Annotated in this window: 54 protein-coding genes (2 of these 54 cut by a window edge); 28 read left to right on the top strand and 26 right to left on the bottom strand. The window is 64.2% G+C overall.

What is annotated here, in order from left to right; genetic code table 11:
- The 3 genes in view from CRO48_RS15995 to CRO48_RS15985 are tightly spaced (each overlapping or abutting the next) and all read right to left on the bottom strand, a layout consistent with a single transcriptional unit that may run on beyond the window.
- Nucleotides 1–235, bottom strand: partial view of a CCA tRNA nucleotidyltransferase gene (locus CRO48_RS15995; RefSeq protein ID WP_097140854.1) — the beginning only. 1022 nt of this gene lie to the left of the window's left edge; 235 of the gene's 1257 nt are visible here — the first part of the coding sequence; its start codon is at nt 233–235; its stop codon lies off the left edge, out of view.
- Nucleotides 232–864, bottom strand: a complete 633-nt coding sequence (locus CRO48_RS15990) for a CoA pyrophosphatase (protein ID WP_097140853.1) — start codon at nt 862–864, stop codon at nt 232–234. The genes CRO48_RS15995 and CRO48_RS15990 overlap by 4 nt, the downstream gene beginning before the upstream one ends.
- On the bottom strand, nt 861–1484 hold the full coding sequence (locus CRO48_RS15985) for a DUF1285 domain-containing protein (protein ID WP_097140852.1): 624 nt from the start codon (nt 1482–1484) through the stop codon (nt 861–863). The genes CRO48_RS15990 and CRO48_RS15985 overlap by 4 nt, the downstream gene beginning before the upstream one ends.
- Before the next feature lie 159 nt (nt 1485–1643).
- On the opposite strand from CRO48_RS15985, the gene CRO48_RS15980 reads away from it, so the two are divergent.
- The 4 genes from CRO48_RS15980 to CRO48_RS15965 are packed head-to-tail and all read left to right on the top strand — an operon-like array spanning nt 1644 to nt 8485.
- On the top strand, nt 1644–2657 hold the full coding sequence (locus CRO48_RS15980) for an AAA family ATPase (protein WP_097140851.1): 1014 nt from the start codon (nt 1644–1646) through the stop codon (nt 2655–2657).
- Nucleotides 2658–2668: 11 nt separating this feature from the next.
- Entirely contained in the window at nt 2669–3601 is a 933-nt protein-coding gene (locus CRO48_RS15975) for a DUF58 domain-containing protein (RefSeq protein WP_097140850.1), read from the top strand.
- Complete coding sequence (locus tag CRO48_RS15970) at nt 3598–6414, top strand: DUF4159 domain-containing protein (protein WP_097140849.1); 2817 nt, start codon at nt 3598–3600, stop codon at nt 6412–6414. The genes CRO48_RS15975 and CRO48_RS15970 overlap by 4 nt, the downstream gene beginning before the upstream one ends.
- Before the next feature lies 1 nt (nt 6415).
- The gene (locus CRO48_RS15965) at nt 6416–8485 is read left to right on the top strand and encodes a glutamine amidotransferase (RefSeq protein WP_097140848.1); all 2070 of its coding nucleotides are present in this window, start codon (nt 6416–6418) and stop codon (nt 8483–8485) included.
- An 84-nt stretch (nt 8486–8569) separates the two neighbouring features.
- Here CRO48_RS15965 and CRO48_RS32660 read toward each other — a convergent pair whose 3' ends face one another.
- From CRO48_RS32660 to CRO48_RS15950, 4 genes are all read right to left on the bottom strand, one after another.
- Nucleotides 8570–9025, bottom strand: a complete 456-nt coding sequence (locus tag CRO48_RS32660; RefSeq protein ID WP_210201997.1) for a cupin domain-containing protein — start codon at nt 9023–9025, stop codon at nt 8570–8572.
- Entirely contained in the window at nt 9013–9387 is a 375-nt protein-coding gene (locus CRO48_RS32655; protein WP_210201996.1) for a hypothetical protein, read from the bottom strand. Before CRO48_RS32655 ends, CRO48_RS32660 begins: the two co-directional genes overlap by 13 nt.
- A 138-nt stretch (nt 9388–9525) precedes the next feature.
- Nucleotides 9526–10014: a hypothetical protein gene (locus CRO48_RS15955; RefSeq protein ID WP_097140847.1), complete on the bottom strand. Its 489-nt coding sequence runs from the start codon at nt 10012–10014 to the stop codon at nt 9526–9528.
- A 234-nt stretch (nt 10015–10248) separates the two neighbouring features.
- Nucleotides 10249–10791 carry a GNAT family N-acetyltransferase gene (locus CRO48_RS15950; RefSeq protein ID WP_097140876.1) on the bottom strand — a complete coding sequence of 181 codons (543 nt, stop codon included), beginning with the start codon at nt 10789–10791 and terminating at the stop codon, nt 10249–10251.
- 283 nt (nt 10792–11074) lie between these two features.
- Between CRO48_RS15950 and CRO48_RS15945 the strand changes: the two genes are divergently transcribed.
- Nucleotides 11075–12061: a glutathione S-transferase family protein gene (locus CRO48_RS15945; RefSeq protein ID WP_097140846.1), complete on the top strand. Its 987-nt coding sequence runs from the start codon at nt 11075–11077 to the stop codon at nt 12059–12061.
- A gap of 30 nt (nt 12062–12091) precedes the next feature.
- On the opposite strand, the gene CRO48_RS15940 is transcribed toward CRO48_RS15945, so the two are convergent.
- A complete protein-coding gene (locus CRO48_RS15940) occupies nt 12092–12583 on the bottom strand; it encodes an NUDIX domain-containing protein (RefSeq protein ID WP_097140845.1) in 492 nt (163 codons plus the stop codon).
- 192 nt (nt 12584–12775) lie between these two features.
- Between CRO48_RS15940 and CRO48_RS15935 the strand changes: the two genes are divergently transcribed.
- From CRO48_RS15935 to CRO48_RS15920, 4 genes are all read left to right on the top strand, one after another.
- Nucleotides 12776–13690, top strand: coding sequence for a metallophosphoesterase family protein (locus tag CRO48_RS15935; protein ID WP_097140844.1), 915 nt, complete (start codon nt 12776–12778; stop codon nt 13688–13690).
- 102 nt (nt 13691–13792) lie between these two features.
- Entirely contained in the window at nt 13793–14392 is a 600-nt protein-coding gene (locus CRO48_RS15930; RefSeq protein ID WP_097140843.1) for a tetratricopeptide repeat protein, read from the top strand.
- 217 nt (nt 14393–14609) lie between these two features.
- Nucleotides 14610–15128 carry an RNA polymerase sigma factor gene (locus tag CRO48_RS15925; protein WP_097140842.1) on the top strand — a complete coding sequence of 173 codons (519 nt, stop codon included), beginning with the start codon at nt 14610–14612 and terminating at the stop codon, nt 15126–15128.
- Nucleotides 15129–15131: 3 nt separating this feature from the next.
- Complete coding sequence (locus CRO48_RS15920; RefSeq protein WP_097140841.1) at nt 15132–15971, top strand: anti-sigma factor family protein; 840 nt, start codon at nt 15132–15134, stop codon at nt 15969–15971.
- Between the two features lie 95 nt (nt 15972–16066).
- Here the strand turns inward: CRO48_RS15920 and leuA are convergent, their stop codons facing one another.
- On the bottom strand, nt 16067–17776 hold the full coding sequence (gene leuA, locus CRO48_RS15915; protein WP_097140840.1) for a 2-isopropylmalate synthase: 1710 nt from the start codon (nt 17774–17776) through the stop codon (nt 16067–16069).
- Between the two features lie 415 nt (nt 17777–18191).
- Here leuA and CRO48_RS15910 point away from each other — a divergent pair, with 415 nt between their 5' ends.
- Nucleotides 18192–18386 (top strand): hypothetical protein, encoded by a 195-nt coding sequence (locus CRO48_RS15910; protein ID WP_141402062.1) that lies wholly within the window; start codon nt 18192–18194, stop codon nt 18384–18386.
- A gap of 158 nt (nt 18387–18544) precedes the next feature.
- Here the strand turns inward: CRO48_RS15910 and CRO48_RS15905 are convergent, their stop codons facing one another.
- On the bottom strand, nt 18545–19123 hold the full coding sequence (locus tag CRO48_RS15905; protein WP_097140838.1) for an ATP-dependent Clp protease proteolytic subunit: 579 nt from the start codon (nt 19121–19123) through the stop codon (nt 18545–18547).
- A gap of 259 nt (nt 19124–19382) precedes the next feature.
- Here CRO48_RS15905 and CRO48_RS15900 point away from each other — a divergent pair, with 259 nt between their 5' ends.
- Both CRO48_RS15900 and CRO48_RS15895 read left to right on the top strand, forming a co-directional pair.
- A complete protein-coding gene (locus CRO48_RS15900; protein ID WP_097140837.1) occupies nt 19383–19961 on the top strand; it encodes a HupE/UreJ family protein in 579 nt (192 codons plus the stop codon).
- A 216-nt stretch (nt 19962–20177) separates the two neighbouring features.
- Complete coding sequence (locus CRO48_RS15895; RefSeq protein WP_245423540.1) at nt 20178–20531, top strand: SPW repeat protein; 354 nt, start codon at nt 20178–20180, stop codon at nt 20529–20531.
- Nucleotides 20532–20724: 193 nt separating this feature from the next.
- Here the strand turns inward: CRO48_RS15895 and queF are convergent, their stop codons facing one another.
- The 3 genes from queF to CRO48_RS15880 form a co-directional block, all read right to left on the bottom strand.
- Nucleotides 20725–21189 carry a preQ(1) synthase gene (queF, locus tag CRO48_RS15890; protein WP_097140836.1) on the bottom strand — a complete coding sequence of 155 codons (465 nt, stop codon included), beginning with the start codon at nt 21187–21189 and terminating at the stop codon, nt 20725–20727.
- Nucleotides 21186–22103, bottom strand: a complete 918-nt coding sequence (locus CRO48_RS15885) for a cation diffusion facilitator family transporter (protein ID WP_097140835.1) — start codon at nt 22101–22103, stop codon at nt 21186–21188. The genes queF and CRO48_RS15885 overlap by 4 nt, the downstream gene beginning before the upstream one ends.
- Before the next feature lie 139 nt (nt 22104–22242).
- The gene (locus CRO48_RS15880; RefSeq protein ID WP_097140834.1) at nt 22243–24432 is read right to left on the bottom strand and encodes an anthranilate synthase; all 2190 of its coding nucleotides are present in this window, start codon (nt 24430–24432) and stop codon (nt 22243–22245) included.
- A 179-nt stretch (nt 24433–24611) separates the two neighbouring features.
- Between CRO48_RS15880 and CRO48_RS15875 the strand changes: the two genes are divergently transcribed.
- The 3 genes from CRO48_RS15875 to CRO48_RS15865 all read left to right on the top strand — a co-directional run bounded on the left by CRO48_RS15875 (nt 24612) and on the right by CRO48_RS15865 (nt 28615).
- Complete coding sequence (locus CRO48_RS15875; protein WP_097140833.1) at nt 24612–25526, top strand: extensin-like domain-containing protein; 915 nt, start codon at nt 24612–24614, stop codon at nt 25524–25526.
- 100 nt (nt 25527–25626) lie between these two features.
- A complete protein-coding gene (locus CRO48_RS15870) occupies nt 25627–26136 on the top strand; it encodes a DUF1993 domain-containing protein (RefSeq protein ID WP_097140832.1) in 510 nt (169 codons plus the stop codon).
- Nucleotides 26137–26347: 211 nt separating this feature from the next.
- Nucleotides 26348–28615: a TonB-dependent hemoglobin/transferrin/lactoferrin family receptor gene (locus CRO48_RS15865; protein ID WP_097140831.1), complete on the top strand. Its 2268-nt coding sequence runs from the start codon at nt 26348–26350 to the stop codon at nt 28613–28615.
- Between the two features lie 283 nt (nt 28616–28898).
- On the opposite strand, the gene CRO48_RS15860 is transcribed toward CRO48_RS15865, so the two are convergent.
- The gene (locus CRO48_RS15860) at nt 28899–30584 is read right to left on the bottom strand and encodes a formate--tetrahydrofolate ligase (protein WP_097140830.1); all 1686 of its coding nucleotides are present in this window, start codon (nt 30582–30584) and stop codon (nt 28899–28901) included.
- Between the two features lie 275 nt (nt 30585–30859).
- Between CRO48_RS15860 and CRO48_RS15855 the strand changes: the two genes are divergently transcribed.
- Nucleotides 30860–31321, top strand: coding sequence for an Lrp/AsnC ligand binding domain-containing protein (locus CRO48_RS15855; protein ID WP_097140829.1), 462 nt, complete (start codon nt 30860–30862; stop codon nt 31319–31321).
- 74 nt (nt 31322–31395) lie between these two features.
- Here the strand turns inward: CRO48_RS15855 and CRO48_RS15850 are convergent, their stop codons facing one another.
- The 8 genes from CRO48_RS15850 to CRO48_RS15810 all read right to left on the bottom strand — a co-directional run bounded on the left by CRO48_RS15850 (nt 31396) and on the right by CRO48_RS15810 (nt 39995).
- Nucleotides 31396–32562, bottom strand: a complete 1167-nt coding sequence (locus tag CRO48_RS15850) for a DUF2333 family protein (RefSeq protein ID WP_097140828.1) — start codon at nt 32560–32562, stop codon at nt 31396–31398.
- Nucleotides 32555–33856, bottom strand: coding sequence for a DUF6638 family protein (locus tag CRO48_RS15845; RefSeq protein ID WP_097140827.1), 1302 nt, complete (start codon nt 33854–33856; stop codon nt 32555–32557). Before CRO48_RS15845 ends, CRO48_RS15850 begins: the two co-directional genes overlap by 8 nt.
- Nucleotides 33853–34257, bottom strand: a complete 405-nt coding sequence (locus CRO48_RS15840; protein ID WP_097140826.1) for an endonuclease domain-containing protein — start codon at nt 34255–34257, stop codon at nt 33853–33855. The genes CRO48_RS15845 and CRO48_RS15840 overlap by 4 nt, the downstream gene beginning before the upstream one ends.
- A gap of 222 nt (nt 34258–34479) precedes the next feature.
- The gene (locus CRO48_RS15830) at nt 34480–36393 is read right to left on the bottom strand and encodes an AAA family ATPase (protein WP_097140825.1); all 1914 of its coding nucleotides are present in this window, start codon (nt 36391–36393) and stop codon (nt 34480–34482) included.
- A gap of 4 nt (nt 36394–36397) precedes the next feature.
- Nucleotides 36398–37546: a hypothetical protein gene (locus CRO48_RS15825; RefSeq protein WP_097140824.1), complete on the bottom strand. Its 1149-nt coding sequence runs from the start codon at nt 37544–37546 to the stop codon at nt 36398–36400.
- Between the two features lie 151 nt (nt 37547–37697).
- Nucleotides 37698–38786, bottom strand: a complete 1089-nt coding sequence (locus CRO48_RS15820; RefSeq protein WP_097140823.1) for a hypothetical protein — start codon at nt 38784–38786, stop codon at nt 37698–37700.
- A 209-nt stretch (nt 38787–38995) separates the two neighbouring features.
- Nucleotides 38996–39370: a c-type cytochrome gene (locus CRO48_RS15815; RefSeq protein WP_097140822.1), complete on the bottom strand. Its 375-nt coding sequence runs from the start codon at nt 39368–39370 to the stop codon at nt 38996–38998.
- 34 nt (nt 39371–39404) lie between these two features.
- On the bottom strand, nt 39405–39995 hold the full coding sequence (locus tag CRO48_RS15810; protein ID WP_097140821.1) for a thymidine kinase: 591 nt from the start codon (nt 39993–39995) through the stop codon (nt 39405–39407).
- Nucleotides 39996–40229: 234 nt separating this feature from the next.
- On the opposite strand from CRO48_RS15810, the gene CRO48_RS15805 reads away from it, so the two are divergent.
- The 6 genes from CRO48_RS15805 (at nt 40230) to CRO48_RS15780 (ending at nt 46227) form a co-directional block, all read left to right on the top strand.
- Nucleotides 40230–41186, top strand: a complete 957-nt coding sequence (locus tag CRO48_RS15805) for a choline ABC transporter substrate-binding protein (RefSeq protein ID WP_097140820.1) — start codon at nt 40230–40232, stop codon at nt 41184–41186.
- A gap of 186 nt (nt 41187–41372) precedes the next feature.
- Complete coding sequence (gene choW / locus CRO48_RS15800) at nt 41373–42245, top strand: choline ABC transporter permease subunit (RefSeq protein WP_097140819.1); 873 nt, start codon at nt 41373–41375, stop codon at nt 42243–42245.
- Nucleotides 42242–43285, top strand: a complete 1044-nt coding sequence (gene choV / locus CRO48_RS15795) for a choline ABC transporter ATP-binding protein (protein ID WP_097140818.1) — start codon at nt 42242–42244, stop codon at nt 43283–43285. Before choW ends, choV begins: the two co-directional genes overlap by 4 nt.
- Nucleotides 43286–43476: 191 nt before the next feature.
- A complete protein-coding gene (locus CRO48_RS15790) occupies nt 43477–44250 on the top strand; it encodes a HugZ family pyridoxamine 5'-phosphate oxidase (protein ID WP_097140817.1) in 774 nt (257 codons plus the stop codon).
- Nucleotides 44251–44378: 128 nt separating this feature from the next.
- Nucleotides 44379–44714 carry an ArsR/SmtB family transcription factor gene (locus CRO48_RS15785; protein WP_097140816.1) on the top strand — a complete coding sequence of 112 codons (336 nt, stop codon included), beginning with the start codon at nt 44379–44381 and terminating at the stop codon, nt 44712–44714.
- 187 nt (nt 44715–44901) lie between these two features.
- Nucleotides 44902–46227 carry an aspartate aminotransferase family protein gene (locus CRO48_RS15780; RefSeq protein ID WP_097140815.1) on the top strand — a complete coding sequence of 442 codons (1326 nt, stop codon included), beginning with the start codon at nt 44902–44904 and terminating at the stop codon, nt 46225–46227.
- A 9-nt stretch (nt 46228–46236) separates the two neighbouring features.
- On the opposite strand, the gene CRO48_RS15775 is transcribed toward CRO48_RS15780, so the two are convergent.
- The gene (locus CRO48_RS15775) at nt 46237–46647 is read right to left on the bottom strand and encodes a thiol-disulfide oxidoreductase DCC family protein (RefSeq protein WP_097140814.1); all 411 of its coding nucleotides are present in this window, start codon (nt 46645–46647) and stop codon (nt 46237–46239) included.
- 335 nt (nt 46648–46982) lie between these two features.
- Between CRO48_RS15775 and CRO48_RS15770 the strand changes: the two genes are divergently transcribed.
- From CRO48_RS15770 to CRO48_RS15755, 4 genes are all read left to right on the top strand, one after another.
- The gene (locus CRO48_RS15770; protein ID WP_097140813.1) at nt 46983–47852 is read left to right on the top strand and encodes an aldose 1-epimerase family protein; all 870 of its coding nucleotides are present in this window, start codon (nt 46983–46985) and stop codon (nt 47850–47852) included.
- 77 nt (nt 47853–47929) lie between these two features.
- On the top strand, nt 47930–49624 hold the full coding sequence (gene ade / locus CRO48_RS15765; protein ID WP_097140812.1) for an adenine deaminase: 1695 nt from the start codon (nt 47930–47932) through the stop codon (nt 49622–49624).
- A 72-nt stretch (nt 49625–49696) separates the two neighbouring features.
- A complete protein-coding gene (locus CRO48_RS15760; RefSeq protein ID WP_097140874.1) occupies nt 49697–49900 on the top strand; it encodes a hypothetical protein in 204 nt (67 codons plus the stop codon).
- The gene (locus CRO48_RS15755; RefSeq protein ID WP_097140811.1) at nt 49897–50151 is read left to right on the top strand and encodes a ParE family toxin-like protein; all 255 of its coding nucleotides are present in this window, start codon (nt 49897–49899) and stop codon (nt 50149–50151) included. Before CRO48_RS15760 ends, CRO48_RS15755 begins: the two co-directional genes overlap by 4 nt.
- Before the next feature lie 2 nt (nt 50152–50153).
- On the opposite strand, the gene bglA is transcribed toward CRO48_RS15755, so the two are convergent.
- Entirely contained in the window at nt 50154–51800 is a 1647-nt protein-coding gene (bglA, locus tag CRO48_RS15750; RefSeq protein WP_097140810.1) for a beta-galactosidase BglA, read from the bottom strand.
- Nucleotides 51801–52137: 337 nt separating this feature from the next.
- Between bglA and CRO48_RS15745 the strand changes: the two genes are divergently transcribed.
- Nucleotides 52138–53130 carry an Ldh family oxidoreductase gene (locus CRO48_RS15745; protein WP_407071933.1) on the top strand — a complete coding sequence of 331 codons (993 nt, stop codon included), beginning with the start codon at nt 52138–52140 and terminating at the stop codon, nt 53128–53130.
- 116 nt (nt 53131–53246) lie between these two features.
- Nucleotides 53247–54158: a sugar kinase gene (locus CRO48_RS15740; RefSeq protein ID WP_097140808.1), complete on the top strand. Its 912-nt coding sequence runs from the start codon at nt 53247–53249 to the stop codon at nt 54156–54158.
- 156 nt (nt 54159–54314) lie between these two features.
- Here the strand turns inward: CRO48_RS15740 and der are convergent, their stop codons facing one another.
- Nucleotides 54315–55748, bottom strand: coding sequence for a ribosome biogenesis GTPase Der (gene der / locus CRO48_RS15735; RefSeq protein WP_097140807.1), 1434 nt, complete (start codon nt 55746–55748; stop codon nt 54315–54317).
- 43 nt (nt 55749–55791) lie between these two features.
- Nucleotides 55792–55958, bottom strand: partial view of a tetratricopeptide repeat protein gene (locus CRO48_RS15730; RefSeq protein ID WP_097140806.1) — the final stretch only. It continues 505 nt past the right edge of the window; the window shows 167 of its 672 coding nt (coding positions 506–672); its start codon lies off the right edge, out of view; it ends in the stop codon at nt 55792–55794.

Below are 55958 nucleotides of genomic sequence, written 5' to 3'. Positions count from 1 at the left end.
TGCCGTGCTCGATCCCCGTCGGCACCGCCTTGATGCCCGCAGCCTTGGCGCGCGCCACCACTTCGGCCGGCACCAGCGTCGTGGCGATGTCGATGTCGCCAGCCGGCAGGTTCATCAGGCTGTTGCGCACCGCCCCGCCGGCAATCCGCGCTTCACCGCCATCGGCGTTCAGCATGGTCAGCACGCGCCGGAGCGCCGGCTCCCTGAACCAGTCCCGATCAGCAACCGACGTCATGCGTAAAGCCTTTCATAGATCACCCGCACGATGCCGGCGGTGATGCCCCATATGTTTCGCCCCTCGTAGGGCATGCGATAATAGTGGCGCTCGCTGCCCAGCCAGACGCCGCTTCCCATTTCGTGGTTGGCGGGGTCCATCAGGAAGGACAGGGGCACCTCGAACACGTCCGCCACCTCGGTCGGATTGAGGTTGAGCGAGAAGCCCGGCCTGACGACCGCCAGCACCGGCGTTATCCGGAAACCGGAAAGCGCCATGTAGTCCGGCAGCCGCCCGACCGGCTCGACCAGCCGGCGGTCCAGCCCGATCTCCTCTTCCGCCTCTCGGGCCGCGGCCGCCTCGACGTCGTGATCCTCATCGTCCACCGCCCCACCCGGAAAGGCAATCTGGCCGGAGTGCTTGCGCAAGGTGGCGGTACGCTGCGTGAAGATGAGGCGCGCATCTTCGCCCTCGTCGATGGCCGCCACCAGCACGGCCGCATCCTTCAGCTTCATTTCCTCCACATGCGGGATCGTCGCCGGGTTCAGCTTGGCATCACCGGTGTCGCGCCAGCTGTCGGCGGTGATCGTCTGCGTCTGCGCGATCGCCCGCTTGCGGAATTCGGCCGCGCTGTAGAGGGAAAGGCTCATCGCGACAGCGCGTCCAGTTCCGCCTGCGGCATGATCGGAAAGACGACACCACCCGAGCGCACCACGAACATGGCCCTGCCCTCGACCTCGAGCGTCTCCCCGAGGGCAACGATGTCGTACATCACCGGCCGCGCCACCAGCGCCTCGAGCCGGCCGCGCACATGCAGGTAGGGCTTCAATTCTTTGTTACTTCCGTGGACGACGAAGCGCAGGGTGTGCTCGGCGCCGGCCTCGACCACATCGCCGACATTGGTGCGGAAGGTCAGCACCTGCTCGCCCCCCGCGCCGTGCGCCTCCATCTCGACGGCGACGAAGGGCGCATCGACCACGCGGATGCCGACCTTTTCCACAGGCGTCACGAGATAGGTCTTTCCATCCTCGTCGCAGCGCAAAACAGTGGAAAACAGCCGCACCAGCGGCGCCCGGCCGATGGGGGTGCCCATGTAGAACCACGTGCCGTCAGCGCGGATCTCCATGTCGATATCGCCACAATCGGGTGGATTCCACTTGTCGACCGGCGGCAGACCGCGCTCCTGCCCGCCTTTGTCGGCAGCCGCACGCGCGATCAGCGCCGCCAGTCCGGCGGCATCGCCCGAAGCCTGAATTTCGCCCTTCGCCATTGTTCCGTCCCGGTTGGCCCCTATCTCAAGCTCTTGTGACGAGATAGACATTTCATGCTGACTTGTCAGCAGCAGGAGAGCCGATAAGCTCAAAACTATCGGCCATTGGAGCGGCACCCGCCAACCGGCGGGCGGCGGAAAAGCGATCTGGAGACGATCATGGGCGTTATGACATCCACCGAAGCAGCTCTGGACGAAAAGGCCGTCATCGCCGCAGCCGAACGCGCGCTTGCAGACATAGCGCTGGTCCGCAAGGAGGTGGGCAAGGTCATCTTCGGACAGGAGAGCGTGGTGGAGCAGACGATGCTCGCGATCCTCTCCGGCGGCCACGCCCTGCTGGTCGGCGTGCCGGGCCTTGCGAAGACGAAGCTGGTGGCGACGCTCGGTAGCGTGCTTGGCCTCGCCTCAAGCCGCATCCAGTTCACCCCCGACCTGATGCCCTCCGACATTCTGGGCTCGGAGGTGATGGACCAGGACGAAAACGGCAAGCGCTCCTTCCGTTTCGTGCCCGGCCCGATCTTCACGCAGCTGCTGATGGCCGACGAGATCAACCGCGCCTCGCCGCGTACGCAGTCCGCCCTCCTGCAGGCGATGCAGGAATACCACGTCACCGTTGCCGGCCGCGCCAACGACCTGCCCCGCCCCTTCCACGTGCTGGCGACGCAGAACCCGCTGGAGCAGGAAGGCACCTACCCGCTCCCCGAGGCGCAGCTCGACCGCTTCCTGCTGCAGGTCGACGTAGGCTATCCCGATCTCGCCGCCGAGCGCCGCATCCTGCTCGAGACCACCGGCACCGCCGAGGCCGAAGCGAGCCAGGCGATCCCCGAGGGCAGGCTGCAGGAAATCCAGACCCTCATCCGCCAGATGCCGATCGGCGAGACCGTTCTCGACGCGATCCTCGCGCTCGTGCGCTCCGCCCGCCCCGGCCATGGCAATGCCCGGACCGACAAGCAGGTCGCCTGGGGACCGGGGCCGCGCGCCGGACAGGCGCTGATGCTGTGCGCCCGCGCGCGGGCACTCTACGAGGGCCGCCTTGCGCCGTCGGTGGACGACGTGCTGGCGCTTGCCGAACCGGTGCTGCAGCATCGCATGGCGCTGACCTTCTCCGCCCGCGCCGAGGGCATATCGGTGCGCGACGTCATTGCCTCGCTCGTCACGCAGGCCCGCGGCTGACGGGGCGCGTGATGGCCTCCATCGGCACCACCGTCGAACGTACCCCTTCCGCAGACGTCCTCTCGCGGGCGCAGGCGCGCGCCGCACTGATGCCGGATTGCCTTGTCGAGGCCCGCAGGCTGGCCAACACGGTGATCTCCGGCTGGCACGGGCGGCGCAAGCGCGGCATCGGCGAAAATTTCTGGCAGTTCCGCCCCTATGTGGACGGCGAGAGCCTCTCACGCATCGACTGGCGACGCTCCGCCCGCGACGACCACACCTATGTGCGGGACCGCGAATGGGAAGCTGCCCACACGATCTGGCTCTGGGCGGACCTGTCGCCGTCGATGATGTACAAGTCGACGCTCGGCAGCGTCTCGAAGGAAAGCCGTGCGCTCGTCCTCATGCTGGCGCTTGCCGAAATCCTGGCGCGCTCCGGCGAAAGGATCGGCTGCCCGGGCGTCATGGAACCGATCGCCGCACGCAATGCGGCCGAAAGACTGGCCACCGCCATAGCCCATAGCCCGCTGGCGGACGGGCTGCCCCGCACCGACATGATCCGCGGGTCCAGCGATATCGTGCTCATCGGCGATTTCCTCGATCCGCCGGACGAGGTGATGGAACGGCTCGGCCCGCTGGCGCGCCGGGGCCTGCGCGGCCATGTCGTCGAGATCGCCGATCCGGCCGAGGACCTTTTTCCCTATGCCGGGAGGACGGAGTTCACCGACCCCGAGACCGGCGACAAGCTGACCGCCGGCCGAGCGGAGACCTTGAAGGAGGACTATGCACGCGCCTATCAGGCAAGACGCGCGGCCCTGGCCGACAGCCTGCGCCATCTTGGCTGGAGCTTCATCGCCCACCGGACCGATCACCTCGCCTCCGAGGCCCTCGTCGCCGTGCACATGTACCTTTCCGGCCTGCCCGCCATGAAGGCCGCAGGTGAACGCCAAGGGGAGCGCCCATGAGTGGCCTTGCCTTCGCCTATCCCGCCGTCCTCTCAGCTCTGGTGCTCCTGCCCGCGATCTGGTGGCTGCTGCGGCTGACGCCGCCCAAGCCCGTCGTCGAGGCCTTTCCGCCCTTCCGCATCCTCGCCTCCATCCTCAAGCGCGAGGAGACGCCCGCCCGTAGCCCATGGTGGCTGACGCTGCTGCGCATGCTGATGGCAGCCGCCGTCATTCTTGCGATCGCCGATCCGGTGCTCAATCCGCGCGAAAACACGCTTGCGGCCTCAGGCCCGCTCGCGCTCGTCATAGACAACAGCTGGGCGGCGGCCGGCGACTGGCAGCGCCGGGTCGATACGGCCAGCACGATGATCGACGATGCCGAGGCGCGCGACCTGCCGATCTCCATCGTCTTCACCGTGGACCGCCAGCATGACGCCGTGCCGACCGACGCGCAATCCGCGCGCACGCGGCTCGCCGCAGCCCAGCCGCGCCCGCTGCCGGCCAACCGCCAGGCCGCCGTGGCCGCCCTGAACACCGCGCTCTCCGGCACCCCGCCCGGCACCCTCGCCTTCATCTCCGACGGGATCGCCGCCGGCGACGACGACGGCACCGTAGCAGCACTCCAGGCGCTGAAGCCTGCGCAGATGCGCCTGATCGAGGGCGATGGTCGCAGTGCGCTTGCGCTGACCGATGCCAACAACGACGCTGAGGCGATGGTGGTGGCTGCCAGCAGGCTTTCGTCCGGTGAGGCCCGCACGCTCGCCGTCACGGCGCACGACACGCGCGGCCGGCCGATCGGAAATGGCACGCTGGCCTTCCGCGCCGGCGAGACCACCGGCACCGGCAGCATCGCCGCCCCCTTCGAGCTTCGCAACGATTTTGCGCAGATCAGCGTTGACGGGCTGGCGACGGCCGGCGGCACCTATCTGCTGGACGACGGGTTCCGCCGCCGGCGCGTGGCGCTCCTCAGCGGCGAGACGATCGACGCCAGCCAGCCGCTGCTGTCGCCGCTGCACTATATCGAAAAGGCGCTGGCCCCCTATTCCGACCTGATCCGGCCCAACGTTTCCGATCTCGCGGCCGCCATTCCGGAACTGCTCGACCAGCGTCCGTCCGTGCTGATCATGGCCGATATCGGCCGCCTTCCGGAGGAAGCCTATGGCCCGATGCAGAAGTGGCTCGAGGCAGGCGGCATGCTGATCCGTTTCGCCGGGCCGAGGCTTGCGGCCGCCCCTGCCGACGATCCGCTGGTGCCGGTGGTGCTGCGCAAGGGCGAGCGCGCCCTCGACGGCGCACTCTCCTGGTCTGAGCCACAGCCGCTGGCCGCCTATCCGCCCGGCAGCCCGTTTGCGGGCATGCCGCGCGCCGGCGACATCCTGGTCAAGCGCCAGGTCCTTGCCGAGCCGACGCCCGACCTTCCCGAGCGCACCTGGGCGAGCCTGGCGGACGGCACGCCGCTCGTGACCACCGGCAAGGTCGGCGCCGGCCGTATCGTCCTGTTCCACGTCAGCGCCGAGACGGGATGGTCGAACCTGCCGCTGTCCGGCGACTTCGTCGAGATGCTGCGCCGCAGCGTGCAGCTTTCGCGCGGTGGCGGCGTTGCGGCAAGCGGAGAAGCACAGGGCCAGCCCCTGCCGCCCTACCGCCTCCTGACCGCGGTCGGCACGCTTTCGACCGACACCGGCGAGGCAAAGCCCCTCGATCCCGCCACGGCCGGCAGCACGGCTGCAACCGCCGACAACCCACCCGGCCTCTATGGCTCGCAGGACGGCTTCGTCGCCCACAATCTGCTGACCGCCGGGCAGACCCTGCAGCCGCTCGCAACCGGAGACGCCGCGTCCCTGATGCGCGAGAGCCTGATCGGCCAGATGGCCAAATCGCTGAAACCGGCCCTGTTCCTGATCGCAACGCTGCTGCTCCTCGCCGACTGCCTTGTCGTGCTGTTCATGAACGGCGCCTTCACGCGCCGCTTCCGGGTGACGCCAGCGCGCGGCGCGACCGCGCTTGTGGCGGTGGCCGCCGTCTCGGTGGCCATGCTGGCGCTCGCCTCGACACAAGCGCTCGCCGACGACGCCAAGTTCGGCGACGAGGATCTGCTGCAGCGGCTCGACACCACACATCTCGCCTATGTGCTGACCGGGGAGGACGAGGTCGACCGCATCTCCGAGGCCGGGCTTGCCGGCCTCACCGAGTTTCTCACCTACCGCACCACGCTGGAGCCCGGCCAGCCGATGGCGGTCGATATCTCCAGGGATGAACTTGCGGTCTATCCGCTGATCTACTGGCCGGTCAGCGCGACGGCGGAGATGCCTTCGCCCGCTGCCGTCGCGCGCATAGACGCCTACATGCGCAATGGCGGCACCGTGCTGTTCGACACCCGCGACCAGTATTCGTCGCTGGAGAACAGCGCCGACACCAGCGCCAACACGCAGCGGCTGCGCGACATTCTCGCCAACCTCGACATCCCCCCGCTTGAGCCGGTGCCGCTGGATCACGTGCTGACGAAGTCCTTCTATCTTTTGAGCAATTTCCCCGGGCGCTATGCCGGCAGCCCCCTTTGGGTCGAAGCCGAACTCGACCAGCAGCAGGATCCGAACCGTCCGGCCCGCGCCGGCGACGGCGTCTCACCGATCATGATTACCGGCAACGACTTCGCCAGCGCCTGGGCGATCGATGCCAACGGCATGCCGCTTTTGCCGACCGTGCCCCCGGACGAGGTGCAGCGCGAGCATGCATTCCGCTCCGGCGTCAACATCATGATGTACATGCTGACCGGGAACTACAAGGCGGATCAGGTGCATGTACCCGCCCTTCTCGAAAGGCTGGGCCAGTAGCATGAGCGTCACCTTCTCCCCGCTGTTTCCCTGGTATGTCATTGGCCTGATCGCCGCCCTGGCGCTTGTGCTGGCCGGAATTGGGCTCTGGCGACGGATGCGCGGCGGCGGACTCCGGGCCGTCGCGCTCGTCCTTCTCCTGCTCGCACTCGCCAATCCCGTCGTGATGCGCGAGGAGCGCGAGCCACTGTCGACCGTAGTCGCCGTCGTCGTCGACCGCAGCCAGAGCCAGCAGAACGCCGAACGCACGGCGATGACCGATCAGGCGCTGGCGCAGGTGAAGGACAATCTCGCCCGCTATCCCCGCATCGAGCCGCGCATCGTCGAGGCGGGAGACGATCCGGAGTCCGACACGCCGTCCACGCGCCTGTTCGATGCGCTCACGGCCGCGCTGGCCGACGTGCCACCCTCACGCGTCGGTGGCGCCATCATGATCACCGACGGCCAGATCCACGACATTCCCGATCCCGCGGCGTTCTCCGCTTTCAATGCGCCGGTGCATGGCCTGATCACCGGCCGTCCGGACGAATTCGACCGGCGGATCGAGGTGCTGAGCGCTCCGCGCTTCGGCATCGTCGGCGAGCCGCAGGAACTGAAATTCCGTGTCACCGACGACGGCGAGAGCCCGGGCACGGCAGCGCGCGTCACCATCCGCCTGAACGGCAACGAGATCGCCTCCGAGACGGCGACGCCGGGCGCCGAGACGCCCTTCAGCTTCACCGTTCCGCGCGGCGGCAACAACGTCCTGCAATTCGCCGTGGAGCCGGTCGAAGGTGAGATCACCACCGCCAACAACCGCGCCGTCCATATCATCGACGGCATCCGCGAGAACCTGCGCGTGCTGCTGGTCTCCGGTGAACCGCATGCCGGCGAGCGCGCCTGGCGCAATCTGCTGAAGTCCGACACCGCGATCGACCTCGTCCACTTCACCATTCTGCGCCCGCCGGAAAAGCAGGACGGTACGCCGATCAACGAGCTTTCGCTGATCGCCTTCCCCACCCGCGAGCTCTTCGTCGACAAGATCAACGAGTTCGACCTGATCATCTTCGACCGCTACCAGCATCGCGGCGTGCTGCCGATCCTCTACTACGACAACATCGCCCAGTATGTCGAAAACGGCGGCGCGCTGCTGATCGCCGCGGGGCCCGAGCATGCCGGCAGCGATTCCATCGCTTATACGCCGCTCTCCGTCGTCCTTCCGGCAACGCCGACGGGAGTGATGAACGAGAAGGCCTTCTATCCGCGCCTTTCCGAGCAGGGCAAGAAACACCCCGTCACCCGCGGCCTCGAAGGCGCATTCGACGAGCCGCCGCACTGGGGACGCTGGTTCCGCACCGTCGACGTGGCACGCCCGCAGGGCAATGTCGTCATGGAGGGGGCCGACAGCAATCCGCTTCTCGTGCTCAACCGTTACGGCAAGGGCCGCGTCGCCATGCTTTTGTCCGACCAGGGCTGGCTATGGGCGCGTGGTTTCGAAGGCGGCGGCCCGCATGTCTCGCTCTACCGCCGCACCGCCCACTGGCTGATGCAGGAACCGGCGCTGGAGGAAGAGGCCCTGACGGCGCGCACCTTCGGCAGGACGCTGGAGATCACGCGCCAGACGATCAAGGATGCACCCGGCCCCGCAACGGTGAAGCTGCCTTCCGGCCGGACGGAAATGGTCGAGCTCAAGGAAAGCGGTCCCGGCCTCTACAAGGCCGAGGTGAAGACGGCCGAAACCGGCCTTTACGAGGTCGAGAACGACGGCCTGAACGCCCTGGTCCATGTCGGCGCCGTCGATGCGCCGGAGTTCAAAGCGACAATTTCGACCACGGAGACGCTTGGTCCGCTTGCCGAAGAGACGAAGGGCACAGTACGTCGCCTGGCCGAGGCGCAAGACACCCTCGAGGTCCCGCCGATCCTGCCGGTCTCGGGTTCCGTGCGCGCCGCCGACCCGCAGCGCCTCTCGCTGAGCATGACCAACGAGACCGTGCTGAAGGGGATCGACAGCCTGTCGCTCTTTGCCGGGTTCGCCGGCGTCGGCCTGTTGCTGCTCGCGCTCTCAGCCACCTGGTACCGAGAAGGGCGCTGACACGCTGGACGGACGCCCGACACGATAGGATGCCCGGCGGGCTGAAGCACGTCCGCGCGCCGGGCATCCTTCGATCCCATCGGTCTATTGGCGCCCCGGCACGATCACCTGCTTGTCCTTGCGCAGATTCGCCATGGTGGCGTCGTCGAGGTTGAGATTCTGCTGCACCATGCGTTGCGGCGACAGCGCCATCCACTGGTTCAGCGAAATGTCGGCGAAGTAGGCGCTCTTGAACATTTCGAGAAAGCGCAACGGTTCCTTCCCGGTATTCTCGATGTAGTGGCCGGTGGCAAAGGGAACGTAGCCGACGTCGCCGGCCTGAAAATCGAACGTGCGCGCCTTGCCGCTGGAGGTGAAGGCGGTCATCCGGCCCTGCCCTTCGAGAAAATACTGCCACTCGTCGTTATTGGGGTGCCAGTGCAGTTCGCGCAAACCGCCGGGCTCGACCTCCACCAGCGCGGCGGCGATGGTGGAGGCAGCCGGAAAAACCGAGCAATCGACGATGCGGACTTGCCCGCCCGCAACCTTCATCGGCTCCATCTGCGAAAGCTTGACGCAGTAGGAAAGCCTGGTCGTGCCTGCCGGCGATACCACCCCGTCTGCGTCCAGCGGGCCGGCAACGTCGCCGGCAAGATCCACCGGTCATGCTCGACATCGACGGGCAGGTTGGCGAAGGCGGATTCGGCCACGCCGAAATTCCGGGCGAGCACATCGCGCGGGCCGCCCTTGGCAAGCCTGTTGCGCGCTGCGGAGAAGGAGAATTTCAGGTTGGGAACCGTACCCGCATCTGTATAGGGTGAACGCAGCATATCGGGGTTCTGCCGCTCCAGTTCGATGTTGCGCGGCCCCATGATGTTGGCGCCAAGCGCTCCGCTGATAGGCTCATTGCTCTCGTTGGACATGGCTCTCTCCTTTGAAAAGGCCGGACTTTTCAGGTCCGGCACGCCTATGCGCGTGCAGGACGGTTCGCCACGGGCATCCGCGACGTCAGAGCTTTCGGATTTGCCGCTCGGGGTGGCCCTCCGCCTCCCCCTCCCTGCCTATCGAAGCGCGCCTTCGATCGTTTGCGCGATCCATTCTTCGGGCGTGACGCCGGCCTTGCTCGCGCGCTCGCTCACCGCCGCTGCGGTCTTCGGATCGAGAGGAACATGAAACACCAGATCCTCGACGTTGCTCTCAGCAAGCACCGCCCTGCTCGCCTGCGCTGCGAACGCCCTCAGGCGTGCCGCCTTCTCATCGTCGCTCAGTCCCGCTTCGGCGGCGACCGACGGGCAATAGAACGCAATCAGGTGATTGATGGAGTCGTCGGCCGAAAGACCCTGCTCGCGCAGGAAAGCGGCAGCCGCCTGCAACTCGGCCGGCTGTTCCAGCAACAGGCCCTTGGCGCCGAGACGATCGACCTCCGCCGGATCGGCGGGCGTATCGAGTTCGGCAAGCCGCGGGCATTCGAGCCCTGCCGCATGCGCCGGACTGCTGCTCCAAGCCAGGCATGCACCGATAACGACAATCGCAAGGGCCACAGTCTTCATGGATGACACTCCCGAACAATCCGCGTCCGCCGCGGCGTTTTCTCTGCGCCCCATAGTATAGGAACGCCATTCCGGCACAACTATACTGCCGTCTGCCGCCTCATCCGCAGGAATGGGCAGCGACAAACCATGGTATGGATAGAAGTCAGACGGGATCAGACGAAAGCGGACAAAAAGCTGGAGAGACCGGCTACGACCATTCCGGCAGGAATGGCCGTGCAGGCTGGACCTGCATTAGCTCGCGACAGCAAGCTCCAACGGCTGCGCTGCAGCCTCTTCCGGCCGCCAGCCGATCGTGCCTTGCAGGCGGGCATGGGTGTCGGAAGCGAACGGCACGACCAGAACCCGCTTCGGGTCGACCGGTCCGGGGAAGGTCAGCGCGTTATAGGCGACCTTCTCGAAGCCCAGCGGGCCATAATAGGGCGGATCGCCGACGAGGATGACGGCCTCCGAGCCCTTCCGCTTTGCCGCTTCCACGGCGATCCGGACCAGTTCCCGCCCGATGCCCTGGTTCTTGTGCGAAGGCCGCACGGCGAGCGGACCGAGAAGATGGCCTTTCACCGACCCCGCCATGACCGGCGTCATCCGGACTGATGCGATCGTCTCGCCATCGTCGGCGCAGATGAAGGAAAGCGAAAGGTCGTGCGGTCCCTGCTCCCGGATACGGGCGGCGGCCCGCACATGCCGTCCGGGGCCAAAGGCTTCTTCGTTGATGATTTCGATGGCTGCGTCGTGGGACGCGTCTTCGGTCAGGTAGACGAGGTCGTGCTTGGACATGGGATCGGAAACCGTATGCGAGACAACAATAGATGGCTTCGCCTCAAGAGAGGCGTCTTGAGCATCAGCGTCGTCGCGGGTTTCCTGCAAAGACCATCGTTCGAACCGAGCGTTCCACATCATGCCACGGCGGCATGAATTTCCTGAACAGCGCCGATAGCAGAAAATCGCCGCTTGTCAAAGCCCAAAACGCACTGTTCAGAAAATAGAGCCTATTCGTGCGTGTTCGTTTCACTATCTATCTCCTCAGACAAGACAATGAGGAAATCGAAGGAGATCAGGCATGGGAAGGCTTGTAGACGGCGTCTGGCAGGACGTCTGGTACGATACGAAGGCGACGAAGGGGCATTTCAAGCGGCAGCCTTCGCAGTTTCGCAACTGGATCACCCCGGACGGAAGCGCCGGCCCGACGGGCGAAGGCGGCTTCAAGGCCGAAGCGGGACGCTACCATCTCTATGTGTCACTCGCCTGTCCCTGGGCGCACCGCACGCTGATCTTCCGCACCCTGAAGAATCTCGACGACCTGATCTCGGTATCGATCGTCGATCCGGTGATGCTGGCGAACGGCTGGGAGTTCAAGGGGACGGACGGCGGGACTGTCGACCACCTCTTCGGGCTGGACGCTCTATGGCAGGTCTATGTGAAGGCCGACCCGCACTATAGCGGCCGGGTCACTGTTCCGCTGCTGTGGGACAAATGGCAGGGCAAGCCGGTGTCCAATGAATCCGCGGAAATCATCCGCATGTTCAACTCTGCTTTCGACGGCGTCACGGGCTCCGGAGAGGATTATTATCCCGCCGCCCTGCGCGGTGAGATCGACGCGCTCAACGAACATATCTACGACACCGTCAACAACGGGGTCTACAAGGCCGGTTTCGCGACGACGCAGGACGCCTACGAGGAAAACGTCGTCAGGCTCTTTGCCACCCTCGACGAGCTGGAAGAGAAGCTTTCGACCCGCCGCTATCTGACCGGCGAGCGGATCACCGAAGCCGACTGGCGGCTCTTCACAACACTGGTCCGTTTCGATGCCGTCTATGTCGGCCACTTCAAATGCAACATCCGCCGCATCGCCGACTATCCGAACCTGTCGGGGTACCTGCGCGATCTCTACCAGGTGAAAGGTGTGGCGGAAACGGTTAACGTGCACCACATCAAGACGCACTACTACCGTAGTCACCTTACGATCAATCCGACCGGAATCGTGCCCAACGGCCCGCAGCAGGATCTCACGGCCCCACACGGGCGCGACCAGTTGCTGGCAGCCTGAAAGCGCACGCTCTCCCCGATCCGTGTGTCGTTACCAGAAGTCGGCCGGCGGCGTGTTGCCGGCCACTTCCTCCAGCCGGCGGCGCGTCGCGCTTGTCATCCCGGGCGGCAGATCGTCGAGCGCGAAGAACCGCGCCTCGACGATTTCCCGGTCGGCCACCTTGGGCGCACTTTGGCGAACGTTCCGGCAGATGTAGAAGAGCACGTGATCGCGCTTGCTGGTCTGCCTGTTGAAATAGACATGAAACAGCTTCGGCGCGTCGCCGAACAGAAGGTTGCCCTCCTCCCGCATTTCCTTGGCCAGCGCCTGCGGGGCGGTCTCGTGCCGCTCGACGCCGCCGCCCGGCATGTGCCAGCCGGGAACGTAGCTGTGACGTACGAGGAAGACCCGCCCTTCGGTATCGAAACAGGCCGCGCGCACGCCGAGCGTCATCCCGCGCGCATAGGCAAAATAGGTGTGAATGGCGCGCGTGAAGAGGCGGGCCCACAGGTTGCGCATTTCCGGCGGTCGATCGCTGTCCATCGGCTCCCTTCGCCCGTCACCTGTTTCCTCACGTCTCACAATCTAGGCTTCGCCGCAAATGCGGACGGAATCAATCCACCCGCCTGGCCAGGCCCGCATTGTCCACCCGCAAAGCGAAAAGCCCGACCGCCTCGGCAACGAATCCGGGCAGCCGGCATTCCCTTTGCGTCGCATCTTGGTTTATTGAGGGTCATGTTCCGTCTCGCACATATTTCCGACATCCACCTGGGCCCCCTGCCCGCCCTGTCCGTCCTGGAACTGGCCTCGAAGCGGATAACCGGCTTCGTCAACTGGCATCGCAACCGCCGGCGCCACATGTTCGCCAATACGCTGGATCTCATCACCGAAGACATCGAGCGCCGCGATCCGGATCATCTTGCGATCACCGGCGACCTCGTCAATCTCGCGGCCAAAATCGAGATCGACACCGTTGCCCGCTGGCTTGCCGTTGTCGGCAAGCCCGAAAACGTCTCCGTCGTGCCCGGAAACCACGACGCCTATGTGCCCGGCGCCTACGAGCGGTCCACGGAGAGCTGGTACCCCTACATGCGCGGCGACGACGCGCCGAAGGGGTGGACAGAAGACCGGCATGTATTTCCCTACATGCGCGTTCGCGACTATGTCGCACTCATCGGCTGTTCCACGGCAGTCGCCACGCCCCCTTTCGCCGCCAGCGGCTATTTCGGCAGGCGACAGGCGCGCGAGACGGTCAATCTTCTGCGCGCCGCAGGCGAAGCCGGCCTGTTCCGCGTCGTCATGATCCATCACCCGCCGATCCACGGCGCCACCTCCTTCCACAAGCGGATGATCGGCATTCGCCGCTTTGCCGCGGCGATATCGGCCGGCGGCGCCGAGCTGGTGCTGCACGGCCACACCCACCTCAACACCGTGCACTGGCTGAAGAGCCCGGCGGCCCCCGTACCGGTCGTCGGCATCTCGTCTGCCTCGCAAGGCCCGGGCGGCCACAAGCCGCCGGCAGGCTACAACATCTTCTCGATTTCCGGTGGGCCGGGACGCTGGAACATGATGCGCGAGCGCTACGAAATCGACCAGTTCGGCACAGATATCGTGCTTGCAGAGACCACGCGGTTTTCGACCGCGGAATAAATCGCAAGGCGGCAGCGTCCAACAGGAGAGTGCGTTTCCGTTGCCGGATGCCGGGCGGGAACGTCTCTATCCGATCGGCAACCTCTCGTGGAAGGAACGCTCATGCCCGCCAAGTCCGCCACCCGTATGACCTTTGCTGCAGCCCTTTTCTTGGCGTTCACGCCGATCGGCCAGGCATTCGCCGCAGACAGCGGCTCCGGCTCGCCGCCCACGCCCACACAGACCACGACCACCTGCACCAATGGCAAGATCTGGAGTGCTGCGCGCAAGATGTGCCTGACGCCGGACCAGATCAAATCCGAGGAGAAAAAGAAGGGATCGCAGAAGAAGAGCGAGCTGAAGCCCGATGACATCCTCTATGAGGCCGCCCGCGAGTTTGCCTATGCGGGCCAATACCAGCATGCCCTTGAAACGCTGAAGGCGGCGGAGAACCAGCGCGACCCGCGCATCCTCAACTATTACGGCTTCACCTATCGCAAGCTCGGCGACATGGACACGGCCATGTCCTACTACCGCGGCGCGCTGCAGGCTGACGAGAACTACATCCTCGCGCGCTCCTACATGGGACAGGCCTTGATCCAGCAGGGCGACATCGAAGGCGCGCGCGTCCAGCTGGTGGAGATCAGGGACCGTGGCGGCGAAGGCACCTGGGCCTATCGCGCCCTTCTGCAATCCCTTGGCGGCGAACGCAGCCGATATTGACCGCAAGCGTCGAAAAAAGTCGTGCGGGCCGGCGTGCAAGCGCCGGTCCTTTTGCTATCATGCGTCCGGACCGGGCAGGAACGAGAGCCGGAAGGCAGGCAGTTTCCATTCGCCGGTCCGGCGCTTGCACAGGAGCGCGCAAATGTTCCATACCTGTGCGGCGAGCCCCGCACGGCGCGAATACCGATCCGATCTCGAACGTTCCCTTGGGGAAGCAATGCGTCAGACGGCAGAAACAGACGAATTCCGGCGTGAACTGGTTGGACTTCTGCCGAAGCTGCGCCGTTTTGCGATGACTTTGACCAGAAATGCCAGCGATGCAGACGATCTCGTCCAGGAAGCCTGTGAACGTGCGATCACCCGCAGCCACCTCTGGAACGGAGAGGGACGGCTGGAGAGCTGGATTTATGCCATGACGCGCAACCTCTGGGTGGACGAGGTCCGAAAGCGAAAGGTCCGCACGGGTTCGGGTACCGTCGATTTCTCCGAACAGGACGATCTCCACATCGAAGCGTCGGCAGACAAGGCCGTCTACGCCAAGCAGTTGCACAAGTTGATCATGACCATGCCGGAGGGCCTTTCCAGCGTGTTCCTTCTCGTCAACGTGGAAGGGCACAGCTACCGCGAGGCCGCCGACATTCTCGGCATCCCGATCGGAACCGTCATGAGCAGGCTGTCGACCGCCCGCATACGACTGGCCGCGATGATATCCGAACAGACAGAGAGAAGGACCTGAGCTTTGGAAAGCACGCAGGGTCTCCCGTTGGAAGTGCGCCTGTCGGCCTATCTGGACGGACAGCTGAGCCACAGCGAAATCCGGGAAATCGACGTCATGCTGGCGCGCGACGAAAAGGCGCGGACGCTCTTCAACCGGCTGAAGCTTGGCAGTGACCTCGGCCGAAAGGCCTTCGAGGACATGCTGCACGAGCCCGTCCCGCTCGACCTCGTCCGAAGCATCAAGCAGGCCTCGGCAGAGGCCGGCCACGACCGCGCACGTTCCCCCCTGTCGCCGCCCTCCAAGGAGGCGCCGGCGAAGGACAGGCTATGGCGGTCGGCGGGCGCCGGGCTCGCCCTGCTCGCTGCCGGCATCGGTGCCGGCTATCTCGCCGCCGCATGGCAGAACCCCGTTGCCCCACCGGTCCACATTGCCGTGGCGCGCAACTGGCTGGACGACGTCGCCGACTATCACCGGCTCTATGCGCGCCAGTCCCGCCACCTCGTCGAGGTGCCCGCTTCCGAGAGCCAGCACATCACCCAATGGCTGACGACCGCGGTCGGCATCGACTTCTCGATACCGGACCTCAGCGAGAAGGGCCTGACCTTCGAGGGTGCGCGCCTCCTCGTCGCCGGCAGCATGCCGACGGCGCAGCTGATATACCGCGACCAGGACGGCGACATCTTCGCCGTCTGCTTCCAGAAAAGCGAGCCCGTGCCGGAAATGACGGAGCTGACCGACAGCATCCGCGACGACCTCGGCCTGGTCTCCTGGCAGCGGGGTGCAGGCGCCTTCGTCGTCATCGGCCCCTCCTCCGATCCCCAGCTGGACGCGATCGCCAGGACCGTCGCCGAGACGATCTGAACGCGCAGCTAGGACACCCCTTATAGACACGCCCTGGACGCGAAAACGCCGCCCCGAAATGCGGAGCGGCGTCGAATTGTCATGGGTCGGTTATATCAGCGGCCTGCTTCTTCCAGCACCCGGTTGGCCGCCGAGACGATCGCCTCCAGCGAGGCGGTGACGATGTTGGTGTTCATGCCGACGCCGAAGAGCTTTCCGCCGGGATGGGCGATCTCGACATAGGCGATCGCCGCCGCATTCGAGCCCTTCTGGAGCGAGTGTTCAGAATAGTCGACCACGGACATCTCGATGCCGGTATAGATCGAAAGCGCATGGATGAAGCCGTCGATCGGACCGGTCCCCTGCCCCTCGATCCGCTTCGTTTCTCCGCGATCGGTGATCTCGGCCGCAACGATGCGCACGCCCTTATGCGCGGTGTCGGGATAGGTGTGGTGGTCGACGAAGCGCAGGCGCGCATCCGGCTGGCTCACATAGCGCTCGACGAAGCGCTCGTAGATGCGCTGCGATGGCAATTCCACACCCTGCTCGTCGGTGATGCGCTGGATGTCCTCGCGAAACTCGACCTGCAGGTTGCGCGGCAGGTTGATGCCGTGATCCTGCTGCAGGATGTAGGCGATGCCGCCTTTGCCTGACTGCGAATTGATGCGGATGATCGCCTCGTAGGTACGGCCGACATCCTGCGGGTCGATCGGCAGGTAGGGTACCTCCCACAGCGGTTTGTTGGCGGTCTTGATCGCCTTCATGCCCTTGTTGATCGCATCCTGGTGCGAGCCCGAGAAAGCGGTGTAGACCAGCTCGCCGACATAAGGGTGGCGTTCGGGAATGACCATCTCGTTGGAATATTCGTAGACCGCCTTGATGCGCTCGATGTCACTGCAGTCCAGTCCCGGATCGACGCCCTGGGTATACATGTTGAGCGCCAGCGTCACGACGTCCACATTGCCGGTGCGCTCGCCGTTGCCGAACAGGGTGCCTTCCACGCGGTCCGCGCCCGCCATCAGGCCGAGCTCGGTCGCAGCAATCCCGGTGCCGCGGTCGTTGTGCGGGTGCAGCGATATGATCAGGTTTTCGCGGTTGTCGAGGTTGCGGCACATCCATTCGATCTGGTCGGCATAGACGTTCGGCGTCGCCATCTCGACGGTCGACGGCAGGTTGATGATCAGCTTGTTCTCCGCCGTCGGCCGCACGATCTCGGTGACCGCGTTGCAGATCTCCAGCGCCACCTCGAGCTCGGTGCCGGTGAAGCTCTCCGGCGAGTATTCGAAGCGATAGTCGCCGCCGGCCTTGGCAGCCATGTCCATGATCATTTCGGCTGCGTCGGTGGCGATCTGCTTGATGCCGGCCACGTCCTTGGCAAACACGACACGGCGCTGCAACTCGCTGGTCGAGTTGTAGAAATGGATGATCGGCCGCTTCGCACCCTCCAGAGCCTCGAAGGTGCGGGTGATCAGTTCCGGCCGGCACTGGACAAGCACCTGCAGCGAGACGTCGTCGGGAACGTTGCCCTGCTCGACGCACCAGCGGGCGAAATCGAAGTCCGTCTGCGATGCGGACGGGAAGCCGATCTCGATTTCCTTGAAGTTCATGTCCAGCAGGAGCTGGAACATGCGGGCCTTGCGGTCATGGCCCATCGGGTTGACGAGCGACTGGTTGCCGTCGCGCAGGTCCACCGAACACCAGATCGGCGCCTTGTCGATCGTCTTGCCTGGCCAGGTGCGGTCGGGAATGTTGACCTGCGGATAGGGCTGGTACTTCACAGCGGCGTTGCTCATGCCGCTCTTACGGGTGTCGATAGTGGTGCTCATGTGCCTGTCTCTTCTCGTCCCGGCTCTCGCATGCAGCCTCATAGCGGATCGAAGCTCGCTTGGCGACGGCGAAAGCAGCCCTTCATCGGGCAGTCGGGAAATTTACGATAGGGGTAATGCGAGGAGCACTTGTGCCGGCGGGCTTTTCGGCCGCCGGGCGCTCCTCAAAGGACCCGGCAACCGCGCGTAAGGCCGAGAAGAAGGAGCGAGGTGAAGCTGCGCGCGCGATCGCGGGCGGCCTGACGGCTGCTCGATATGCGTGCGACGATGTGGCTTGCGCTCCTGGACATGAGCCGGCTTATAGCCGCGAACCCGCAAAGGCGCAAGTCGCGGCAAGATCATTTGTGAAAACCGCATGCCGGGGTTAGTCTTTGCCGATGGCGCCGATCGGCAGCCGCCGCAAGGGAATGAAACGATGAAGCTGCGCTACGCGATGCTGACGATCCTTGCCGTACTATCGGTCGGCTGCCAGTCGAATCCGCCGAGCCAGAAGACGCTCGACGCAACCAACTACTGCTTCCGCCGCTTCGGTATGAACACCAACTACGACAGCTGCGTCTATGCCCGGCAGATGGGCATGGAAGTAACGCCGGCGACCGCCGGCTGGTGATCAGCCGGGAGCCGATCGCGGTCTCGCGGATTTGCGCATGTCTTGATCGCGAAGGTCTTGATCGCGAAGACCGCCGCGTGAGATCGCCATCGACAAAATGAAAAGCGCCCCCCGTCAGGGCGACGGAAGGCGCTCGGTAACGTGCAGCGCAGGCCTGCTCAGATATCGGCCTGCGACGTGACGATCCGCGAGACGAGACCGTATTCGATCGCGTCCTTGGCCGACAGCCAGTAGTCGCGATCGGTGTCCTTGGCGATCTTCTCGATCGGCTGGCCGGTCGCGTCGGCGAAGATCTTGTTCAGCCGCTCGTTCATCTTGATGATTTCGCGAGCCTGGATTTCGATGTCCGATGCCATGCCGCGCGTGCCGCCCGACGGTTGGTGCAACAGAAAGCGCGTGTTCGGCAGGCAGATCCGCCGCTCCTTGGGAGCTGCGACATAGATCAACGCGCCGGCCGAAGCGACCCAGCCCGTGCCGATCATCCACACCTTCGGCTTGATGAACTTGATCATGTCGTGGATGCTGTCGCCGGATTCGACGTGGCCGCCGGGCGAATTGACGAAGATGCGGATGTCCTCGTCGCTGGCGGCGGCGAGCGCCACGAGCTGCGAGTTGACCTTCTGCGCCAGTTCCTGGTTGATGCCGCCATAGATGAAGATCGAGCGCGACTTGAACAGGTTCGCCTCGGTTTCCTTGCCGAGCGGCAGCTCGGTCTTCTTGTCTTCTTCGTCGCTCATCGGCAACTCTCCGCCTGTTGTCTCATAGGTCTTGCCGCAGTCAGATAATGCGACTCACGTGCCAAGACAATGCAACAAAACGCAAGCCAGGCGATAGAGGCGCCAAACGCCAACGAGAAAAAGGGTAAACGGCGGATCGCGCGCGGGCGGACTTGCGCATCTTTACGTATGGACACGGCCGTTCTCGCCCCTAAGATACCGGATGTATTGACGAAACGAACCGGCTGACTCCCACGGCCGGGTTTACTCTGGGGACATTATGTTCAAACGCCTTCTGCTCGCGCTCGGCTTGACCGCCGCATCGGCCGCTCCGGCCTTCGCCCACCTCAACCCGCAGGAACACGGTTCCTTCATGGCCGGCTTCTCCCATCCGCTGTTCGGCCTGGATCACATCCTCGTCATGGTCGCCGTCGGCCTGTGGGCAGCGCAGATCGGTGGTCGCGCACTCTGGGCCGTGCCCGCGGCGTTCGTCGCGATGATGGCACTCGGCTTCGGCCTTGCCGTCGCGGGCGTCTCGCTGCCCTTCGTCGAGCCGGTGATCCTCGCCTCGGTCGTGGCCCTGGGCCTGCTGGTGGCGATGGCCGTCCGTCTCGATCCGGCCGTCTCGGCCGCAATCGTCGCCGTGTTCGCACTCTTCCACGGTCACGCCCATGGCGGCGAGCTCGGTGTCGCCGGGGCCCTGCCGTTTGCAACCGGCTTCGTGATCGCAACCGCACTGCTGCATGTCGCAGGCATCGCACTCGGCCTTGGCATCGGACGCATTACCGGCGGGCGGACCCTGACGCGTATTCTTGGCGCCGCGACCGCGCTCGCAGGCGTTGCCCTCGCCTTCGGCTGATACGCTGGCTTTGCATCGACGCTGCAGCCACCGCTGCAGCGTCGTGCCTCGCACAGCGCCTCTTCTCTCCGACACACGGCCTTGGTGCACGGCGACTTCACAAGAGCGCGACGACAGAACTTAACGTTTGGAAATAAAGCATTTTTTAGAGTAGACTAATAATACGCCACACAACCGTGTGCGGCGTGAAAATGCCTCACTAACGGAGGTTGCAGCATGAACATGATGTCTGGACGGAGAGGTCAGGATCTGGTCACTCTGATCCTGGCGTTTTGCCTGTTCATCTCTCCCTGGGTCGTCGGTTTCTCCGCCGACCTGACGCCAAGCTGGAACGCCTGGATCGCCGCCATCGTCCTGGGCGCCTGCGCGATCATGACGCTTTCCGCCTTCGCGGAATGGGAAGAATGGGTAAACATGGTGATCGGCCTGTGGCTGATCGCCTCGCCCTGGATGCTCGGCTTCATGGCCAATACGAACGCGATGTGGACGCATGTCATCCTTGGACTCTGCACCGCCGCTCTGTCGGCATGGGCAGTCTGGGACTTCCGCCACCCGCATTCGCATGCCTGACGGCACCCCGGCTGGCCGGAAGCGGCCTGTCGGGCAATGACCGAGCAGGCGTTCCGGCCGGATGCGCCGAACGCCCCATGCCGGCGCCGCCCGCCGTAAACCGACGAGCGGCGCATTCTTTTGCCGGCCGATTCCCGCCCTGCGCTGCGAGATGTCGACCGTGGCATCGCGCTTCGGTCGTCTTTGGGGGAAGTCAGCCGCGCCCGCGATAGGTCGGCACGCCCTGATCCGGTAACCAGACGCCATCCGGAGCGATGCCCGTCTGCCAGAACACGTCGATCGGAATGCCGCCGCGCGGATACCAGTAGGCGCCGATCCTCAACCACTTCGGCTCAAGCAGGTCGACCAGCCGCTTGGCGACATAGATCGAGCAGTCCTCGTGGAAGGCGCCGTGATTGCGGAACGAATGCAGGAACAGCTTCAGCGACTTCGATTCGACCAGCGCCGCGTCAGGAATGTAGTCGATGACGATATGAGCGAAGTCGGGCTGCCCGGTCATCGGGCAGAGCGAGGTAAATTCCGGCGCGGTGAAGCGCACGACATAGTCCGTGCCCTGATTGCCGTTCGGCACCTTTTCCAGGACCGCCTCCTCCGGTGTCGTCGGCAAATCGACGTTGCGGCCGAGTTGGGAGAGATTTGAAACGTCGGTCTTGCTCATGCCTTGGCCTTTTCCACTTTCACCTTGATACCATGTGCCATTTCCGTTTCCGGCTCCACGTGAATGGCAACCTGCGCGCCCTGATGGACAGCCTCGATCGCCGCTTCCAACCGATCGCAGATGTCGTGCGCGTCACCGACCGCCATTCTCGCCGGCACCACGAGATGGAATTCCACGAAGATCGCCTGCCCGGCCCGGCGCGTTTTCAGGTCATGGACGCCGAGCGAACCGTCAGCATTCACGGCGATCGCCTGCTTGATCGCCGCTTCCTCCTCCGACTCGATCGCATGGTCCATCAGCCCGTTGACGGAGTTCATGATGATCTTCCAGCCCTGGAAGACGATGTGGATCGCCACCAGGATCGCCATGACGGGATCGAGGATCGCATAGCCGGTGAGAACGACCAGAATGAGGCCCACCAGAACACCCGCCGAGGTAACGACGTCCGCCATGATGTGATGTCCGTCGGCGGTGAGCGCGGGCGAGCGATGCTGGCGTCCGGCGCGGATGAGGATCGTCGCCCAGACGACGTTGACGACGCCGGCCAGGAAGTTCACCCCAAGCCCGAGCGCGGGCTGCTCCAGCACCTTCGGCGCCCAAAGTTTCGGGATCGCCTCCTGCAGGATCAGCAGGGCGGCGACGACGATGAGGACACCCTCGATGACCGCAGAGACGTATTCCGCCTTGTGATGGCCGAAGGGATGGGTCGCATCGGCCGGCCGCGAGGCATAGCGGATCGCACCCCAAGCAACGAAGGCCGCCACCACGTTCACCGTCGATTCCAATGCGTCCGAGAGCAGCGCCACGGAGCCAGTCAACCACCAGGCCAGCGTCTTCAGGCCCAGCACGAAAATGGCCATCGGGATGCCGATCAGAGCCAGCCGGTTGACGGTAGGATTGCCGTTGCTTGCCATGGGGCCTCCGGTGCGGATGCGAACGAATTGCAGAAGCTGCGCCCTTCAACGCAAAACCGCCCGCGCGAGGTTCGCGCAGGCGGCTGTGATCGGCACCTCTATCGGCCGGTTCAGCCGAAAAGTCAAAGGCGGAATCGGCTCATGCAGCCTTCGTCTTCGCCTTTCTGGACAGGTGCGCCACCACGTTCTCGATCATCCGCATGCCGGCGTCGCCGCCGAGCGTCATGATCGATTCGGGGTGAAACTGGACGGCGGCGACCGGTTCCTTGGCGTGCTCAATGCCCATGATCGTGCCGTCCTCACTCTCCGCCGTGATGATGAAGTCGCGCGGCAGCGTCGCCGGATCGGCGAATATCGAATGATAGCGGCCGACAGTCACTTCCTTGCCGAGACCGGAAAAGACGATGCCGGGCTCCAGCACGCGGATGCGGGACGGCTTGCCGTGCATCGGCACCGCGAGTTGCCTGAGGTCGCCGCCATAGGCTTCCGCCAGCGCCTGCAGACCGAGGCAGACGCCGAAGATCGGCAGGTCGCGCGCGCGCGCCTTCTTGATCGTCGCCTTGCAGTCGAAGTCTTTCGGGCTGCCGGGGCCGGGCGAAAGCACGACGAGATCGGGCTTGAGCCGGTCGAACAGTTCCTCTGCGACCGGCGTGCGCACCGTCGTCACCGTCGCGCCGGTCTGGCGGAAATAATTCGCCAGCGTGTGCACGAAACTGTCCTCGTGGTCGACCAGCAGGATATTGACGCCGGCGCCGACCGAAGCGACGTCGCGTTGCGTTTTCGAAGCGTTTCCGGCCTTGGCGTCACGGATGGCTGCGATCATGGCGGATGCCTTCAGTTCGGTTTCGGCTTCTTCTTCCTGCGGGTTGGAATCGTTGAGCAGCGTCGCGCCCGCCCGCACCTCGGCAATGCCGTCCTTGATGCGGATCGTGCGCAACGTCAGGCCCGTGTTCATGTCGCCGTTGAAGCCGACCATGCCGATTGCCCCACCATACCACAGCCGCGGGCTCTTCTCGTGCGCCTCGATGAAGCGCATCGCCCAGAGCTTGGGCGCCCCGGTGACGGTGACTGCCCAGGCATGGCTGAGGAAGCCGTCGAAGGCGTCCATGTCGTCACGCAGGCGGCCCTCGATATGGTCCACGGTGTGGATCAGCCGCGAATACATCTCGATCTGCCGCCGGCCGATGACCTTCACCGAGCCAGGCTCGCAGACGCGGGACTTGTCGTTGCGATCGACGTCGGAGCACATCGTCAGCTCGGATTCGTCCTTCTTGGAGTTCAGGAGCTTCAGGATCTGCTCGCTGTCGGCGATCGGGTCGTCGCCGCGCTTGATCGTGCCCGAGATTGGGCAGGTCTCGATACGGCGGCCGGACACGCGCACGAACATCTCCGGCGAGGCGCCGACGAGGTATTCCTGGTTGCCGAGGTTGATGAAGAAGGAATAGGGCGACGGGTTGATCGCCTTGAGGCGCTTGGAGATTTCCGACGGCCTGCTGTCGCAGCGCTCGTAGAACTTCTGACCCGGCACCACCTCGAACAGGTCGCCGCGGCGGAAGCTCTCCTTGGCCTTGGTGACCAGCTCGGCATATTCGCCAGGCCGGTGGTCGCCATGTGGCGGGATCGTGTCGGAGGTGCGGAACGGCTCGGGCGCGATCTCCTGGTCCCGGCCCTCGGTGGTGACGCCGTCCTTTTCGAAATCGTAGCGGTCGATCCAGGCCTTGGCGGCATAGTGGTCTACGACGAGGATTTCGTCGGGCAGGAACAGCACCATGTCGCGCTGGTCGTCCGGCCGCTCCAGTTTCAGATCGATCGCGTCGAACTGGAAGGCGAGGTCGTAGCCGAAGGCGCCGTAGAAGCCGAGGTTGGCGTCTTCCGCCGAATGGAACAGGTCGGTCACCGCGCGCAGCACCGAAAATACGGTCGGAATCTTCGAGCGCTCTTCCTCGGTGAAGACCCGATCCGGCTCGTTGACCTTCAGGTCGAGCCGCCGCGCCGTCGATGCGCCCAGCGAAAGCTCGGCGACGCTTTCCAGGCGCGGCTTGATGATTTCCAGCAGCGCCTCGCCGCGACCGTTGTAGGCCTCGATCCAGACGTTGCGGCCGAAGGAGGAGATGCCGAGTGGCGGATCGACGACCGCGGTGTCCCAGCGGGTGTACCGGCCGGGATATTCGTAGTTGGAGGAAAAGACCGCGCCGCGGCGCTCGTCGAGCTTGTCCACGTAGGTGGAAATCGCATTGGCGTAGTCGGCATCCCGGCGCCGGCGGGTGACGGTGATGCCACCCCGCGTCTCGTACGACTCCGCGCCGTCCTCCAGTTGCTTCGTCACCATTCCCTGCTCTCCTGTTCGGCCCGGTCTACCTGCGGCCCGAAAAGAAAAAGCCGCCTCGAGGTTTCCGGGCGGCTGTTCGTTTCAATCACGCATGACTGGTCGAGGCCGCTTCAGCGAGCCCACCACCAGGTCGAAATGTTGCGTGCGTTTTTCATCGGCCGAATTGTTAGCGCGAAGCCATGGCGAACGCAACCGCGATTTCCGCGCTGCCGCCGCCTGCCGGCCGCTCTTTTTGCTTCCCGGAAACCGAAACCTTCGTCGCGCGTTTTCTTCTCACCGTTCGTGCGAAACTGGAGGGCCGCAACATCGATCCGCGCCAGACGACCATCCTGATCCTGAGCCTTTTGTCCCTGACCGGTGCCGGGCTTCCGAAGAACGGCCCGCTCCCGCTGCCCCGCCCTGATGCGACGGCGAGCCAGCAAACCGAAGCTGCGGAGAAATCCGCACCACGGGAAATGCAGGGGCCGCCGGCACCGACAGAAGAGAAGAAGAAAAAGGAGGAGGCAAAAGAGCCGCCCCGGCCGCTGGAAAGAGAGGACGATGAAACCCTCGCCGCCTGCCTCGGCGAACTGAAGGCCGCGGGCGCGATCGTGAAGGAAATTGCTCCGATCGATCCGCAGAACGGCTGCGGCATTGCCCGGCCGGTGGAACTGTCCCGCCTCTCCGCCGATATCGCGCTTGAGCCGAAGGCGACGCTTCGCTGCGAGACCGCGCTGCAATTGCAGCGGTGGTCACAGGAGGCGTTAGTGCCGGCGGTCAAGGCAGCGATGCCGGATAAAAAGCTGACCGGGCTCGAGCAGGCATCGGCCTATGTCTGCCGCAACCGCAACAACGCGTCCAACGGCAAGGTTTCCGAACACGCCTTCGGCAATGCGGTCGATATCGCCGCCTTCACCTTCTCTGACGGGAGCCGCCTCGACATCGCCCCGCGCGAAAAGGACTCGACTGTCGAGGGAGCCCTTCAGCGCGCAGCCGTCGCGACCGCCTGCCTCTATTTCACGACGGTTCTCGATCCGGGCAGCGATGCGGCGCACGAGACTCATCTGCATCTCGACGTCATCAAGCGAAAGAACGGCTATCGCTATTGCTGGTAGCACCGTTTCTTTTGGCAAGACGCGACAGCGGGCTCAACTCCGCAGCGGAACGGCCTATACTGGATGCGAGACAAACCTGCATAGACAAGGAACACCTGGCATGACCGTATCCATGTATCGCCTTTCCGTCCCGGTCTTCATCCGCGGCCTGAACATGCTTTCGACGCTGCTCGAGAAGGCGGAGGCCCATGCCGCCGAAAACGGGATCGAGCCCGGGATCATGCTGAACTCCCGCCTCGCCCCCGACATGCTGTCGCTCTGCGGCCAGGTCCAGCGCGCCAGCGATACCTCGAAGAACGCACTTGGCCGCCTGACCCCGAAGCCCGCGCCCAGCCTGCCCGACACCGAAGCGACCTTCGCGGAGCTTGGTGCGCGCATAGAAAAGACCGTCGCCTATCTCGAAACGATCTCGGAACGCGACCTTCAGGGCAGCGAGACCCGCGCGGTGAATCTGGCGGTCGGCAGCCTCGACGTGACCTTCACCGGCATCGACTATCTCCTCGAATTCGCCGTCCCCAACTTCTTCTTCCACGTCACCACCGCCTACGACATCCTCCGTCACGACGGCGTGGCGATCGGCAAGCGGGACTACCTTGGCCCGTTCAGCTGAGCGAAGAGCGGCAGCGGCCGGCAAGCTTGCGGACGATCACTTATCCTCACAAAAACTTGAAGATAAAAGTCATATTTAAACTTGATGAAATCAGTCCAGATTAAATAGGTATCGCCCCGGGCCTCCTTCCAGAGGAACTCCAGGAAGAGCGACGCACGCGGCAGATGGCTGCGTGCGAGGGCTTTTCGCGTGCATTTACAGGGGAAATTCGATGATACCATTCTCATCCTTGTCGCGGCGGCTGTTGGGGGGAACGGCCATAGCCATCGTGGTCGGCGCAAGCACACCAGCACTCGCCCAAGAAGCAACGGACACCACACCCGTTCAACCGACGACGCTCAGGACCATCACCGTGGAGGGCGCCAGCGAGAACGCAAACCCCTCGCCGCTGACGCAGACGACCGGGCGGGCGACGCTGGAAGACCGAATGGTCACCGACTTTCAGGACTTTGCCAGGCGGGTCGATGCCGGCGTCAATTTCAATACCCAGAACAACAGTATCAACATTCGCGGCCTTCAGAACGATCGCGTCCTGACGACCCTCGACGGCATCCGCGTGCCGTGGCTGACGGATCCGCGCGATTCCGCGCAGGGCGGGCTGAACGGCTTCGATTTCGACAGCCTCTCGGGCATCGACGTGACCAAGGGCACCGATTCGTCGCGCTATGGCTCCGGCGCGCTCGGCGGCGTGGTGCAACTGCGAACCCTCAACCCGGAAGACCTGATCTCCGAAGGCAAGACGTTCGGCGCGATCACCAAGACCACCTATGACAGCGCCGACAAGAGCGTGGTCGGCAACGGTGCGATCGCCGGTCGCTTCGACGATACCTGGCTGCTGCTCCAGGGCGGCTACAAGAAGGGACACGAGACCGACAACCGCGGCGACGTCGGCGGCTACGGCACCACCCGCACCGAAGCCAATCCGATGGACTTCGACCAGCGCAACATGCTGGCCAAGATCCATCAGTATATCGATGGCGGCCACCGCTTCGGCCTGACTGGCGAAATCTTCAACCGTGACGAAGATATCGACAACATGCGCGGCACGACCTCAAGCTACGAGCCCGGCTCGCTGAAATCCGGCGAGGAGATCGACCGCAAGCGCGTCTCCGCCTCCTACGACTTCATTTCGCCCGACGGAACCGACTGGCTCGACCAGGCGAGCGTCGTCGCCTACTGGCAAAGGCAGCGGCTGAACAACCGCACAAACGGTTTCCGCCTGCCCGACAGCCGCTCGACCATCATTCCCACCGATCCGTTCTACTACGGGTACCCGACGGGCGAATATGCCCGTGACAACATGCTGGAGCAGACCAGCTACGGCATCAACGGCGATGCGGCCAAGGCGGTACAGCTCGGCGGCATCGAACACGGCTTCCGCTTCGGCGCGGAACTTTACGGCCAGAAGACGCACCAGTATTCGTCCGGCCGCGACAATTGCCCGGATGTCGACTGGCTGACGGTGCCGCAGCCGTTCGGCCCGCAGTCCTGCCGCATGCTGCACACCAATGCCTCCGACATGCCCGACGTCGACAGCGTCTTCTTCGGCGCCTATGTCGAGGATGACATCAAGCTGGTCGACAACCGCCTGACGATCACGCCCGGCCTGCGCTTCGACTGGTACCGCCACTCTCCGAAATCCACCGCGGAATACGAGCGCAGCCCGAACTTCGACGCCGCCTATCTCGACGGCACGAGCGATTCCCGCTTCTCGCCGAAGCTGCGTGCCGCCTGGCAAGCGACGTCCGAGCTCGAATTCTTCGCACAGTGGGCGCAGGGCTTCCGCGCTCCGAGCGCGACCGAGCTCTATCAGAACTATGGTGCCCCCGGCTCCTATGCCCGCATCGGCAACCCGGACCTGAAGAGCGAGACGAGCAACGGCTTCGAGATCGGCACGAACTACGCATCCGACGCCTATACGGTGTCGGCCACGGTCTTCAACAACTACTATCGCAACTTCATCGATCAGGTGCAGCTCGCGCCGCCCGGCGGCGAATATCCGATAGGCGGCATCCTCGGTTACGATAACCTGGATCGCGTCCGCATCTACGGCGTGGAGTTCGCCGGCGAATGGCGCTTCACGGACGAATGGCGCACATGGGGTTCGGTGGCCTGGTCGCACGGCAAGGATACCGACACCGACCAGTATCTGAACTCGGTGGCGCCGCTGCGCGCCATCATCGGCCTCGGCTATGCGACCGAAGACTGGGGCTCCGACGTCTCGCTGACGACGGCAGCGGCGCGCGACAAGGTCAGCGATGGCGGCTTCAAGGCGCCGGGCTACGGCGTCGTCGACATGACGGCCTGGTGGCAGCCCAAGCAGGTCGAGGGCCTGCGCGTCCAGGCTGGTATCTTCAACATCTTCGACAAGAAGTACTGGAACGCGATCGACGTGCCGGATGGCACGACACAGGAGGCGCGCGACTTCTACAGCGAGGCCGGCCGCACTTTCCGCGTGTCGCTCACCAAGACCTTCTGAGCTTTCGCGATAAAAGGATCGAAGTATGGACGCCGCGGCCCCGCCGCGGCGTTCTGCATGCAGGTGCTTCCCGCCAGTTTGCTCAACCGCACGGGACGCCTGCCCCGCAAGCGAGCCCCATCACACCGGCCGCCGAGCCGGTGTCCAGCCGCGCCGTGTCCTTGGCGCGAAGGAAACCCCTTTGCTCGAAAGGACTTCAACGCCGACTGCCCGACCAGGTCGGGCGACTCGGCGGCGGCATTCGCCCCGCCCGACGCGGATCAGCGTCCTGCAGGAGGAGGCTCTAGAACAGGCCTTCGATCTGCCCCTGCTCGTTCAGGAAGATCCTTTCCGAGGACGGCACCTTCGGCAGGCCGGGCATGGTCATGATCTCGCCGGTGATGACGACGACGAAACCGGCGCCGGCCGAAAGCCGCACTTCGCGGACCGGCACAGTATGCCCCTCCGGCGCGCCGCGCAGGTTCGGATCGGTCGAAAACGAATACTGCGTCTTGGCCATGCAGATCGGCAGATTGCCATAGCCCTGCGCCTCCCAGGCATGCAGCTGGTCGCGCACCGATTTGTCCGCGATCACCTCGCTTGCATGGTAGATGTCCTTGGCGATCGTCTCGATCTTGTGAAACAGCGACATGTCGTCGGGATAAAGCGGGGCGAACTGCGATCGACCGGATTCGGCAAGCGCCACGACCTTGTGCGCCAGTTCCTCGATGCCCGCCGATCCCTCCGCCCAGTGCCGGCACAGGACGGCCTGCGCGCCGAGCGTTGCGACATAGTCCTTGATCGCCTGGATCTCGCCTTCCGTATCACTCGAAAAATGGTTGATCGCCACGATCACCGGTACGCCGAATTTCTTCACGTTCTGCACATGACGGCCGAGATTGGCGCAACCCTTGCGCACCGCTGCGATGTTCTCCTCGCCGAGCGCGTCCTTCTTCACCCCGCCGTTCATCTTCATCGCCCGCGCGGTTGCGACGATCACGGCGGCATCGGGCTTCAGACCGGCCTTGCGGCACTTGATGTCGAAGAACTTCTCCGCGCCGAGATCCGCCCCGAAGCCGGCTTCGGTGACGACGTAGTCGGCAAGCTTCAGCGCCGTCTTGGTCGCCACCACGGAGTTGCACCCATGCGCGATATTGGCGAACGGACCGCCGTGGACGAAGGCAGGATTGTTCTCCAGCGTCTGGACCAGGTTCGGCTGGATCGCATCCTTCAGCAGCACCGCCATGGCCCCGTCCGCCTTGATGTCGCGGGCGAAGACCGGGCTCTTGTCGCGGCGATACCCGACGATGATGTTGCCGAGCCGCTTTTCGAGGTCTGCCAGATCCTCCGACAGGCAGAGGATGGCCATGACCTCCGAAGCGACGGTGATATCGAAGCCGGCCTCGCGGGGAAATCCGTTCGCGACGCCGCCGAGCGAGCAGACGATATCGCGCAGCGCCCGGTCGTTCATATCCATGACCCGGCGCCAGGCGATGCGGCGAATGTCGATATTCTGCTCGTTACCCCAGTAGATGTGGTTGTCGATCAGGGCGGCAAGCAGGTTGTGCGCCGAAGTGATCGCATGGAAATCGCCGGTGAAATGGAGATTGATGTCCTCCATCGGCACCACCTGCGCATAGCCGCCACCTGCGGCACCGCCCTTGACGCCGAAGCATGGACCGAGTGACGCCTCGCGGATGCAGACGATCGCCTTCTTGCCGATCCGGTTCAGCCCGTCGCCAAGGCCGACCGTGGTTGTCGTCTTGCCCTCGCCTGCAGGTGTCGGATTGATGGCCGTGACGAGGATGAGCCGTCCGTCCTTTTTCCCTTTTTGTGCGGCGATGAAGTTCGCGCTGATCTTTGCCTTGTCGTGGCCATAGGGTAGCAACTCTTCGGCCGGTATGCCGAGGCTTGCGCCAATCTCGAGGATCGGCAATTTCCTGGCCGCCCTGGCGATCTCTATGTCGGATTTGAAACCGGTATTGCCCATTCTTCCTCCCCTTCGAATGGAAATGACGTCGATCGCGCCTCACGTCTTGCTCTGTTCTTGTCTTTGCGGTTGTGACCACCGTGACGCGCATGGCGCCATATTTAGACCCGCAAAGGCCGCCCGAGGCCACAGCCTTTTGCATCGATCCCGCTCACATTTGCGTCTATCCGGCGATAATCGCTTGCAGATGTCCCCGAAATATGGAGAGAGGATCACCAGCAATCATGCAGTTTCCCCCCGAATATGACGACCAAGGACAAGATAGGTAGGGAATCATGAAGGAACTCGATCGACTTGACCGCAAAATTCTCCGCGCGCTGCAGCAGGAGGGACGGTTGTCCAATATCGAACTCGCCGAGAAGGTTAACCTGTCGCCGACGGCAACCGCCGAGCGCGTCAAGCGCCTGACCCGCGACGGCTATATCACCGGCTACATGGCGATCCTCTCGCCGGAACGCCTCGGCCGCAACCTGCTCGTCTTCGTGCAGATCAAGCTCGATCGCACGACGCCCGACGTGTTCGACACGTTTGCCGAGGCCGTCCGCCAGAGCGACAACGTGATGGAATGCCACATGGTGGCCGGCGGCTTCGACTATCTCGTCAAGGCGCGGGTGGCCGGCATGGAAGCCTACCGGACCTTCCTCTCCGATGTGTTCCTTTCGCTGCCCGGCGTGCGCGAGACGCACACCTACGCCGTGATGGAAGAGGTCAAGAGCACCGGCTGGATACCGGTCTGAGGCTAAGGCCAACAAGACGGGAGGCCGCCCGGTAGAGCCTCCCTTCCGCGGCGGCACAGATCGGCCGTGGCCCCTCAGCGCGCGAGGATATCCCGCATCTCCACCAGGTTGGAGCGAACGCGCAGGATGTAGAAGCCCATGGTCGCCAGATGCGTCGGCATGATCCATCCGTCCTCGCGGCCGTTCGAGATGATGGCCGGCTGGATGTTCAGCGCTGAGCGCAGTTGCTTCAGCGTTTCGTTCCAGATCTGCGTCAGGCCGCGCTGGGCGATGACGCTGTCGAAATCGGCCCCGGCGGCCGACAGGATGCCGTAGTAGCCGTAGAGCTGGCCGAAGGCGAACCAGAAACGGTCGTCCGCGCGCACGTCGAACCAGCCGCCGTTGTGGAATTCGGACCGCTCGCGGATGATCGCCGAGGTGTTGCCGATGTCGTTGGCGATGCGGTCGAGGAATTCCACGAGGTTGTCGGACCGCGCATCGAATGTCGAATTGCAGGCGGTCAGGGAGGCGTTGAACCTCTGCAGGTCCCGCGCAGCCGCCCGGTAGATGCTGGGGGTCGGCGTCCTCGGGCCGAACGGGCTCAGGCTGAAGTACCAGGTCTCCTCGTCGAACTGGATGTTGCCACGTGCAGACTGCAGGTCGTTGTTGACCCCGGACGTGCCGCGCACGCGACCAAGCGAATCCACCAGCTCCACCGTCGTACGGCGAACCGCCTGGTTGACACCGCGCTGGAACGACGCCTTGTTGTCGAGCCACGGCGTGTCGTCCCAGTCGATGCCGAACAGGCCGAGCTTGTAGAGCACCATCGAGGAGATCCAGGCATTCTGGTCGACGTTGAAGTCGATCAGGTCGGCGGCGACATCGACGATCGCGGAGCGCTCGCAGGCATTTGCGGGAGCTGCCTGCCCCGCCGTCTGTCCGGTCGCCGTCGTCGCGCCCGAAGACTGGGCGGCGCTCTTCACGGGCAGGCCGGCATCGTTCTTGCGCGCCGGGAAATTGTAGGCGTTGACATAGTCGATGTTGAAGTTGGTCCAGACCTGCGTCTGCCAGATGAAATAGCCGTAGAGGGCAACAAGCCCGAGCAGCACGATGCCGATCGGCCCCTTGATCAGCCAGCTGCGCTGCCGGTACCAGTTCGCCGCCGCCACGAAGGGCCAGACAAGCCATGATATGAAGAGCCCGATGCCCCGTCCAATGGCAGCAAAGACGCGCTGGAAGAACGCGACGATCGGGTCAAGCATTGCCTTTTTCCTCTCGAATTCCGAAGAGCCTCTGCCGGAAGGCGGGCTTGTTCTGAAGATAGGTACGCGTCAGCGTTTCAACCACGAATTCTCTAAACCTTTCGCTGAGCTTTTCATAGGATTCGTAGAAGCCCTGCTTGTCGAAGACGAAACGGGACACGAAATCGAACGGCGTGAGCTGCGAAATCAGCCGGTTAACCAGCCACTGGTCCGGATGGGCGGGCGCTGCCCGCACCAGCAGGAAGCGCGGCCAGGGCGCCACGTCCTTGATGCGGATCTCGCCGGTGGCGGAAATGATGCGGATCGCCTCCTGCAGGAATGGATAGATGCCGTCCTCGGCAATCAGTGCCGCATTGCGGTGCATCCAGGTCTGGATCCAGATCCGGTCCGCCTTGGCAAGGTCCGCGCGCGGATCCGCCTTGTTGACCAGGTTCAGGATGGCCATGTCGGCCCGGTGCTGCAAGAGCCCGGAAGCCTCCACCCAGGACGCCCGCGGCAGTTCCAGCCGCTTCGTCGAGGCCAGAAATTCAAAGATGCGCGGATAATCGTCGAGCGCGATGTAGCTGACCTGCCAGGGGCGCGACCGACGGAAGCCAGGCACGGACGGATCGCAGATCACCGTCGTCTGCCTGCCGTCGAGAAACACGTAGACGCCGCCGAAATGATTGGCCCAGAAGGCTTCATGGCGAAAAACGAGCTGGTCGGGCACGAGCGCGTTCTGGCGGATGTCGCCGGTCTTCTTCGACAGTTCCACCATCCGGTTCAGCATCGCGTCGTCCGCCCACGCGTTCGGCACCGTCTTCAGCCGGTCGACCAGTGTCCGAAGCTCCGCCGCCTTGCCGAGCACATCCTCTGCCGACAGCACCCGGAACCGCACCTCGTTGATCGCCAGCAGGTCGTCGATGTCGTGGACGACCGATACGCTGTCCTCGATCTCGCCGTAGAGCGCATCCCGGATCGTCACGGCATTGATCGCGCGCGCGTTGGCGTTGAAGAATTCGTGCATCAGCGCCGCGGTATTGGAAAAGCTCGTATGCACCACCGGCAGTTCCACCTGATCGGGCGTCAGAATGATGAAGCGGCGGTTCACCCGGTTCGGATCGAGATAGTCGCGGTCGCCGAGCTCGTCGGCGATTTCGGGCGAAAACCCGGTCATGTCGATGCTGAAGCGCGCGAGGTTGGTCCGCGGCAACCCGAAAGCTTCCAGCGCCTTGTTGTAGCGCTCGACCAGATGCGGCTCGGACACGTCGAGCAGCCGCCCGTAGATCAGCTCGGCTTCGAGGAGGTGTTTCATGATCTTTCTGCCGCCGGCATAAAGGTGAAGTCGGCCGCCCGCATGTTTTGGGCAAGGCGGCCGTCACAGATTGCGACGATCATCTCCAGCACAGATTTCAGCGCGCGCAGAACTTCCGTGTTCCAGAACCGGGCAACAGACCAGCCGTTCGTGTTCATGAAATCGTTCCGCTTCTCATCATAAACGTTATCTGCATGATGGCTTCCGTCTACCTCGACAACCAACATCTTCTCCCGACGGGCGAAATCGGCAAAGTACGGGCCTATCGGCATCTGCCGCACGAACTTGAACCCATTCAGCCGCCGACCGCGCAGCTCCGACCAGAGCAGTTCCGCGGCATCGTTCTCAACCTGTCGCAGCTTGCGCGCCCGCGCCGTCTTCTTCGTGTTCGCCCCTCTCATCGCTGCCTCACGAGCCGGTTCCCCCCTCACCCTAACCCTCTCCCCGCAAGCGGGGAGAGGGAACTGGAAGCCGTGTGCACCCGCCCCTTCCCGCCGCAAGCAGCAGAGGGGACTGGAAACGCTGCTGCGCCCGTCCTTCTCCCCGCCTGCGGGGAGAAGGTGCCGGCAGGCGGATGAGGGGCGACTTCAATCATCGACGCGAAAAAGGACGCCGCGCTCAACTTACCCCCACTTCCCTTCCCGCTTCATCGCTTCGATTTCCTCAACCGCCCGCTCCCGCAGGCGTTCGCGGCGGATGATGTCGGCGACCGCAGCGTCGTCGGACTTGTCGGCGTAGCGGAATTCGCTGTCGGCGTAGCGGTTGATCTCCTGCAGCACCATCTCCATGGTGATCGGGCCGCGCAGTTCCTCGATCATGCCCTTCTTCTCGTCGTAGGACTTGTGCATGAAGACTTCGGGGGTTGCGAACCACTCGTCCGGCAGGTCAACGTCCATCGCCCGCATCTTGATCGCGTCGGTGATATTCTTGATCGCACGTCCCGTGAAGCGCGGCTCGACTTCCTTGATCATGTGCAGGTACGTGCCGACGTCGGCGAGCGTCGCCATCTTTCCGTGCGCCTTCTCGTAGCGCTCCCAGATGGTGAGCAACCCGTCCTCCTGCGGCAGCGCGTGCTGGCCGTAGGAGGTCGAGACCGCCTGCTTGATCTCCTGTCCGGCCAGAAGCGCATGCTCGCCGAGCGGGATCGAGTGGTTTTTGCCGACGAGCAGCGCGAAAATGTCGACATAGTCGGCGCGCGACTGCGGCCCGTCGACCAGCCAGCGGGCGCCGGCGCGCTGGCGCAGCGCATCGTCGACGTTTTCGGGATAGTTGGAGAACATGCCGAAAGTGCAGTTTCCGCGCACCACCGTCGAGGCGCCGGCGAAGCTCTCCATCAGCACCGCCGTCACCTCGTGCTGGCCGGCCGACGCCCGGTCGTCGGAGCGCTTGGCGGCCACCTGGTCGACATCGTCGATCGTGCCGAAACCGATGGCGCGCGGATTGACGACGTTGTTGACGAAGTCCTTGCAGTTCTGGCCCGACTTGCCCTGGTAGGAGGAGATCTGGTCGACACCAAAGTTCTCGTAGTGGAACGGATAGCCGGCCACCCGGCAATAGTCGTCGAGCAGGCCGGCCAGCATCTGGATCAGCATGGTCTTGCCGGTACCGGGCATGCCGTCGCCGATGAAGGTGAAGAGGAAGCCGCCGAGCTCGACGAACGGGTTCATCTGCCGCTCGAAGTCGTAGGCCATCAGCATCTTGGCGAGCCGTAGCGCCTGGTACTTGGCGATGTGGTTGCCGACGATGTCGGTCGGCTTCTTGAATGTCATCGAAAGCGGCTTGCGCTTCTGCCCCGGCGCCACATCGAAACCGTTGAGGGTGAAATCGTCCTGCTCGATGCGGATATGGGCGCTCTCGAAGCTTGAAAGCCCCGAAAAGCGCGCCTTGCGGCCGATCAGCCCCTCCAGCGCGACCCGGGCGAAGGCGCGCGCGCGGGCAATGAGCGCGGTATCGTCCGCGGCCCCCGCGATCGCGCGGTCGAGGCCGGCGACGAGGCTCTTGGCCGCGTCCTGGGCGGTGTCGAACAGGTAGTCCGGCTCGTCGGTGTCATCCGCCGGCTCGCCTTCGCCGGCAAGCATCGCGCCGAGATAGGCGGCAAGGGTGAAGGCGGCGACATAGGCAGACGCCGACAGCAGCGCCTTGAAGCGTTCCGCCGCCTCCCCGGAAAGCGGCGCGGTGGCATTGCGCGCCTGCAACTGCTCCAGTTCCGTCTGCCGGGCGAAGACGTCGGCGACGGCCAGCGCGATCTCGATGCCGCGGCGGGCACGATAGAGCAACTGGTGCTGCGCCGGGGACAGAAGCGGATCGCCCGGCCGCACCGCGGCGATCGTCTTTGCCAGCTCGACCTCGCGCGAGCGCCGCATGCCGCCGGTCGAGACGGTCGACACGAAGCGCCGCCCGGTGCCTGCGATCGGCGCGCCGGCGCCCCTGCCGTCGGCTTCCAGAACGGCGAGCCGCGTCACCATGCTCTGCGCCACCGCCCGGTGCTTCTCGATATCGCTTTCCGAAATCATCGTCAGTCCGGCGTTCAAGCTCATCGCATCATACCCCGCTGACCACCTGGTTTCCGGAAATCACGTGCACCTTGTATTCGCCGAAGATCGCTTCCGCCTCGCCGGCGGCATAGAGCGCCTGGTAGGCATCGTGCGGCACCAGCGCATGCTTCTCGAAACCGCTGACGCCCATGCGCGCCGCCTCGAGGTTGTTGGTATCGATGTAGAACTCCTCCTGCGCCGGCGTCGAGCTCCAGAAGCCCTTGCTTGCCGGGCGCTCCGCCTGCGAGAACACTTCCTGCACCGTCCAGGTCAGTAGCCAGGCGTTCTCCACCTTGCGCACCTTCGACAGGATGTCGCGAACCTTCTGGTTGTTCTCGGTGATGTCGGCGGAATAGAAGGGGCCGAGCACGATGCGTCGCAGCTGCTTGGGATGCAGCATCTCGAAATCGCGGTCGAGATTGGTCGCGATCGTCACCGGCGACAGCGAATAGGCGCTGTTCTTCAGCGCGAAATCGTCGAAGCGGCTGGCAAGCTCCGGGTTGAGCAAGCCTCCCACCGGAAGATCGATCCGAACGTCGGGGTTGAGCTTGCCGTCCTTGTCTACGAGCAGTTCGACGATCTTCTCCGAACTGTCCTCGATCGTCGCCATGTAGACCATCGGCAGCGTGCTGGTGCCGTCGAAGGCGCCCCAGCTGACGACGTAGTAGGGCCGCATCGTCTTCGGGTTGACGGCAACCCGGATCGTCTCGGGCAGCACAAAGGGCGAGAACACCTCTCCCTTGCCGATCTGCTGCAGGTACATGCGCTCGGCCATACGAACCTGCAGCTCGGTCGGAAAAGCCTTGTTGCGCAGGATGAAGTCGGCCATCTCGCCGCGCAGCTGATCGGCGCCGGGGATCTCCGACAGCCGCTTTTCCGCGCCCTTGCGGTCGTTTTCGAGCTCGAGGACGTTCTGATAGACCGGGAAGCCGCTCTCCGCCCGCGAGATGCGGAACTGGTCGACAAAGCCGATCCGGTTCTCCCAGCAGGCAAACGACGCCTTCAGCCGGGCCAGATAGGGCACGATCGCCTCGCCGACGACGCCGTGCTGGTAGAGCGGGGAGTTACGGTCGCCGAGGAACACCTCCAGCCCGCCGAGTGCTGCCCGGATCGAGGTGAAGTACTGCGCGACCGCGCTGTCGGCTGGGGGTTTCATCTTTGCCCCTCATCCGCCTGCCGGCACCGTCTCCCCGCAGGCGGAGAGAACGCGGACGCCGCACCATCTTTGTCCCCTCTCCCAGCTTTCAGGGAGAGGGTCAGGGTGAGGTGCACGCGCCCAGGGCGCAAGCCCGTCACGGCCATCGCCGTCAGGCCTTCACGTAGTTGGAGGCGTTGTGCTTGTCCATCACCTCCTGGAAGCGCCGGGCAAACGCATCGTCGGCGAGCTTCTTGCGGCGCTGAATATCCTGGGTGGCGAGCATGTTCTTCTCGTGCATCTCCAGCAGGTCGCCGATGTGCTTCTGCGCGGCGGCGCCGATGCCGGCCATCGTCTCCTCGGCCGCGGTATCGACCTGGCTGCCGAGCGTGTTGATCCGGTGGGCGACGTCCTGCTGGGCGGCTGTCTTCAGCGAATCCTCCAGCGCTTTATAGAGCACGATGCGCTGCTCGGTATCGATCGTCAGCTTGTTGATCAGCGTGTTCTGGGCGGCGATCTGGTTGTTGAGCGAGTCAACGAAGGTCTGGAACATCGAGGTGTAGCGTTCCAGCGTCTGGCTTTCGGCGAGCAGCTCCTGCTCCTTGGCCTGCTGCTCGTTGTACTCGGTGGCAAGCGTCGAGCGCTCGCCCTCCAGCTGCGTGCGCGTCTTCTGGTCTGTGGAGGCGGCGATCCGGTTTTCGATATCCAGAAGCTGCGGGTTCAGCTGCTCGATCCGCTTCTGCGTTGTCTCCAGGTTCGCCATCGTCTGCTTGCGCCGCTCGATCACCTGGATCAGGCTCGCCTCGGACGTCTTGTAGCGGCTGTCGAGCACCGCCTTCTGGTCCTTCAGGATGCCGACGATCGTGTCGGACTTCGCCAGAAGCTCCTGCAGATTGCCCGAGAGCGACATGTTGCGCACGCGGTCGGTGCGCATTCGCTGCATCTTCTGCTTGGAGAAGATGCCGATGAATTTCTCGTAACCGGTATAGCTCTTCATGCTCTCGAACTCGACGCCGAAAACATTGGTGGCGTCTTCGAGCCCGATGATCAGGTCGGCAATGTTCGCTTCCATCACCTTCTGCTGGGTGAGCACGTCCTGCAGACGGGCGTTCTCGATGTCGAAATTGGCGTCGCCGAGCTTGGTGTCCGCCTTGGCGAACTGCTCCAAGACGATCCCGGTCTGCTCCAGCTTGCCACGCATCTGCTCGACGGTCTCGCGCGTCCGCGCGATCTCGGTATCGAAATTCTGAAGTGTCGCCATCCCTCATCCCTCTCTCGACGACCGGCGCCAGGCACCGGCCGGACAATGTGAAGACACCGCCGCGCGGCATCGCAGATGCAGAGTTCCCGCCGCCTGCCTGCAGCACATGATGTGGGAAGCAGCGTCGCAGCTGCAACCCTTAAAGGCATGTATTTTTGTATGAAACCTGAAAATGGCAGCAGCGGCGTTGGCCGGCACAGCAACAAGTCTCATTGTGCGGCAGAAACGCCCTTCAGGAAAGCGATGATATCGGCAATATCCTGCGGCCTCTTCAGCCCGGCAAAGGCCATGGCCGTCCCCGGCACCATGGCCCTGGGCGCGGCCAGATATTCCGCAAGCAACCCCTCGTCCCACACCCTGTCCTTGCCGAATGCGATCATGGCGGACGAGTAGCCGTATTCGGGAAACGACGCGACCGGACGGCCGACGATGCCGGCGAGAGACGGCCCGACTCGGTTCACCGGATCCGTCGCGTGACATGCCGCGCACTTCCGGAAAACGGCCCTTCCGGCATCGGCGTCACCGGCAACGCCGGACGAGGCGGCGGCAAGAACGAAGAATGCCGACAACGCGATCGATTTCATGCGTGCAGGCCTCCGCTGCCGTACTCGTCCTGCATCAGGAATAGCCCTGCATCAGGTCGTCCCAGTGGCGACGGCAGTAGGACACGTATTTCTCGTTACCGCCGACTTCGACCTGCGCCCCTTCCCTGACGAGGGTGCCGTTTGCGTCGAGCCGCACGACCATGGTCGCCTTGCGACCGCAATGGCAGATGGTGCGCACCTCGCGCAATTCGTCCGCTATCGCAAGCAGCGCGTTCGAGCCGGGAAACAGCTTGCCCTGGAAATCCGTGCGCAGGCCGTAGGTCATCACCGGAATGCCCATGCGGTCGGCGATGCGCGCCAGTTGCCACACCTGCCGCTCGCTCAGGAACTGCGCCTCGTCCACGAAGACGCAGGCGATCGGGCCGTCCCCGTCCGCACCCATCGCCTCCACCGTCGCCTGCAGATCGTCGTTCGCATCGAAGGCGATGGCGTCCGACTGCAGGCCGATCCGCGATGAGATGCGCCCCCGTCCGGCGCGGTCGTCAAAGGCGGCGATGAAGATCGCCGTGCGCATGCCGCGCTCACGGTAATTGTAGGACGCCTGCAGCAGCATCGTGGACTTGCCGGCGTTCATCGTCGCATAGTGGAAATAGAGTTCGGCCATGTTTTTTCCTCGTGGCCCGTTCTGGCGCGGAAGCACCCGGATTTCCAGCCATGGCGAGGCGAAGACCACAGATTTTCCCACGCTCCGTTCACAACGACATTCTTGCGCTCGATTGCGAAGCGGCGCGAAATAAACTAGGCCGGCGAAGGCTGTGTCAGGCGCGTAAAGTGCTTGAATGATGACGTTTTTGATGCTTGGCTTGCGGCATCAGAACAAAAACGGGGAGCATTGAACATGAAAATTGCATCGACACTGAAAGCATCGGCTCTGGCTGCAGTCTCGCTTGTCGCGCTGGGCATCGGCAGTGCACTGGCCGCCGAGCCCGAGAGCTGTGGCAAGGTCCGCTTCTCCGACGTCGGCTGGACCGATATCACCGCCACCACCGCGACCGCCTCGACGATCCTGAAGGGCCTCGGCTACGAGACGGAAACCACCGTCCTGTCGGTCCCGGTCACCTACACGTCGCTCGCCAACAAGGATATCGACGTCTTCCTCGGCAACTGGATGCCGACCATGGAAGCCGACATCAAGCCGTTCCGCGAGGCCGGTACGGTGGAAACCGTTCGCGAGAACCTGGAGGGCGCCAAGTACACGCTCGCCACCAATGCCAAGGGTGCCGACCTCGGCATCAAGGACTTCAAGGACATCGCCGCCCGCAAGGACGACCTTGGCGCCAAGATCTACGGCATCGAGCCCGGCAACGACGGCAACCGTCTGATCATCGAGATGGTCGAAAAGGGCAGTTTTGACCTCAAGGGCTTCGAGGTCGTGGAATCGTCCGAACAGGGCATGCTCGCCGAAGTGGCCCGCGCAGAGCAGGACGGCGCACCGATCGTCTTCCTCGGCTGGGAGCCGCATCCGATGAATGCCAACTTCAAGCTGACCTATCTGACCGGCGGCGACGATGTCTTCGGTCCGAACTTCGGCGGCGCGACGGTCTACACCAACGTCCGACAGGGCTACACTACCGAATGCCCGAACGTCGGCAAGTTCTTGCAGAACCTCAAGTTCACGCTGGAGATGGAAAACCAGATCATGGGCAAGATCCTCAACGACGGCGAGGCTCCGGAAGCGGCTGCGAGCGCATGGCTGAAGGCCAATCCCGCGGCCATCGAGCCGTGGCTGGCAGGCGTCACGACCAAGGACGGCGGCGACGGTCTCGCCGCCGTGAAGTCCTCGCTCGGTCTCTGAGCATGGCAAAGGCGGGACACGGTCCCGCCTTTTTTCGACCGTGCGAAGCGATCTGTCGCCCACAGACACATCGACTTCACGATCGTCTGGTGATCTTCTGGTCCCGCCGCCCCCTGCATGCCATTGGCGGCAGCAGGCAGAATGTGGCGTTGAACCGGGCAACACTTTGAAGGCAGGTACCATTACGTGGATTGGCTGACGAACATCAAACTGCCCATTGGCCCCTGGGCCAAGAGCGCGGTCACCTGGCTGACCACGAACGGCAAGGACCTTTTCGACCTGCTCAAGGTCGTCCTGCAGGCCGGCATCGACGCCATCCTGTTCCTGATGCAGGGGCCGTTCTCCAGCGACCAGGGCCGGTTTGCCTATGCGCTCGCGCTGATCGCGCTGATCACACTGCTTTCCTGGTATTTGCGCCGGTCGCTCGGCGTGACGCTCTTCACGCTCCTCGGCCTGCTCCTAATCGTCAACCAGGGCTACTGGAAGGAGACGACCGAGACGCTCGCGCTCGTTCTCGCCGCCACCGGCGTCAGCATGGCCGTCGGCATCCCGCTCGGGATCGCAGCCGCCCGTCGCCCGGTGTTCTACGCCTTCCTGCGCCCCGTGCTCGACCTGATGCAGACGATCCCGACCTTCGTCTACCTGATCCCTGCGCTGATCCTGTTCGGGCTCGGCATGGTTCCGGGACTGATCGCCACCGTCATCTTCGCAATCCCCGCCCCCATCCGCCTGACGCGGCTTGGCATCATCTCCACGCCGGATTCGCTGGTGGAGGCCGCACAGGCCTTCGGGGCCACGCCGTCCCAGGTTCTGCGCAAGGTGGAATTGCCCTTCGCCACGCCGCAGATCATGGCCGGCCTGACCCAGACGATCATGCTGTCGCTGTCGATGGTCGTCATCGCAGCACTCGTCGGCGCCAAAGGTCTCGGCGTTCCGGTCGTTCGCGCACTGAACACCGTAAACATTTCCATGGGCTTCGAGGCCGGCCTGTGCATCGTCATCCTGGCGATCATTCTCGACCGCCTGTTCCGCTCTGCCGACGAAGGAGAAGGCGCATGACCGAGGCCGTCGTCTTCGACAACGTCGACATCATCTTCGGCGAAAAGCCGGAACGTGCGCTTGCCATGGTCGATTCCGGTAAGACCCGCGACGACATCGGCCGCGAAACCGGCCTCGTCATGGGTGTCGCCGGCGCATCGCTTGCGATCCACGAGGGCGAGATCCTTGTGCTGATGGGCCTTTCCGGCTCCGGCAAGTCCACACTCCTTCGCGCCGTCAACGGCCTTGCACCCGTCGTGCGCGGCGGGGTTCAGGTGCAGACCGGCAACGGCGCGCTCAACCCCTACAGCTGTTCGCCGAAGGCGCTGCGCGATTTCCGCATGCGCACCGTCTCCATGGTGTTCCAGCAGTTCGCTTTGCTGCCCTGGCGCACGGTCGCCGACAATGTCGGCTTCGGGCTGGAGCTTGCCGGCATGCCGGAAGCCGAGCGCAAGGCCCGCGTCGACGAGCAGCTCAAACTCGTCAATCTGACGCAGTGGGCCGGCCGCAAGGTCAACGAACTCTCGGGCGGCATGCAGCAGCGCGTGGGCCTTGCCCGCGCCTTTGCCACCGGCGCGCCGATCCTTCTGATGGACGAGCCCTTCTCCGCCCTGGACCCGCTGATCCGCACACGCCTGCAGGACGAACTGCTCGAATTCCAGCGCCGCCTGAAAAAGACGATCATCTTCGTCAGCCACGATCTCGACGAGGCCTTCCGCATCGGCAACCGGATCGCCATCATGGAAGGCGGCCGGATCATCCAGTGCGGCACGCCGCAGGACATCGTCAAGAATCCGGCGAACCAGTATGTGGCGGACTTCGTGCAGAACATGAACCCCATCAACATGCTGACGGCGCAGGACGTAATGCAGACCGGCCTTGCTGGACCGGCCGTCGGCGTGACCGCGACGGCCCGCCCAGACACGCCGCTGGTCGACATCCTTGACGCCATGTCGCGCCAGCCCGGCAATGTCGGCGTGGTCGAGAACGGGGCAATCATCGGCATGATCAATGCGCAGAACGTCGTCGAAAGCCTTACCCGGCACCGCCGCCGCGAGTAACGTCGGCGTGAACCGGTGTGCCGCGTGACATTGCCGGTCCTGCGTGGCCTGGCTCACCGAATCGAACATCGCACCGGAGTCTGTCTGGTTGGTTCTGGTCAGACAGACTCCGGTGCTTCTTTGTTTCGTTTGTCTTTTCGGGAAAACCGGCTTCCAATTTTCCCTGACAAACCCTATCAGCCGAGGCCAACATGACAGAGAACGACAAGGACGCGCCGAACGTCTTGCGCGAGACCGACGACCAGGCGCGCAGGCTTGCCCGGGTGCTGCTGCGCTCGGCGCGCAGTGCCGCACTCGCGGTGCTCGAGCCGGAGACCGGTCATCCCTTTGCCAGCCGTGTTCTCACGGGGATGGATATCGATGGCGTTCCGGTGATCCTGGTCTCTGCCCTTTCCGTCCACACGCAGGCGCTGAGGCGCGATGCCCGCGCCTCGCTCCTCGCCGGCGAGCCCGGCAAGGGCGATCCCCTCGCCCATCCCCGTCTGACCGTCATCACCCGGGCGGAGGAGGTCGGGCGCGACGGCGACGGACATGCCCGCCTGCGCGAACGCTTCGTCAGAAGGCATCCGAAGGCGCAACTCTACGTCGATTTTCCGGATTTCACCTTCTTCCGGCTGGTTCCCCTGCGAGCCAATCTGAACGGTGGATTTGGCAAGGCCTATCTGCTGACGGCAGACGACCTTCTGATTCGGTCAGCCGTTCGAGAAGCCCTTGCCGGCCGCGAAGCTGCCGCAATCGACCACATGAACAGCGACCATGCGGAGGCCGCCGGCATCTATGCCAGCCACTATCTCGGCGCGAAGAAAGGGAACTGGGTCATCTCTGGAATCGATGCCGCCGGCATCGACCTCACCGCAGGCGACCAGCTGAAACGCCTTGAATTTGAACAGGAACTCACCGATCCGATGCAGTTGCGCACGCTCCTGGCCGACCTGCTTCACGCCGCCCGCACCCCGCAAGGCTGAAGCACGAAACCGCTTCCGCGCCTACCCCCATTTCTGGCCCTTGATGTGTTTGGTTTTGTTTATATGCTAACAGTCGTACAGTACGGGACCGCACATATTGAATTTGATACGCATTGAAGGAGTTTCCAATGGACACTTTTTCTGAAGACGAGCAAGCACAGGCGGAAGTTGCGACCAACTTCCTTTCGGCGGTGGCAAATCCCAAGCGCCTGCTGATCCTGAAAGTGCTCGTCGGTGGAGAAATAGCTGTCGGCGCACTCGCACAGAAAGTCGGGCTCAGCCAGTCGGCCCTGTCCCAGCATCTGTCCAAGCTGCGCGCACAGAATCTCGTCTCCACGCGCCGCGACGCTCAGACGATCTACTATTCCAGCAAGTCGGATGCCGTTCTGACCATTCTGGAGGCAATCGACAGCATCTTCAGCGAGCCGCAGGCCCGCGACAGCAGGCAGCTGCGCTACGCCTGAGATCGACCTCAGAAGCCAATTCCGAACGCCCGGCGAAGCCACTTCGCCGGGCGTTTTCCCTTGTTCGTTCGTTTCGCACGCGGGCTTGGCGGACTTGACGGCGCACGCGGCTTCGATAGTTTGACCAACAGGTAAAAATGCCTGGCGGGGACGACTCCGCCAACAAAACATGGCCCCGGAGATCCTCATGTCCAATCGCCTGAACACCCCTAACGATATGCGTGCCTTCTGGATGCCGTTCACGGCAAACCGGCAGTTCAAGAAGGAGCCGCGCCTCTTCGTCAGCGCCAAGGACATGTACTACCAGACCCATGACGGGCGTCAGGTTCTGGACGGCACTGCGGGGCTTTGGTGCGTCAATGCCGGTCACTGCCGTCCGAAGATCACCGAGGCGATCCGCGAACAGGCCGGCGAACTCGACTATGCGCCGGCCTTCCAGCTCGGCCACCCGAAGGCCTTCGAGCTCGCCAACCGGCTGGTCGACATCGCCCCCGAAGGCATGGACCATGTGCTCTACACCAATTCCGGGTCGGAATCGGTCGACACGGCGCTGAAGGTCGCGCTCGCCTATCACCGCGCCAGGGGCGACGGTTCGCGTTTCCGCCTGATCGGCCGCGAACGCGGCTATCACGGGGTCAATTTCGGCGGCATCTCCGTCGGGGGCATCGTCTCCAACCGCAAGATGTTCGGCACGCTGCTCACCGGCGTCGACCACATGCCGCACACCCACCTGCCCGAAAAGAACGCCTTTACCCGCGGCCAGCCGGAACATGGCGGCGACCTCGCCAGCGAGCTCGAGCGCATCGTCACCCTGCACGACGCCTCCACGATCGCCGCCGTCATCGTCGAGCCGGTAGCCGGCTCCACCGGCGTGCTGATCCCGCCTAAGGGCTATCTGCAGAAGCTGCGCGAGATCTGCACGAAACACGGCATCCTGTTGATCTTTGACGAAGTCATCACCGGCTTCGGCCGCCTGGGCGCCCCGTTCGCCGCCCAGTATTTCGACGTCAAGCCTGACATCATCACCACCGCCAAGGGCCTGACCAACGGCGTCATCCCGATGGGCGCCGTCTTCGTCACATCGGAGATCCACGACGCCTTCATGAACGGCCCGGAACACCTGATCGAGTTCTTCCACGGCTATACCTATTCCGGCAATCCGATCGCGTCCGCCGCAGCCCTCGGCACCCTCGACACCTACAGGGAAGAGGGCCTGTTGACGCGCGCGGCCGAACTCGCCTCCTACTGGGAGGACGGGCTGCATTCGCTGAAGGACTGCCCGAACGTCATCGACATCCGCAACATCGGCCTGATCGGCGCGATCGAGCTTTCGCCGATCGCCGGCGAGCCGACCAAGCGCGCCTTCTCCGCCTTCCTGAAGGCCTATGAAAAGGGCCTGCTGATCCGCACCACCGGCGACATCATCGCGCTGTCCCCGCCGCTGATCATCGAGAAGCACCATATCGACGAGCTGTTCGACAAGCTGCGCGGCGTGTTGAAGGAAAACATCTGACGGCTGCCGCTACAGGACCCGGTCGGCGAAATCCTTGGGAGGCACCCAGCAGGCCTCCCGCCGACCGAAGATCCGGTAGCGGTTGCGCGCGATGAAGCGATAGAACGGATCGCGGATGAAGCGTGGCACCAGGCGAAGGATCACGGCCACCTTCCACGGCCAGCCGAGACCCGCGTAGATTGCAAGGATCGCATCGCTGTCCCTCAGCATGGCATCGCCATCGACGACGATGAGCGTCTCCGGGGCGGCCGGATCGATGCCGAAGCGCCGGTAGAGCACAGCACCGGCCTCGTTCTGCATCGAGGCCAAACGAAAACGCCGCGCCCGGTCGTGTCGCAGCACGAACTGCGCATTGGCGGAGCAGAGGATGCACTGCGCGTCGAAGACGATGATCGGGCCTGTGCCACTGTCCTGCTTCATGAAAGGAACATAGGTTGCACCGGCGACCCTGGCAACGCCACCGCGCGCCCGGCGCCGCCATCGTGCCGGCAGGCGCTGCGAGGAACGGTTTGGCAGAGCATCGCCCCGTCACAGAGCATAACGAGTTGCGGCAGGAAAGATTTGAAACGGATGGCATTTCCTGCATTGTTGCAGATTGTCATTTCTGCCCACCGGGGTCACCTCGCATCGACGGCAGCGCCGGCCACATCATGTCGCGCAAAAATGTGCACAAGATCTGGTAAACATGCAATAAAACAAAGACTTAAGGCGCGCCACGCGAAAGAACGCCGCGCCTGCATCCAGAAAGGCACCCCATGTCCACGCTCACCCGCATTCAAAGCGAAGCCCTCGCCGTGGACGTGTCCACCCTCGGCGCCGAGATGCAGTCGCTGACCACCCGAGACGGCCGGCAATGGCTCTGGCATGGCGACGCCGCCTGGTGGTCGGGCCGCTCGCCGCTCCTCTTTCCGATTGTCGGCAAGGCGCCCGACGACAGCCTGGCGATCGGCGGCATCCGCTATCCGATGAAGCAGCACGGCTTTGCCCGGCGCAGCGAATTCGTCCTCACACAGTCCGGTAACGACTTCTGCCGGCACGAATTGAAGGCCAGCGCCGAGACGCGGGCCGTCTATCCGTTCGACTTCTCGCTCTCGCTGGAGCATCGGCTGGACGGGGCGATACTCCGCGTCACCGCCACCGTGACGAACGAGGGCACCGACGTGATGCCCTACGGAATCGGCTTCCATCCGGCTTTCCTCTGGCCGCTGCCGGGCGGCGAAGGCAAGCCGCATACGGTGACGCTCGGCAACGGGGCCGAGCCGCCGCTGGCCCGGCTGCATGACGGATACCTGGCTGCCGACCACCTTCCTTCGCCCTTCCATGCCGGCCGCCTCGTGCTGGAATCCGGCTTCTTCGAAGCCGACGCCATGATCTTTCCGGAAGGCACTGGCTCCGAGCTGACGTATGCCGCGAACGGTGGACCGAGCCTCAAGTTCCGCTTCGAAAACCTCCCCAACCTGGCCCTCTGGCAGAAGCCGGGTGCCCCCTTCCTCTGCATCGAACCCTGGCACGGCATGGCCGCCCATGCCGGCGGCACCGCCGAACTGACCGAGCGCCCCTTCACCGCCGCGCTCGCAATGGGGGAAAGTGCAAACTACGGCTTTTCGGTCGAACTGCCCGCATGAGATAGTGGTCTTGGCCCGCTGCCGCCCTGGCTGGGCACCCTTGCATTGTCGAAAGACACCGAAATCCGGAGACCGCCATGACCGACTTGGAACGCCGCATCGACCAGGGTACGGGGCGCGAACCCGCCGACATCGTGCTCAAGGGGGGCCGGTTCTTCGACCTCGTCACCGGTGAAATCGTCGCCTCCGACATCGCAATCTGCGACGATCGCATCGTCGGCACCTGCGAAGGCTATGAGGGGCGCGAGGAGATCGACGTTACCGGCCGCATCGTCGTTCCGGGCTTCATCGACACCCATCTGCATATCGAAAGCTCGCTCGTCACCCCACACGAATTCGACCGCTGCGTGCTGCCACATGGCGTGACGACGGCGATCTGCGATCCGCACGAGATCGCCAACGTGCTCGGCGAAGACGGCATCCGCTTCTTCCTCGATTCGGCCGAACGAACGATCATGGATATCCGCGTGCAACTGTCGAGCTGCGTGCCGGCGACGCATCTGGAAACCTCCGGCGCCGACCTGCCGGTCGAAAAACTCCTCCCCTTCCGCCACCATCCCAAGGTGATCGGGCTGGCCGAGTTCATGAACTTTCCCGGCGTGATCCATAAGGATCCCGGCTGCATGGCCAAGCTCGAAGCCTTCCAGGGCGGCCATATCGACGGCCACGCGCCGCTGCTCTCCGGCCGCGACCTCAACGGCTATCTCTCCGCCGGCATCCGCACCGACCACGAATGCACGTCCGCCGAGGAGGCGCTGGAGAAGATCAGGAAGGGCATGCACATCCTGATCCGCGAGGGTTCCGTGTCGAAGGATCTCTTGGCGCTGATGCCGCTCTTCACCGAGCGGCTGTCGCCGTTCATTGCGCTCTGCACCGACGACCGCAACCCCCTCGACATCGCCGAGCAGGGTCATCTCGATCACATGATCCGCACCGCGATCGCCCATGGCCGCGCCCCGCTCGCCGTCTATCGCGCAGCCTCGATCTCGGCGGCGAAGGCCTTCGGCCTGCACGACCGCGGCCTGATTGCCCCCGGCTGGCGTGCCGACCTCGTCGTAATCGACACGCTGGAGGACTGCCGCGCCGAAATGGTCTTCTCGGCCGGTCGCCGCGTCACAGACGCGCTGTTTGCCGGTCGCAAGCCTGTCGAACCCGTAGGCCTAGACAGCGTCAGGGCAAGGGAGGTGAAGGCGTCCCACTTCGCCGTTCCCGTGACGGAAGGCGAGACCCCCGTCATCGGCGTCCTGCCGGGCAAGATCATCACCGAGCATCGCCGCTTTCGCCTGCCTTCCAAGGGAAACCAGACGGCAGTCGACCTGTCGCAGGATATCATCAAGGTCGCCGTCATCGAGCGACACGGCAAGAACGGCAACCACGCCAACGGCTTCGTCCAGGGCTTCGGCCTGAAGAGAGGCGCGATCGCCTCCACAGTCGGCCATGACAGCCACAACATCTGCGTGGTCGGCGTCGACGAGGACGACATGGCCTTTGCCGCGAACCGGCTGGGCGAGATCCGCGGCGGCTTCGTCGTGGTCGAGGGCGGCAGGGTTACCGGCGAGATCGCCCTTCCCGTCGCCGGCCTGATGAGCCTGGAGCCATTCGAAGTGGTCCGCGATACGCTGCATCGCCTGCGCCAGGCGGCACTTGCGCTCGGCGCGACGCTGGAGGAGCCCTTCCTGCAACTCGCCTTCCTGCCGCTTCCGGTCATCCCGCACCTGAAGATCTCAGACCGCGGCATGGTCGACGTCGACAAGTTCGCGCTCATCGGGTGAACGGGATGCCCTTGGCAGCAAGGGGGAAACGACCTATTTTCACAGGTGATTGAATTTGACTGGGGCCCCCTGATGTCGAAGCTTGAAAAGATCGAAGAGAGCGTAGCGTCGCTAGACAGTGAGGACTTCGCCGCGTTTTCACGTTGGTTCGAGCTATTGCAGGCGAAGCGGTGGGACGAGGCGTTCGACCGTGACGCCCGCGCGAGCGGGAAGCTGTCTGAGCTTGCCGACGAAGCTTTGGCCGAACATCGCGCCGGCAGGACCAGACAGCTTTGAAGCACCACGCCAGCGACAGGTTCTGGCGTTGCTACGACACCTTGCCCGCGCACGTGCAAACACTCGCCAACGAGAACTTCGCACTTTTGAAATCCAATTCTCAGCATCCCTCGCTGCACTTCAAACGGGTTGGACGCTTCTGGTCGGTACGCGTCGGGCTGTCATGGCGAGCTCTCGCAGTAGCAGACGGCGAGGATCTCGTGTGGTTCTGGATCGGCAGCCATGCCGGATACGAGAAGCTCCTGAAGTAACCTCAAGCAAGCCGCACGCAGGCCATGTCCAGCGGCGCCAGCTCGATCGCGCCCTCCGAAAGCCTGCCGCCGAAGCCGGGTACGGCGACGCTCTCGCCGAGCTTCATCGAGGACGGCGGCGAGAACTCCGCCTTCTCCCGCGTCAGGTTGAACACGAACAGCAGCTTTTCCTCGCCCTTGTCGCGCGTGAACGCCAGGATGTCCTGGTTGGACTTCACGAAGGCCATGTCGCCGTCGAAGAGGGCGGCGTGCGCTTTCCGGAATGCGAGCGTGTCGCGGTAGTGGTTCAGCACCGAACCCGCGACCTTCTCCTGGGCGTTGGCGGCAAGACGCGTGTGCTCCTCCGGCACCGGCAGCCAAGGCCGACCGGAGCTGAAGCCGGCATGCGGCTCCCCGGCTTTCCACGGCATCGGCGTGCGGCAGCCGTCGCGGCCCTTGAAGGCCGGCCAGAATCGGATGCCGTAGGGATCGCGCAGGTCCTCGAAGGCAAGCTCGGCCTCGGGAAGTCCAAGTTCCTCGCCCTGGTAGAGGCAGATCGTGCCGCGCAAGGTCGAAAGCAGCGTGATCGCCAGCCGCGCCACGCGCTCGCGCTCCTCCGGCGCTTCGATGAAGCGGCTGACATGGCGGACGACGTCGTGATTGGAAAACGCCCAGCACACCCAGCCGTCCGTCACTACCTTCTGGAAGCCTTCGACGCACTTTCTGATGTAGCCGGCGGAAAAATCCGGGCCCAGCAGGTCGAAGGTGTAGCACATGTGCAGCTTGTCGCCGCCGCTCGTATATTCCGCCACCGTCTTCAGAGACCGCGCGCCGTCGCCGACTTCGCCCACCGTCGTGCGGTCCTCGTAGCCAGCGAGAAGCGCCCGTACCTTCTGAAGAAAGACGACGTTTTCCGGCTGCGTCTTGTCGTAGCGGTGCGCCTGCATGCCGTAGGGATTAACGTCGGGCGCATCCAGACCGGCCTCGTCCGAATCCGGTTCGTGCGGCGGGTTGTCCCTCAGTTTCGCGTCGTGGAAATAATAGTTCACCGTATCGAGGCGGAAGCCGTCGACGCCACGGTCAAGCCAGAAGCGCATGGTCTTCAGCACCGCCTCCTGGACCTTCGGATTGTGGAAGTTCAGGTCGGGCTGGGAGGCGAGGAAATTGTGCATGTAGTACTGGCGGCGCACCCCGTCCCATTCCCAGGCCGGCCCGCCGAACACCGAGAGCCAGTTGTTCGGCGCGGTCCCGTCCTTCTTGGGTTCGGCCCACACATACCAGTCGGCCCTGTCGTTGTCGCGGCTCGACCGGCTCTCCCTGAACCAGGGATGCTGATCGGAGGTGTGCGAGATCACCTGGTCGATGATGACCTTCATCCCCAGCCGGTGCGCCTCGGCCAGCATCTCGTCGAAATCGGCAAGCGACCCGAACATCGGATCGACGTCGCAATAGTCGGACACGTCGTAGCCCATGTCCGCCATCGGCGACTTGAAGAACGGGGACAGCCAGATCGCGTCCACCCCCAGCGCCGCGATATGCTCCAGTCGCCGCTTCACCCCCTGGAGATCGCCGATGCCATCTCCTGACGTGTCCTGGCAGGACCGGGGATAGACCTGATAGATCACCGCACCTCGCCACCAGTCGGCAGCCGTTGTCTTCGAAGCGGTCATGCAAGGCTCCCCGGGAATGTTGCTGGTCCAATGTGTAGCGAGCGGATTACGGCGCGTAAACAGGCAAGCCTTGCGGGAAGCTGCCGAGCAGAGCAGCTTGTCACCGGGCGTTGACTGCCACGTTGCGGTTGACGCCCACCCCTGGCGCAAGGATGATGCAACCCGATCGAAGCCGGAGCCTCGTAAGGACGGAGCCGCCATTGCACCGCCCGTATCCGGCCAGGCTTGAGCCGACCGGCATCCCTAAGCCCACGAGCGGGCGATCGGATTTCCCGTCGAAATGCAGCAAGACCAGCTGCGGTCAGCCGGAAAGGGCGAGACTTTGACTGAACCCACCATCACGCTCACCCTGCAGGAGGTATCGGCGCTCGCAGCGGCGGCACTTCTGCGCGCAGGCGCCGGCGAGCCGCTGGCGCGGTGCCTGGCGCGCGCGGTCACATCTGCAGAAGCGACCGGCAAGAGCGCGCTCGGCCTTGCCCATCTGATCGATTATCTCGACGCCCTTGTCCGTGGCCGCATCGACGGTCATGCCGAACCGCTGATCACCTCGCCCGTCCCGGCACTGGTGCGCTGCGACTGCCGTGGCGGCATCGCCCAGCTCGGTTTCGACAGCGCCTTCGAGGAACTGGTCACCAAGACGCGGACCTTCGGCCTGACGCTCTATACGTCGAAGAACAGCTTTACCACCGGCGAACTCGGCTGGTACGCCGCTCGGCTTGCCGATGCCGGCCTGGTGGCACTGGCCGCCACAAACGGCCCCGCCCTTCTCGCCGGCGCCGGCAGCGCGAAACCCGTCTATTGCACCAATCCGCTCGCCTTCGCCGCACCGCGCGCCGACGGCCCGCCGCTGGTGATCGATCAGGCATCGAGCGCCACCGCCTTCGTCAAGATCCGCCAGGCCGCCGAACGCGGCGAGCCGATCCCGGAAGGCTGGGCGCTGGACGAGGCGGGCCAGCCCACAACGGATGCGAACGCTGCGCTCCGGGGCGCATTGCTCGCCTTCGGCGGCGAGCGCGGCGCCAACATCGCGCTGATGGTGGAGGTGCTGTCGGCCGGGTTGTCCGGCGCCAACTGGTCGCTCGACGCCCCGGACTTCCAATCCGGCGATCAATCGCCGGGTGCGGGCCTTTTCGTTCTTGCCATCGCGCCCCAGTTCCTGGCTCACGACTTCGAAACACGGCTCGCCCGGCAGCTTGAGCGCCTCGCCGGCGAATTCGGCGTGCATATCCCCGGCGAAGCGCGTGCCCGTGCCCGCTGGCATTCCGGCAATGCCGGTATCACCTTGCCGCAGGCACTCTTTGACAGTATCTCCTCCTTCCGACGCAGCTAGAGCAAGTCAGGTGAAATCCTGTTCGCGGGAATTGCTCCAGGGGATTGCGATGACTGCATGATCCGACACCGAAGCGATTCCGCTTCGGCCGGAAATGCGCAAGGGAGGGGGAAACGATGGCAGGTAAACTGCTCGCGATCGGCGAGTGCATGGTCGAGCTGATGCAGGCGGATGGCGGCCTGATGCGCAAAAGCTTCGCCGGCGACACCTTCAACACCGCCTATTACGCCCGCCTCTTCCTGCCGGCCGACTGGAGCGTCGACTACTTCACCGCCGTCGGCCGCGACATGATCTCCGACGAAATGCTGGCCTTCATGGAGGGACACGGCGTCGGCACCGGCCAGATCGCCCGCATCGAGGGCCGCGCGCCCGGACTCTACATGATCCACCTCAACGACGGCGAGCGCAGTTTCTCCTACTGGCGTTCCGTCTCCGCCGCGAAACTGCTGGCGCGCGATGCGGATCGCCTGCGCAAGGCCATTGAAGCCTCCGACGTCATCGTCTTTTCCGGCATTACCCTGGCGATCCTCTCGCCGGAGGACGTGGACACGCTTCTCGCCGAGCTTCGCCGCGCCAAGGCCGCGGGAAAGCTGGTTGCCTTCGATCCCAACATCCGGCCGCGGCTATGGGATGATGCCGGACGCATGCGCGAAACGATCACCGACGGCGCCCGCGCCGCAACCCTCGTCATGCCGAGCTTCGACGACGAGGCCACTCATTTCGGCGACGCATCCATCGAGGCGACGATCGATCGCTACCGCGCGCTGGGTGTCGCCGATCTCGTGGTCAAGGACGGCGCCGAGGGTGCCACGCTCGCGTTCGGAGAAGACGTCACGCACGTTCCCTCCGCACGTGTCGAGCGCATCGTCGATACCACCAGCGCCGGCGACAGCTTCAACGGCGGCTTCCTTGCCCGCTACGTTGCCACCGGCGACGCGCCCGCCTCCGCCCGCTTCGCCGCCGACCTCGCCGCCGCCGTCATCCAGCACCACGGCGCACTCGTCGCAAGCGACAGGCTACCGGGCTGAAGTCAGGGGATCCTCGTACCGCCGGCGGCAAAAAGCATCCGGATCCGCCCGACAGGCTGCCCATCGCACAAGCCGGGTCCGAGCCGAGGGCGTCTGTCACCGATGACAGGAAGATCGTCGCCTTCCTGCCGCAACTGGCGCGCCCCGCGAGATCCCTCAGCGCTTCTTCTTCGCCTTGTTGGCGTAGGGGTTTTCCGACGCCTTGAAATGGATGCGGATCGGCACGCCCGGCAGGTCGAAATCGTTGCGCAGGCCGTTGGTGAGATAACGCACGTAGGATTCCGGCAGCGCCTCGGGCCGCGTGCAGGAAATCATGAAGCCCGGCGGGCGGGCCTTCACCTGCGTCATGTACTTCAGCTTCAGCCGGCGGCCGGAAACGGCCGGTGGCGGATGCTGGACCTGCTGCGCATCCAGCCAGCGGTTCAGCCGGGCGGTCGAGATACGGCGGTTCCAGACGCGATCGGTGTCGATGATCGCCTGCATCAGCTTGTCGAGCCCGCGGCCGGTCTGGCCGGAGATCGGCACGGCGCGGATGCCGCGGGCCTGCGGCAGGAGCCGGTCCGTCTTCTCGCGCAGATCGGCCAGAACGGCCTGCGGATCCTCGATCAGGTCCCATTTGTTGAAGGCGAGCACGGCGGCGCGGCCTTCGCGCAGCACGAGGTCAACGATCTGCAGGTCCTGCTTCTCGAAGGGGATGGTCGCGTCGAAGACGATGACGACGGTCTCGGCGAAACGGATGGCACGCAGTCCGTCGGCGACCGAGAGCTTCTCCAGCTTCTCCTGCACCTTCGCCTTGCGGCGCATGCCGGCGGTGTCGAACATCTTGATGGTGCGGCCGCGCCATTCCCACTCGACCGAGATGCTGTCGCGGGTGATGCCGGCTTCGGGACCGGTCAAAAGCCGATCCTCGCCGAGGAAGCGGTTGATCAGCGTGGACTTTCCGGCATTCGGGCGGCCGACGATGGCCACGCGCAGCGGCTTCGTCTCGTCATATTCCGGTTCGTAGTCCTCGTCCTTTTCCAGGCCTTCGGCAGCAGCTTCCGCACGCAGGTCGACATCGGTGACGGCCTCGTCTTCCTCCGGGAAGGCGCGCTCCTCGCCGATCGCAGCGACGATGGCGTCGCGCAGGTCGAGCATGCCCTGGCCGTGCTCGGCCGAGATCGGCGTCGGTTCGCCGAGACCGAGCGTGAAGGCATCGTAGAAACCGCCATCGGAGCCGCGGGCTTCCGACTTGTTGGCGACGAGTACGACGGGCTTGCCCTTGCGGCGCAGCATGTCGGCAAGCGCCGTATCGACGGGGGTCAGGCCCATTTTGGCATCGACGACGAAGAGCGACAGGTCAGCCTCGTCGATCGCCGCTTCCGTCTGGGCGCGCATGCGGCCCTGCAGCGTCTCGGGTGCCGCTTCTTCGAGACCGGCCGTATCGATGATGTGGAATTTCAGGTCGACCAGGCGGGCCTCGCCGGGACGGCGATCGCGGGTCACGCCCGGGGTGTCGTCCACCAGCGCGAGCTTCTTGCCCACCAGCCTGTTGAACAGGGTGGACTTGCCGACATTGGGGCGCCCGACGATGGCGACGGTGAAGCTCATGGGGACGTTCCGTTCAGGTTGAGCCGCGTTGGATCGCGCGGCGTCAGGAGGCCTTGCCGCTGGCGGTGATCAGGTCCAGCATCATCTGGGCGCGGTTGGCGACGTTGCGCGGGCTTTCGCCGTCGTTGACGACCTGCTCGAACCATTCCTTGGCGCGGGCGACGTCGCCGGCCTTGTAGGCCGACAGGCCGAGGACCTCGCGCGCCGAAT

Origin of the sequence: Rhizobium subbaraonis (assembly GCF_900220975.1) — a bacterium.
Classification (GTDB): Bacteria; Pseudomonadota; Alphaproteobacteria; order Rhizobiales; family Rhizobiaceae; genus Mycoplana; species Mycoplana subbaraonis.
Note: the sequence above shows the minus strand (reverse complement) of the source record. Positions and strands in the feature narration are given on the sequence as shown.

Bases quoted from the DNA above. Each gene is read 5' to 3' on its own strand.
- CRO48_RS15990 (WP_097140853.1), bottom strand. From the start codon at position 864: ATGAGCCTTTCCCTCTACAGCGCGGCCGAATTCCGCAAGCGGGCGATC.
- CRO48_RS15985 (WP_097140852.1), bottom strand. From the start codon at position 1,484: ATGGCGAAGGGCGAAATTCAGGCTTCGGGCGATGCCGCCGGACTGGCG.
- CRO48_RS15980 (WP_097140851.1), top strand. From the start codon at position 1,644: ATGGGCGTTATGACATCCACCGAAGCAGCTCTGGACGAAAAGGCCGTC.
- CRO48_RS15975 (WP_097140850.1), top strand. From the start codon at position 2,669: ATGGCCTCCATCGGCACCACCGTCGAACGTACCCCTTCCGCAGACGTC.
- CRO48_RS15970 (WP_097140849.1), top strand. From the start codon at position 3,598: ATGAGTGGCCTTGCCTTCGCCTATCCCGCCGTCCTCTCAGCTCTGGTG.
- CRO48_RS15965 (WP_097140848.1), top strand. From the start codon at position 6,416: ATGAGCGTCACCTTCTCCCCGCTGTTTCCCTGGTATGTCATTGGCCTG.
- CRO48_RS32660 (WP_210201997.1), bottom strand. From the start codon at position 9,025: ATGGAGCCGATGAAGGTTGCGGGCGGGCAAGTCCGCATCGTCGATTGC.
- CRO48_RS32655 (WP_210201996.1), bottom strand. From the start codon at position 9,387: ATGTCCAACGAGAGCAATGAGCCTATCAGCGGAGCGCTTGGCGCCAAC.
- CRO48_RS15955 (WP_097140847.1), bottom strand. From the start codon at position 10,014: ATGAAGACTGTGGCCCTTGCGATTGTCGTTATCGGTGCATGCCTGGCT.
- CRO48_RS15950 (WP_097140876.1), bottom strand. From the start codon at position 10,791: ATGTCCAAGCACGACCTCGTCTACCTGACCGAAGACGCGTCCCACGAC.
- CRO48_RS15945 (WP_097140846.1), top strand. From the start codon at position 11,075: ATGGGAAGGCTTGTAGACGGCGTCTGGCAGGACGTCTGGTACGATACG.
- CRO48_RS15940 (WP_097140845.1), bottom strand. From the start codon at position 12,583: ATGGACAGCGATCGACCGCCGGAAATGCGCAACCTGTGGGCCCGCCTC.
- CRO48_RS15935 (WP_097140844.1), top strand. From the start codon at position 12,776: ATGTTCCGTCTCGCACATATTTCCGACATCCACCTGGGCCCCCTGCCC.
- CRO48_RS15930 (WP_097140843.1), top strand. From the start codon at position 13,793: ATGCCCGCCAAGTCCGCCACCCGTATGACCTTTGCTGCAGCCCTTTTC.
- CRO48_RS15925 (WP_097140842.1), top strand. From the start codon at position 14,610: ATGCGTCAGACGGCAGAAACAGACGAATTCCGGCGTGAACTGGTTGGA.
- leuA (WP_097140840.1), bottom strand. From the start codon at position 17,776: ATGAGCACCACTATCGACACCCGTAAGAGCGGCATGAGCAACGCCGCT.
- CRO48_RS15910 (WP_141402062.1), top strand. From the start codon at position 18,192: ATGAAGCTGCGCTACGCGATGCTGACGATCCTTGCCGTACTATCGGTC.
- CRO48_RS15905 (WP_097140838.1), bottom strand. From the start codon at position 19,123: ATGAGCGACGAAGAAGACAAGAAGACCGAGCTGCCGCTCGGCAAGGAA.
- CRO48_RS15900 (WP_097140837.1), top strand. From the start codon at position 19,383: ATGTTCAAACGCCTTCTGCTCGCGCTCGGCTTGACCGCCGCATCGGCC.
- CRO48_RS15895 (WP_245423540.1), top strand. From the start codon at position 20,178: ATGAACATGATGTCTGGACGGAGAGGTCAGGATCTGGTCACTCTGATC.
- queF (WP_097140836.1), bottom strand. From the start codon at position 21,189: ATGAGCAAGACCGACGTTTCAAATCTCTCCCAACTCGGCCGCAACGTC.
- CRO48_RS15885 (WP_097140835.1), bottom strand. From the start codon at position 22,103: ATGGCAAGCAACGGCAATCCTACCGTCAACCGGCTGGCTCTGATCGGC.
- CRO48_RS15880 (WP_097140834.1), bottom strand. From the start codon at position 24,432: ATGGTGACGAAGCAACTGGAGGACGGCGCGGAGTCGTACGAGACGCGG.
- CRO48_RS15875 (WP_097140833.1), top strand. From the start codon at position 24,612: ATGGCGAACGCAACCGCGATTTCCGCGCTGCCGCCGCCTGCCGGCCGC.
- CRO48_RS15870 (WP_097140832.1), top strand. From the start codon at position 25,627: ATGACCGTATCCATGTATCGCCTTTCCGTCCCGGTCTTCATCCGCGGC.
- CRO48_RS15865 (WP_097140831.1), top strand. From the start codon at position 26,348: ATGATACCATTCTCATCCTTGTCGCGGCGGCTGTTGGGGGGAACGGCC.
- CRO48_RS15860 (WP_097140830.1), bottom strand. From the start codon at position 30,584: ATGGGCAATACCGGTTTCAAATCCGACATAGAGATCGCCAGGGCGGCC.
- CRO48_RS15855 (WP_097140829.1), top strand. From the start codon at position 30,860: ATGAAGGAACTCGATCGACTTGACCGCAAAATTCTCCGCGCGCTGCAG.
- CRO48_RS15850 (WP_097140828.1), bottom strand. From the start codon at position 32,562: ATGCTTGACCCGATCGTCGCGTTCTTCCAGCGCGTCTTTGCTGCCATT.
- CRO48_RS15845 (WP_097140827.1), bottom strand. From the start codon at position 33,856: ATGAAACACCTCCTCGAAGCCGAGCTGATCTACGGGCGGCTGCTCGAC.
- CRO48_RS15840 (WP_097140826.1), bottom strand. From the start codon at position 34,257: ATGAGAGGGGCGAACACGAAGAAGACGGCGCGGGCGCGCAAGCTGCGA.
- CRO48_RS15830 (WP_097140825.1), bottom strand. From the start codon at position 36,393: ATGAGCTTGAACGCCGGACTGACGATGATTTCGGAAAGCGATATCGAG.
- CRO48_RS15825 (WP_097140824.1), bottom strand. From the start codon at position 37,546: ATGAAACCCCCAGCCGACAGCGCGGTCGCGCAGTACTTCACCTCGATC.
- CRO48_RS15820 (WP_097140823.1), bottom strand. From the start codon at position 38,786: ATGGCGACACTTCAGAATTTCGATACCGAGATCGCGCGGACGCGCGAG.
- CRO48_RS15815 (WP_097140822.1), bottom strand. From the start codon at position 39,370: ATGAAATCGATCGCGTTGTCGGCATTCTTCGTTCTTGCCGCCGCCTCG.
- CRO48_RS15810 (WP_097140821.1), bottom strand. From the start codon at position 39,995: ATGGCCGAACTCTATTTCCACTATGCGACGATGAACGCCGGCAAGTCC.
- CRO48_RS15805 (WP_097140820.1), top strand. From the start codon at position 40,230: ATGAAAATTGCATCGACACTGAAAGCATCGGCTCTGGCTGCAGTCTCG.
- choV (WP_097140818.1), top strand. From the start codon at position 42,242: ATGACCGAGGCCGTCGTCTTCGACAACGTCGACATCATCTTCGGCGAA.
- CRO48_RS15790 (WP_097140817.1), top strand. From the start codon at position 43,477: ATGACAGAGAACGACAAGGACGCGCCGAACGTCTTGCGCGAGACCGAC.
- CRO48_RS15785 (WP_097140816.1), top strand. From the start codon at position 44,379: ATGGACACTTTTTCTGAAGACGAGCAAGCACAGGCGGAAGTTGCGACC.
- CRO48_RS15780 (WP_097140815.1), top strand. From the start codon at position 44,902: ATGTCCAATCGCCTGAACACCCCTAACGATATGCGTGCCTTCTGGATG.
- CRO48_RS15775 (WP_097140814.1), bottom strand. From the start codon at position 46,647: ATGAAGCAGGACAGTGGCACAGGCCCGATCATCGTCTTCGACGCGCAG.
- CRO48_RS15770 (WP_097140813.1), top strand. From the start codon at position 46,983: ATGTCCACGCTCACCCGCATTCAAAGCGAAGCCCTCGCCGTGGACGTG.
- ade (WP_097140812.1), top strand. From the start codon at position 47,930: ATGACCGACTTGGAACGCCGCATCGACCAGGGTACGGGGCGCGAACCC.
- CRO48_RS15760 (WP_097140874.1), top strand. From the start codon at position 49,697: ATGTCGAAGCTTGAAAAGATCGAAGAGAGCGTAGCGTCGCTAGACAGT.
- bglA (WP_097140810.1), bottom strand. From the start codon at position 51,800: ATGACCGCTTCGAAGACAACGGCTGCCGACTGGTGGCGAGGTGCGGTG.
- CRO48_RS15740 (WP_097140808.1), top strand. From the start codon at position 53,247: ATGGCAGGTAAACTGCTCGCGATCGGCGAGTGCATGGTCGAGCTGATG.
- der (WP_097140807.1), bottom strand. From the start codon at position 55,748: ATGAGCTTCACCGTCGCCATCGTCGGGCGCCCCAATGTCGGCAAGTCC.